53 protein-coding genes and 2 tRNA genes (2 of these 55 cut by a window edge) are annotated in these 57,671 nt (G+C 43.9%); 15 read left to right on the forward strand and 40 right to left on the reverse strand.

Features of this window, described 5'->3' with window-relative positions; all coding sequences use genetic code 11:
* Nucleotides 1–267 carry the 5' portion of a methylmalonyl Co-A mutase-associated GTPase MeaB gene (gene meaB, locus CGB83_RS11915; RefSeq protein WP_100075979.1) on the reverse strand. 720 nt of this gene lie to the left of the window's left edge, so the window shows 267 of its 987 coding nt (coding positions 1–267); the start codon lies at nt 265–267; its stop codon lies beyond the left edge, outside the window.
* 132 nt (nt 268–399) lie between these two features.
* Here meaB and CGB83_RS11920 point away from each other — a divergent pair, with 132 nt between their 5' ends.
* A complete protein-coding gene (locus CGB83_RS11920) occupies nt 400–696 on the forward strand; it encodes a c-type cytochrome (protein WP_100075980.1) in 297 nt (98 codons plus the stop codon).
* A 29-nt stretch (nt 697–725) separates the two neighbouring features.
* Nucleotides 726–1,013 carry a cytochrome C gene (locus tag CGB83_RS11925; protein WP_100075981.1) on the forward strand — a complete coding sequence of 96 codons (288 nt, stop codon included), beginning with the start codon at nt 726–728 and terminating at the stop codon, nt 1,011–1,013.
* Between the two features lie 97 nt (nt 1,014–1,110).
* Here the strand turns inward: CGB83_RS11925 and CGB83_RS11930 are convergent, their stop codons facing one another.
* From CGB83_RS11930 to CGB83_RS11990, 13 genes are all read right to left on the reverse strand, one after another.
* A complete protein-coding gene (locus tag CGB83_RS11930; RefSeq protein ID WP_100075982.1) occupies nt 1,111–1,635 on the reverse strand; it encodes a tetratricopeptide repeat protein in 525 nt (174 codons plus the stop codon).
* Complete coding sequence (prfH, locus tag CGB83_RS11935) at nt 1,622–2,326, reverse strand: peptide chain release factor H (protein WP_100075983.1); 705 nt, start codon at nt 2,324–2,326, stop codon at nt 1,622–1,624. Before prfH ends, CGB83_RS11930 begins: the two co-directional genes overlap by 14 nt.
* A 1-nt stretch (nt 2,327) precedes the next feature.
* Nucleotides 2,328–2,873, reverse strand: a complete 546-nt coding sequence (locus CGB83_RS11940) for a nucleotidyltransferase domain-containing protein (RefSeq protein ID WP_100077580.1) — start codon at nt 2,871–2,873, stop codon at nt 2,328–2,330.
* Between the two features lie 175 nt (nt 2,874–3,048).
* Nucleotides 3,049–4,440 carry an RtcB family protein gene (locus tag CGB83_RS11945; RefSeq protein ID WP_100075984.1) on the reverse strand — a complete coding sequence of 464 codons (1,392 nt, stop codon included), beginning with the start codon at nt 4,438–4,440 and terminating at the stop codon, nt 3,049–3,051.
* A gap of 535 nt (nt 4,441–4,975) precedes the next feature.
* Nucleotides 4,976–5,479, reverse strand: a complete 504-nt coding sequence (locus CGB83_RS11950; protein ID WP_100075985.1) for a hypothetical protein — start codon at nt 5,477–5,479, stop codon at nt 4,976–4,978.
* A gap of 46 nt (nt 5,480–5,525) precedes the next feature.
* Nucleotides 5,526–7,652, reverse strand: a complete 2,127-nt coding sequence (gene scpA / locus CGB83_RS11955) for a methylmalonyl-CoA mutase (RefSeq protein ID WP_100075986.1) — start codon at nt 7,650–7,652, stop codon at nt 5,526–5,528.
* 119 nt (nt 7,653–7,771) lie between these two features.
* Nucleotides 7,772–8,350: a hypothetical protein gene (locus CGB83_RS11960; RefSeq protein WP_100075987.1), complete on the reverse strand. Its 579-nt coding sequence runs from the start codon at nt 8,348–8,350 to the stop codon at nt 7,772–7,774.
* Nucleotides 8,351–8,382: 32 nt separating this feature from the next.
* Nucleotides 8,383–10,488, reverse strand: coding sequence for a prolyl oligopeptidase family serine peptidase (locus CGB83_RS11965; protein WP_100075988.1), 2,106 nt, complete (start codon nt 10,486–10,488; stop codon nt 8,383–8,385).
* A gap of 72 nt (nt 10,489–10,560) precedes the next feature.
* Nucleotides 10,561–11,217 (reverse strand): hypothetical protein, encoded by a 657-nt coding sequence (locus CGB83_RS11970; RefSeq protein WP_157761412.1) that lies wholly within the window; start codon nt 11,215–11,217, stop codon nt 10,561–10,563.
* 76 nt (nt 11,218–11,293) lie between these two features.
* The gene (gene prfA / locus CGB83_RS11975; protein ID WP_100075990.1) at nt 11,294–12,379 is read right to left on the reverse strand and encodes a peptide chain release factor 1; all 1,086 of its coding nucleotides are present in this window, start codon (nt 12,377–12,379) and stop codon (nt 11,294–11,296) included.
* A gap of 154 nt (nt 12,380–12,533) precedes the next feature.
* On the reverse strand, nt 12,534–15,365 hold the full coding sequence (locus CGB83_RS11980) for an alpha-amylase family glycosyl hydrolase (protein WP_100075991.1): 2,832 nt from the start codon (nt 15,363–15,365) through the stop codon (nt 12,534–12,536).
* Nucleotides 15,366–15,645: 280 nt separating this feature from the next.
* Nucleotides 15,646–16,773 carry a T9SS type A sorting domain-containing protein gene (locus tag CGB83_RS11985; RefSeq protein ID WP_100075992.1) on the reverse strand — a complete coding sequence of 376 codons (1,128 nt, stop codon included), beginning with the start codon at nt 16,771–16,773 and terminating at the stop codon, nt 15,646–15,648.
* 60 nt (nt 16,774–16,833) lie between these two features.
* Nucleotides 16,834–18,921, reverse strand: a complete 2,088-nt coding sequence (locus tag CGB83_RS11990) for a T9SS type A sorting domain-containing protein (RefSeq protein WP_100075993.1) — start codon at nt 18,919–18,921, stop codon at nt 16,834–16,836.
* A gap of 138 nt (nt 18,922–19,059) precedes the next feature.
* On the opposite strand from CGB83_RS11990, the gene CGB83_RS11995 reads away from it, so the two are divergent.
* On the forward strand, nt 19,060–19,929 hold the full coding sequence (locus CGB83_RS11995) for a helix-turn-helix transcriptional regulator (protein ID WP_157761413.1): 870 nt from the start codon (nt 19,060–19,062) through the stop codon (nt 19,927–19,929).
* Nucleotides 19,930–20,025: 96 nt separating this feature from the next.
* On the opposite strand, the gene CGB83_RS12000 is transcribed toward CGB83_RS11995, so the two are convergent.
* From CGB83_RS12000 to CGB83_RS12010, 3 genes are all read right to left on the reverse strand, one after another.
* Complete coding sequence (locus CGB83_RS12000) at nt 20,026–20,310, reverse strand: hypothetical protein (RefSeq protein ID WP_172954698.1); 285 nt, start codon at nt 20,308–20,310, stop codon at nt 20,026–20,028.
* A gap of 108 nt (nt 20,311–20,418) precedes the next feature.
* Nucleotides 20,419–20,727: a serine hydrolase domain-containing protein gene (locus CGB83_RS12005; RefSeq protein ID WP_100075995.1), complete on the reverse strand. Its 309-nt coding sequence runs from the start codon at nt 20,725–20,727 to the stop codon at nt 20,419–20,421.
* Between the two features lie 216 nt (nt 20,728–20,943).
* Nucleotides 20,944–22,551 (reverse strand): fumarate hydratase, encoded by a 1,608-nt coding sequence (locus CGB83_RS12010; protein ID WP_100075996.1) that lies wholly within the window; start codon nt 22,549–22,551, stop codon nt 20,944–20,946.
* A 147-nt stretch (nt 22,552–22,698) separates the two neighbouring features.
* Here CGB83_RS12010 and fumC point away from each other — a divergent pair, with 147 nt between their 5' ends.
* Nucleotides 22,699–24,093 carry a class II fumarate hydratase gene (gene fumC / locus CGB83_RS12015; protein WP_100075997.1) on the forward strand — a complete coding sequence of 465 codons (1,395 nt, stop codon included), beginning with the start codon at nt 22,699–22,701 and terminating at the stop codon, nt 24,091–24,093.
* Between the two features lie 112 nt (nt 24,094–24,205).
* On the opposite strand, the gene CGB83_RS12020 is transcribed toward fumC, so the two are convergent.
* The 11 genes from CGB83_RS12020 to CGB83_RS12070 all read right to left on the reverse strand — a co-directional run bounded on the left by CGB83_RS12020 (nt 24,206) and on the right by CGB83_RS12070 (nt 35,000).
* The gene (locus tag CGB83_RS12020) at nt 24,206–25,243 is read right to left on the reverse strand and encodes an outer membrane beta-barrel protein (protein ID WP_100075998.1); all 1,038 of its coding nucleotides are present in this window, start codon (nt 25,241–25,243) and stop codon (nt 24,206–24,208) included.
* 28 nt (nt 25,244–25,271) lie between these two features.
* Entirely contained in the window at nt 25,272–25,904 is a 633-nt protein-coding gene (locus tag CGB83_RS12025) for a hypothetical protein (protein ID WP_100075999.1), read from the reverse strand.
* Nucleotides 25,891–26,454, reverse strand: coding sequence for an RNA polymerase sigma factor (locus CGB83_RS12030; protein ID WP_100076000.1), 564 nt, complete (start codon nt 26,452–26,454; stop codon nt 25,891–25,893). Before CGB83_RS12030 ends, CGB83_RS12025 begins: the two co-directional genes overlap by 14 nt.
* 170 nt (nt 26,455–26,624) lie before the next feature.
* Nucleotides 26,625–27,347, reverse strand: coding sequence for an ABC transporter ATP-binding protein (locus tag CGB83_RS12035; RefSeq protein WP_100076001.1), 723 nt, complete (start codon nt 27,345–27,347; stop codon nt 26,625–26,627).
* Nucleotide 27,348: 1 nt separating this feature from the next.
* On the reverse strand, nt 27,349–28,815 hold the full coding sequence (locus CGB83_RS12040) for a DUF5687 family protein (protein WP_100076002.1): 1,467 nt from the start codon (nt 28,813–28,815) through the stop codon (nt 27,349–27,351).
* A gap of 102 nt (nt 28,816–28,917) precedes the next feature.
* Nucleotides 28,918–30,567: a DNA repair protein RecN gene (locus tag CGB83_RS12045; protein ID WP_100076003.1), complete on the reverse strand. Its 1,650-nt coding sequence runs from the start codon at nt 30,565–30,567 to the stop codon at nt 28,918–28,920.
* 84 nt (nt 30,568–30,651) lie between these two features.
* The gene (gene porD / locus CGB83_RS12050) at nt 30,652–31,557 is read right to left on the reverse strand and encodes a type IX secretion system protein PorD (protein ID WP_100076004.1); all 906 of its coding nucleotides are present in this window, start codon (nt 31,555–31,557) and stop codon (nt 30,652–30,654) included.
* 37 nt (nt 31,558–31,594) lie between these two features.
* On the reverse strand, nt 31,595–32,803 hold the full coding sequence (coaBC, locus tag CGB83_RS12055; RefSeq protein WP_100076005.1) for a bifunctional phosphopantothenoylcysteine decarboxylase/phosphopantothenate--cysteine ligase CoaBC: 1,209 nt from the start codon (nt 32,801–32,803) through the stop codon (nt 31,595–31,597).
* Nucleotides 32,804–32,911: 108 nt separating this feature from the next.
* Complete coding sequence (locus CGB83_RS12060; RefSeq protein ID WP_100076006.1) at nt 32,912–33,235, reverse strand: DNA-directed RNA polymerase subunit omega; 324 nt, start codon at nt 33,233–33,235, stop codon at nt 32,912–32,914.
* 41 nt (nt 33,236–33,276) lie between these two features.
* On the reverse strand, nt 33,277–34,272 hold the full coding sequence (locus CGB83_RS12065; protein WP_100076007.1) for an outer membrane protein assembly factor BamD: 996 nt from the start codon (nt 34,270–34,272) through the stop codon (nt 33,277–33,279).
* Between the two features lie 98 nt (nt 34,273–34,370).
* Nucleotides 34,371–35,000 (reverse strand): TetR/AcrR family transcriptional regulator, encoded by a 630-nt coding sequence (locus tag CGB83_RS12070; RefSeq protein ID WP_100076008.1) that lies wholly within the window; start codon nt 34,998–35,000, stop codon nt 34,371–34,373.
* A 102-nt stretch (nt 35,001–35,102) separates the two neighbouring features.
* Here CGB83_RS12070 and CGB83_RS12075 point away from each other — a divergent pair, with 102 nt between their 5' ends.
* The 3 genes from CGB83_RS12075 (at nt 35,103) to rnpA (ending at nt 36,903) form a co-directional block, all read left to right on the forward strand.
* A complete protein-coding gene (locus CGB83_RS12075) occupies nt 35,103–35,732 on the forward strand; it encodes a TatD family hydrolase (RefSeq protein WP_100076009.1) in 630 nt (209 codons plus the stop codon).
* Nucleotides 35,725–36,450: a tRNA threonylcarbamoyladenosine dehydratase gene (locus tag CGB83_RS12080; protein WP_100076010.1), complete on the forward strand. Its 726-nt coding sequence runs from the start codon at nt 35,725–35,727 to the stop codon at nt 36,448–36,450. Before CGB83_RS12075 ends, CGB83_RS12080 begins: the two co-directional genes overlap by 8 nt.
* Nucleotides 36,451–36,528: 78 nt before the next feature.
* Nucleotides 36,529–36,903, forward strand: a complete 375-nt coding sequence (gene rnpA / locus CGB83_RS12085; RefSeq protein WP_100076011.1) for a ribonuclease P protein component — start codon at nt 36,529–36,531, stop codon at nt 36,901–36,903.
* 142 nt (nt 36,904–37,045) lie between these two features.
* On the opposite strand, the gene CGB83_RS12090 is transcribed toward rnpA, so the two are convergent.
* The 11 genes from CGB83_RS12090 to CGB83_RS12140 all read right to left on the reverse strand — a co-directional run bounded on the left by CGB83_RS12090 (nt 37,046) and on the right by CGB83_RS12140 (nt 51,532).
* Nucleotides 37,046–39,409, reverse strand: coding sequence for a tetratricopeptide repeat protein (locus CGB83_RS12090; RefSeq protein WP_100076012.1), 2,364 nt, complete (start codon nt 39,407–39,409; stop codon nt 37,046–37,048).
* Nucleotide 39,410: 1 nt separating this feature from the next.
* Entirely contained in the window at nt 39,411–39,959 is a 549-nt protein-coding gene (lptE, locus tag CGB83_RS12095) for an LPS assembly lipoprotein LptE (protein ID WP_100076013.1), read from the reverse strand.
* The gene (locus CGB83_RS12100; RefSeq protein WP_157761414.1) at nt 39,949–40,644 is read right to left on the reverse strand and encodes a DUF7847 domain-containing protein; all 696 of its coding nucleotides are present in this window, start codon (nt 40,642–40,644) and stop codon (nt 39,949–39,951) included. The genes lptE and CGB83_RS12100 overlap by 11 nt, the downstream gene beginning before the upstream one ends.
* A 3-nt stretch (nt 40,645–40,647) precedes the next feature.
* Entirely contained in the window at nt 40,648–41,931 is a 1,284-nt protein-coding gene (locus CGB83_RS12105; protein WP_100076015.1) for a sigma-54 interaction domain-containing protein, read from the reverse strand.
* A 48-nt stretch (nt 41,932–41,979) separates the two neighbouring features.
* The gene (gene miaB / locus CGB83_RS12110; RefSeq protein ID WP_100076016.1) at nt 41,980–43,416 is read right to left on the reverse strand and encodes a tRNA (N6-isopentenyl adenosine(37)-C2)-methylthiotransferase MiaB; all 1,437 of its coding nucleotides are present in this window, start codon (nt 43,414–43,416) and stop codon (nt 41,980–41,982) included.
* A gap of 135 nt (nt 43,417–43,551) precedes the next feature.
* Entirely contained in the window at nt 43,552–44,043 is a 492-nt protein-coding gene (locus CGB83_RS12115) for a hypothetical protein (protein WP_100077582.1), read from the reverse strand.
* Nucleotides 44,044–44,146: 103 nt separating this feature from the next.
* Nucleotides 44,147–45,379 (reverse strand): MFS transporter, encoded by a 1,233-nt coding sequence (locus CGB83_RS12120; RefSeq protein ID WP_100076017.1) that lies wholly within the window; start codon nt 45,377–45,379, stop codon nt 44,147–44,149.
* Entirely contained in the window at nt 45,376–47,109 is a 1,734-nt protein-coding gene (locus tag CGB83_RS12125) for a thiamine pyrophosphate-dependent enzyme (protein ID WP_100077583.1), read from the reverse strand. Before CGB83_RS12125 ends, CGB83_RS12120 begins: the two co-directional genes overlap by 4 nt.
* A 213-nt stretch (nt 47,110–47,322) precedes the next feature.
* Nucleotides 47,323–48,522 (reverse strand): diaminopimelate decarboxylase, encoded by a 1,200-nt coding sequence (gene lysA, locus CGB83_RS12130; protein ID WP_172954699.1) that lies wholly within the window; start codon nt 48,520–48,522, stop codon nt 47,323–47,325.
* 58 nt (nt 48,523–48,580) lie between these two features.
* Nucleotides 48,581–49,804, reverse strand: a complete 1,224-nt coding sequence (locus CGB83_RS12135) for a 3'-5' exonuclease (protein ID WP_100076019.1) — start codon at nt 49,802–49,804, stop codon at nt 48,581–48,583.
* Between the two features lie 201 nt (nt 49,805–50,005).
* On the reverse strand, nt 50,006–51,532 hold the full coding sequence (locus CGB83_RS12140; protein WP_100076020.1) for a helicase HerA-like domain-containing protein: 1,527 nt from the start codon (nt 51,530–51,532) through the stop codon (nt 50,006–50,008).
* A gap of 233 nt (nt 51,533–51,765) precedes the next feature.
* Between CGB83_RS12140 and CGB83_RS12145 the strand changes: the two genes are divergently transcribed.
* The 3 genes from CGB83_RS12145 to CGB83_RS12155 are packed head-to-tail and all read left to right on the forward strand — an operon-like array spanning nt 51,766 to nt 53,868.
* Complete coding sequence (locus tag CGB83_RS12145) at nt 51,766–53,178, forward strand: MBL fold metallo-hydrolase (RefSeq protein WP_100076021.1); 1,413 nt, start codon at nt 51,766–51,768, stop codon at nt 53,176–53,178.
* Between the two features lie 2 nt (nt 53,179–53,180).
* Nucleotides 53,181–53,558: a rhodanese-like domain-containing protein gene (locus tag CGB83_RS12150; RefSeq protein ID WP_157761415.1), complete on the forward strand. Its 378-nt coding sequence runs from the start codon at nt 53,181–53,183 to the stop codon at nt 53,556–53,558.
* Between the two features lie 10 nt (nt 53,559–53,568).
* Nucleotides 53,569–53,868 (forward strand): thioredoxin family protein, encoded by a 300-nt coding sequence (locus CGB83_RS12155; RefSeq protein ID WP_100076023.1) that lies wholly within the window; start codon nt 53,569–53,571, stop codon nt 53,866–53,868.
* 38 nt (nt 53,869–53,906) lie between these two features.
* Here the strand turns inward: CGB83_RS12155 and CGB83_RS12160 are convergent, their stop codons facing one another.
* Nucleotides 53,907–54,659, reverse strand: a complete 753-nt coding sequence (locus CGB83_RS12160) for a nitrilase-related carbon-nitrogen hydrolase (RefSeq protein WP_100077584.1) — start codon at nt 54,657–54,659, stop codon at nt 53,907–53,909.
* A gap of 101 nt (nt 54,660–54,760) precedes the next feature.
* On the opposite strand from CGB83_RS12160, the gene CGB83_RS12165 reads away from it, so the two are divergent.
* The 5 genes from CGB83_RS12165 to CGB83_RS12185 all read left to right on the forward strand — a co-directional run.
* Nucleotides 54,761–55,201 (forward strand): DUF6646 family protein, encoded by a 441-nt coding sequence (locus CGB83_RS12165; RefSeq protein WP_100076024.1) that lies wholly within the window; start codon nt 54,761–54,763, stop codon nt 55,199–55,201.
* 103 nt (nt 55,202–55,304) lie between these two features.
* Nucleotides 55,305–56,654 (forward strand): RIP metalloprotease RseP, encoded by a 1,350-nt coding sequence (gene rseP / locus CGB83_RS12170; protein ID WP_100076025.1) that lies wholly within the window; start codon nt 55,305–55,307, stop codon nt 56,652–56,654.
* 79 nt (nt 56,655–56,733) lie between these two features.
* A tRNA-Asn gene (locus tag CGB83_RS12175) sits at nt 56,734–56,807 on the forward strand.
* 202 nt (nt 56,808–57,009) lie between these two features.
* Nucleotides 57,010–57,083 (forward strand) — tRNA-Asn (locus CGB83_RS12180).
* A gap of 169 nt (nt 57,084–57,252) precedes the next feature.
* A protein-coding gene (locus CGB83_RS12185; protein WP_100076026.1) for a hypothetical protein crosses the window boundary here: on the forward strand, nt 57,253–57,671 show its 5' end (the start). 775 nt of this gene lie beyond the right edge of the window; the window shows 419 of its 1,194 coding nt (coding positions 1–419); it begins with the start codon at nt 57,253–57,255; its stop codon lies off the right edge, out of view.

Consider the following 57,671-nt stretch of genomic DNA (forward strand, 5'->3'; position numbering starts at 1 on the left):
ATCTATGGCCAGGACAGCCACTTTTTTTCCATTGGCTATGGCCAGTCTCCCGAAATTCTCTATGAAGGTGGACTTTCCGGCTCCAGGAACTCCGGTAACGCCTATCCTGAGCGAATTTCCTGTAAAGGGCATGATCCTTTTAAGCAGATCCTCTGCTTGCTGCCGGTGTTCTGCCTTTTTACTTTCAACCAGGGTAATGGCTTTTGCAATCAGGCGTTTGTTTCCTGACCGTATCCCGTCAATAAGCTCTTCTGTAGAAAATTTCATTAGGTCAAAAATATAAAATAACCGGGAGAATCCTTTCCCAGCCTTTAATTTTATTGTTTCTAAATTAGGTTGGGCTTTATCAACCGCTAGCGGAATTGATTACATTTGTTTTGTTAAGCCTAAATATCGGATATGAAAAAATTCATCGCTGCAGCATCATTTACTGCTGTTTTATTGATTTCCTGTACGCCTAAGACCCAGACTCCTACAGCAGCTACAGGCCCTGCAACTTCCACCGCAGAACAAATTGCCCAGGGAAAAACCATTTTTGAAAATTCATGCGGAAGATGCCACAAGCTTCCGGACCCCTCCAGCCATACTTCTGTACAGTGGGTAGGAATCATGAATTCCATGGCGCCTAAAGCTAAGCTGACAGATGAGCAGCATCAATGGGTATATGACTATATTGTCTCTGCCGGAAAAAAATAAGTTCGTATCAATTCACTAAACACTACCATATGAAAAATTCAGTTCTGATCCTGATGGCTGCCGCAGCATTCCTTACCTCATGCGGACCGAAAAGCACTGCTGTTACAGGACCCAAATACTCCTCCACCGAGAAGATTGCCGAGGGGAAAACGATTTTCGAAAATTCGTGTAACCGCTGCCATAAGCTTCCCGATCCTGCGAAGCATGACGACCAGGGATGGATAAAAACATTAAGCAGGATGGCCCCAAAAGCTAAATTATCCGATGAGCAGCATCAGATGGTGTATGATTATCTGGCTTCTGCCAATAAAAAATAAGTTTTCGGAGAATGCTTATTGAGTGATCGTCCAGGACAGTGATCTTCTCCGGGAGCTGATTCATTGTCCTGATATAAAAAATTACAAAAAAGGAGGCCTATCCGGCCTCCTTCCTATTCCTTTTATTCTTTTTCGCTTTCTTTTCAGGCATTTTGCCTTTAATCAACTTTTCCCTTTCATTCAGGAAATCTGTCATTGATTTATGATAGCTGAACTTTTTTGCTTCTTTGAGGTACTGCAAGGCTTTTTTATACTCTTCTTTCTTTTCATGCAGAAAAGACTTCCTGTACAGCAAATCTGCTTTGGCAATCCCTTTTATTTTCAGGGCATAGGCAATCAGTTTTTCTGCTTCATCATAATCTTCATGATCGATAAGGCATGAAATATAGTATTTCGGGGTATTGACATTGCTGACATTGCTCTGCATTGCCATTTCAAAATACGATTTTGCCGTCTCATAGTCTTTAAGGGTTTCTGCATAGATCCTTCCCATGAGGCACAGGCTGTCTGCATCTTCCGGATCATAAGAAAGCGCATAGTTCAGGGCTTCCAGGCAATCCGGAAGGTTATAGGAATAGTTATCCAGCACTTCAAAATAATATTTGCTTTTAGTTAAGGTCATTGTACTCGTTTTTTAATTGGGTTTTTAAAGCATTCCGCTGCTTTTTAAACGACCGGTCCTGATGGTGATTCTTAAAATCAGTACCGGTAAAAGTGCGTACGGGATTTCCTCTTTCAACCTGAAGATGGTTGTTCCAGGTATTCTGCATCCTTTTTTCCAGCTGTCTGATATGAAGTTCCACGATCTTTTCGCGTAATCTCATTACCGCCAGTTTCTTATTTTCCAGCTGGGAACGTGAATCCTGGGCAAAAACACTGATTCCGGTGGGAATATGCGTCGCCCGTACCGCGGTATTGACTTTATTCACGTTCTGGCCGCCGCTTCCCTGGCTTCTGGTGGTCTGGAACCGGATGTCTTTTTCACTGAACGTGATTTCGTTCAGTCCTTCCAGTTCAAAAATACCGATATACCAGTTGCTTCTTTTGTGCAGCTTACGGAACGTGCTTTTCCCCGTCCAGCAAATACTTCCGGTCCAGCTTTTCAGAAAACCAGTCAGGTGCTCTTCTTTTGCTTTAAGGAGCAGGGTAACGGATTTGAGGGTGAGATTTTCATCACCATTCTCGCGGTGAATGATTTCGTAATCTATTGTATTGTCTTTTGCCTCCCCGAGGAAAGCCTTCAGTACCCGGGCAACCACCCACTGGCATTCCAAAGGCCCTCTTCCCGAGGTGATCTGTATTAATTTTTCCATGTTATTGAGGTATTTTGCTGAGTTCAGGATGGCCGATGGGATCAATATTCTTATCCAGCAGCCTTTTCGCCGCCATCACAGCCCAGCACTTATCGCTTGAGTGGATATTTCTGTAAAAGAAAAGCAGAACCTGCGGTTCAGGAACGGTAAAGCCGTTTACTTCAATAGTGCGCAGATCGTCCCGCTCAAAAAAATCTATTGTGATCCTGAGCAGCCTGCCGGTTTCCGTTTCTACGGTTTTTTCATACCGCCTGAAGTTTTCTGCGCTCGGCAGATGGTCATACCGGGTCCAGACTTTGGAAAATCCTTCCTGATGAAGCAGCAGTACGACTTCCGCTACATTCTCCCTGGTTACAAAAATATCGATGTCTTTATGGTCATGGGCGTGCTTGTATTCCGTATGTCCGTTTTCAGACATGAAATGCCAGGCCCAGCCTCCTGATATAATGACTTTATGTTTTAATTGTTCTAAAATTTCCAGGCCGTACTGAATTCTGTATTCCGGCCATAGTTTTCCGTATCTTCTGGTATTATGTGGTGCTCCCATTTGTTTTTTAAGTTTAATTGTAGGATTTAGGTTGTCAGGGGTAAAATGCAGGATCAGCATGTCTTTAACTTATGACATAAACATTACTCATTACCTATTGCCTATTACCCATCACCATACCTCTCATCCTTTTCTTTAAGCCAGACAGGGTTAAACCTGCCCGGCTGATTCATTATTATTTATCCATCCTCACCATTCTCGGCTGAAAGGTTCCCAGGATATCCACCAGTTCGCTCTGTGCATTCATCACTTCATGGATGTCTTTGTAGGCCATAGGCGCTTCCTCCGTATTTCCGCCCATCAGGGTGACATTGTTGAGTTTAAGCTCTTTTTTGATGTCATGCTGGGTAAACCGGCTTCGGCATTCCCCTCTTGAGAAAGCCCTGCCGGCCCCGTGAGAAGCTGAATTCAGTGCTTCGGGATTTCCTTTCCCCCTGACAATGAATCCTTTTGCCGTCATGGAACCCGGAATCATGCCCAGTTCACCGGCATGAGCCGGCGTTGCGCCTTTACGGTGGACGATAACCTCTTTGCCGTTATGGATTTCTTTCCAGGCAAAATTGTGATGGTTTTCAATCCTGGCTTTCACGCGGCCGCCTACTGCTTTCACCAGCCTCCTGTGGATATCGTCATGGCAGGCAGAAGCATAATCTCCTGCAAGGTTCATGGCTGTCCAGTATTCAAGTCCCAGATGGGTATTCAGGTCCAGCCAGGCAAACTGCTGTGCTTCTTTGGGAAGCGGGCACTGTTCTGCCGCTACCCTGGAATAATACTGGGCGATTTCTGCTCCCAGGCCGCGCGAACCGCTGTGCGAAAGGATGCCTAAGTACCTGCCTTTGGGAAGCCCGATCTGCTCATCCTCTCCGGTAATTTCCACTTCACCGAATTCCACAAAATGGTTTCCGCCACCGGAAGTCCCCATCTGTTTTACAGCTTTTCCTTTCAGCCTCCGCAGTATGGGGATGAGATCGAATGTATCGCGTTCAAAAATCTCATGGTCTACATGTGATTTATGGGTTTCATACATTCCGAACCTGGTATGCTCTGCCAGTGCTTTTTCATACTTTTCTTTCGCGCCGTCAAGGTAGGAAACCGGTGTATCCAGAATGCTGAGGCTCATCCTGCATCCAATGTCCATACCCACTCCATAAGGAATGACGGCATTTTCCACGGCGAGTACTCCGCCAATCGGCAGCCCGTATCCGCTGTGGGCATCGGGCATTAGTGCGCCCTGTACCGATACCGGTAATTTCAGTGCGGTATACAGCTGGTTTTTGGCCTCGTCTGAAATATTGTTCCCAAAAATCTGAAAGGAAGCACGCTGACTATTCAGCATTCTTTTTTCAGTTTTCCGTGATGAGAGCAAAGCTTCTGCAATCTGTCCGAATGTGAGGTCCTGCTCAAAATGTTCCGGGTTCAGCAGAATATCTTTCAGGACCGACTTTACATGATGGATATTTTTAGTGGCAAAGTTCCGTTTCATTACTTCCAGGGCAATGTTGACGCTCTGGTTGTTCGGATAGCCTAATTTTAATATGTCTTTTCCTTTAAGTTTTAAATTTCCCATTGTTTTTGTTTTAGGGGTCGGACGTCAGATACCAGAGTTCAGATACCAGATGTTGGTATGGCTCCTGATTTCAGCTATCAAATTTCTGACGAAATGTTTAGTTCAATGCTGCCATCTGATGAATGGTCAGCATCTGAGCGGATGCCTTTTCTAGCTCTGATTGCAGCGGTTACCCCGCAGCGAGCCTGAAAGGCGAGCGAGGAGTAATAGCGGAAAGCAGGAAAAAGCTCCTGAAAAAAAGATCCGGGTTAAACTTAAGTTTGAATATTGCGCAATAAAAAACCCGGAACCTCTAGGCTCCGGGCGGTATATTTTGTACTGTTGTTCTAAGAATGTACCCAACCACGAAGCCTTACCACCATAAGCGGTAATCCAACTGTAGAAAAATGTTGTGCTTTGAACATTGCTTCGTTATTTTTAAAGGGTTAATACTGATTTTCAGATGCAAATATATGGCTTTTTCCGAATATGCAAAATTTTACATGAAAAAAACCTGAACGTTTGTTCAGGTTTGAGGGTATATTTTGGTGCTATATCAGTCTTTTGAACCCTGGCTGTCCATTTCATCTTCCATGCCGCGGGCATTTTCAGTGTCTTCCCTGTTCGATCCCAGGAAATAGATGTTGTGCCTTGCTTTGGCAATGATTCCGTCATATACTTCCTGTGACATGCCTGCCGGTGCACTTTCATGGCTGTCTGATTCTGCTCCTTTACGCTGTACCTGAATAGCGCCTCTTTCATTAAGGACGGTTTTCGCTCTCTGCGCTTCTTCCAGACTGTCTGTGTAGACAACAATATTGATTTTTCCTGCGCTTTCATTCCGGTAAGCATCCAATGCCTCCACATCATTGGCAAACACAAAATCCCAGAATCCTCTGTCCTTTACGTCATTCTGATGGGTTTCTCCGGACACGTCAGTGGCTGAAGTGGAATGTGAGACGATAATGTCCGAATCACTAAATCCATAATTTTTTAATTCACTCTTGATTCCTTCGGTATCTGCACCGGAAGGGAAAATTGAAACTACTGTATACGCCATAATTAATATTTTTCATTATCTATACAAAAAGCGTACAACTTCTGGTTCAGGAATTCTGTTGCAGGAATTTTTCCAGGATATCCACGGCACATTTCGGCAGGTTGGTTCCCGGCCCAAAGATAAAATCGGCCCCGTTCGCATACAGGAATTCATAGTCCTGCTGCGGGATTACGCCTCCTACAACAATCTCGATATCATCTGCGCCAAGCTTTTTCAACTCTTCCACTACCTGCGGAACCAGCGTTTTGTGGCCTGCTGCGAGTGAGGAAACCCCCAGGATATGGATGTCATTTTCCACCGCCTGCTTCGCCACCTCTTCCGGGGTCTGGAACAGCGGTGCGACATCGACGTCAAATCCCATATCGGCAAATGCGGTTGCCACTACTTTGGCTCCCCTGTCGTGACCGTCCTGACCCATTTTGGCTACCATCAGCCTCGGCCGCCTTCCTTCTTCCTCTTCAAACTTCCGGGTCAGGGCAAGTGCTTTTTCAAAATATTCGTTTTTTCCTGCGTTCATGGCATATACTCCTGAAATGGTCCTGATATTGGCCTTATACCTGCCGAAGCTCTCTTCCATCGCATCACTCATTTCCCCAAGCGTCACTCTTCTGCGGGCAGCCTCAATGCAAAGCTCGAGGAGGTTTCCTTTTCCTGTCCCGGCACTTTCGCGGATGGCTCGGAGGATTTCTTCAACAGCATCTGTATTTCTTTCCGCTTTTATGGTATTTAAACGTTCGATCTGTTTCCTGCGGACTTCCGTATTATCAATGTCCAGGATTTCTATTTCACCCTGCTTCAGGGCAGACCTGAACGAATTGACCCCAATGATGAATTCCTCACCGCTGTCGATCTTAGCCTGCTTTCTTGCTGCGGCTTCTTCAATCCTCATTTTCGGGATCCCGGCTTCTATGGCTTTGGTCATTCCGCCTTCCTGCTCTACTTCATCAATATATTTCATAGCTTCCTCAATCATCTGCTGGGTAAGGCTTTCCACAAGATGGCTTCCTCCCATCGGATCTACGACATCGCAGATCCCGCTTTCCTGCTGGAGGATGATCTGGGTATTCCTGGCAATTTTCGCGGAGTAGTCTGTAGGAAGGGCAATGGCTTCGTCCAGTGCATTGGTGTGCAACGACTGGGTTCCGCCCAAAGCTGAAGAAAGGGCTTCAATAGCGGTCCTGGTAATGTTGTTGAATGGTTCCTGCTCTGTCAGTGACCATCCGGAAGTCTGTGAATGGGTTCTTAAGGCTAAAGATTTAGGATTCTGGGGATTGAACTGTTTCAGTAAGGTCGCCCAGATATATCTGGCGGCCCTCATTTTGGCAATTTCCATAAAGTGGTTCATCCCGATGGCCCAGAAAAACGATAGTCTGGGGGCAAAATCATCGACATTCATGCCTGCTTTAATCCCGGTCCTTACATATTCCAGCCCGTCCGCCAGGGTATAAGCCATTTCCAGAACCGGAGTAGCACCGGCTTCCTGCATATGGTATCCTGAAATGGAGATGGAATTGAACTTTGGGATGTTCCGGGAAGTATATTCAAAAATATCGGCAATAATCTTCATGGACGGTGCCGGTGGATAAATGTAGGTATTCCGTACCATGAATTCTTTCAGGATGTCATTCTGAATGGTCCCCGAAAGCTGATCCTGCTTTACTCCCTGCTCTTCAGCTGCTACAATATAGAAAGCCAGGACCGGAAGCACGGCCCCGTTCATGGTCATGGATACGGAAATCTGATCCAACGGGATCTCATTGAAAAGAATCTTCATATCCTCTACAGAATCAATGGCCACGCCTGCTTTTCCCACATCTCCCACTACTCTTGCATGATCAGAATCATAGCCTCTGTGCGTTGCCAGATCGAATGCTACGGAAAGCCCCTTCTGCCCGGCAGCAAGGTTCCTCCTGTAAAAAGCATTGGATTCCTCGGCCGTTGAAAATCCGGCATACTGACGGATGGTCCAGGGCTTCTGAACATACATAGTGGAATAAGGCCCCCTAAGATAGGGTTCTATACCGGGAGCAGTCTGTGTAAGCGACCGATCTTTGATATCTCCTGCATGATAAGATGACTTCAGCTGAAGCCCGTCTTTTTCAAATGAATAGATTTCCCTGTTTTTTTCAGATATGGTAAATTGAGGAGTTTTGTTCTGAACTTCTCTTCTCATAATGTCAGATTTATTGTCCGGTTAAAATTACACATTTTCGGGAGAATACATTTTCATTAATTTCTATAAAAAAAAGCGTCAAGTATGACGCTTAATATTTGGTTTAATTCTATGTGGCTTTATTGGGATTCATAACAATCCGGGTAACCATTATGATTATTATCTGTACAATCAGGATTTTCTGGTGCAGGTAATGCTGGAGTGCTTTGATAGCAATTATTAACCTCAGTATCAATTGATTTTAATTCATAATCATTTGTTACAGTACCGTTCTCTTTAATTGTATTTATTTTTACTTCAATATTTCCATAACTTTTATTTGCTGTCTTAAAAATATCTAATGTTTGTGAAACATATTGTCCTGCCGGAATGGTAAAAGTTTTACCTTCAATAATGGTATTATTGCTGATAATTACAATATTTACTTGTCTGTTATTTACAGACAGAACATCAGAACTTGCATACAACTTGTACTTATTACATGGTGAACTATCATTATTTATTGAAGATTGATCAATAAAAATAACAGGAGTAACGTAATTTTCATCACTTAATGTAGTTTTTGACTTACTGCCTAAATGCTTAGATTGTATTGATTGAAAATCCTCATGACTATCATTTTGGAGATCTGAACCATTACAAGAATTGAGCAGAAACACAAGCACTGCACAAGAAGAGAATGATAATAATTTTTTCATAAATTTTTTGTTTTTATTTTAATACTAATATATCAAAGTTTTTTGATCCCCATTTCATACAGCGCAAAGGAAATAAGATCCGCATTTTCTCCGATGACCTGTTCCGTAGATCTTCCTGCACCGTGACCGGCATTTTTCTCAATCCGCAAAAGGATCGGGTTGCTGCATGCCTGCTTTTCCTGGAGTTCCGCACCGAATTTGAATGAATGCGCAGGAACTACCCTGTCATCATGGTCACTGGTAATGATCATCGTGGACGGATAGCAGGTTCCGGCTTTTACATTATGAACCGGCGAATAGGATTTTAGGTAGTCAAACATTTCTTTGCTGTCTTCCGCTGTTCCGTAATCATACGACCATCCTGCACCGGCTGTGAATTTGTTATACCTCAGCATATCCAGAACGCCTACTCCAGGGAAAGCCACTTTGGCAATGTCCGGACGCATGGTCATAGTAGCGCCTACCAGCAATCCGCCGTTTGACCTTCCTGAAAGGGCCATATACTGTTTTGAAGTATAGCCTTTGCTCTGCAGATACTCTCCGGCTGCAATGAAATCTTCAAAAACATTTTTCTTCTGCATCTTGGTTCCTGCGTCATGCCATTTCTTACCGTATTCGCCGCCGCCGCGGATGTTCGGAACGGCATAGATGCCTCCGTTTTCCATCCATATGGCATTTACTACGGAAAAAGCAGGCTGCAGGCTGATATTGAATCCGCCATAAGAATAGAGCATCGTAGGATTCTTACCGTCCATCTTAATGCCTTTTTTATAGCTGATCATCATCGGGATTTTCGTTCCGTCCTTGGAGGTATAAAATACCTGTTCAGAAACATATTCATCCGGATTAAATTTTACCTTCGGCTTTTGATACACTTCCGATTTTCCTGAATTTGCATTAAATTTATATGTGGTTCCGGGCGTTATATAATTACTGAATGAATAATACAGCTCTTTTTCTTCTTTTTTACCGCCGAAACCTGCCACATTCCCTTTTCCAGGAAGGGTAATTTCTCTGATGAGCTTTCCGGCCCTGTCCAGCTGTTTTACCTGATCCACGGCATCCACCATATAGGTAGCAAAGAAGTATCCTCCGCCTGTGGAGATGCCAAGAACATGTTCAGTTTCCGGGATTACATCTTTCCAGTTGTCCGGAGTAGGGTTTTTGATGCTGGTTTTCACCAGCCGCATATTAGGAGCATCCTTATCTGTAAAGATGTACAGATTATCGCCATCGGTATCCACAATACTGGCATTGATATCAAATCCTTTCACAACCTGCACAAAATCGCCGCCTTTCTTTAAATCTTTAATATACAACTCATTGCCATTCGTAGCATTGGCGGCAGAGATAATCAGGTACCTCTGGTCTTCGGAAACGCCTGCTCCAAGGTATCTCCTCGGGGTCTTTTCACCGCCGAAAATCAATTGGTCTTCCGACTGTTTTGTACCCAGCTTATGAAAGTAGACTTTATGTTTATCCGTCATTCCGGAAAGCACGGTTCCTTCTTTAGGCTTATCGTAGCTTGAATAATAGAATCCTTCATCACCCTGCCAGGAAATGCCGCTGAATTTCACATCAGTCAAAGTATCATCCATCTGTTTTCCGGTAACGGCATTCAGGATGATGATCTTGTTCCAGTCGCTCCCGCCTTCAGAAATAGAATAGGCTGCAAGATTTCCTTTTTTATTGAATGAAAGCTGTGCCAGTGAGGTCGTTCCTTTATCGGAGAACTTGTTCGGGTCCAGGAATATTTCCGTTGCCTTGGTTTTATTATGGGTTCTGTACAGCACAGATTGCGCCTGTAATCCATTGTTTTTATAATAGTAGGTATAATCGCCTTCCTTAAATGGTGCTGAAATCTTTTCATAATTCCAGATATCCCTCAGCTGATCCTTAATCTGCTCCCGGAACGGAATTTTAGAAAGATAGCTCTGGCTGTAGGCAACTTCTTCGTCCACCCACTTTTTTGTTGCCTGAGAGTCATTTTCCAGATCCCGGAACGGGTCCTGTACTGCGGCCCCGAAATACGTATCGGTCTGGGTTCCTTTTAATGCTTTAGGATAATTCATTTTCTGAGAATAGAAAGAAGCGGAATACAGGATTCCTGCTGTAAGTAATATGGGTTTAAAATTCATGTGAAAGGATTTCATCAAAAATAGGGAAAGTATCGGACATAAAAAAGCTGTCCTTCGCGGACAGCTTCTGTGCTAATCTATATTTTTAAAATAAGCCTCTTCCAGGTTCCAGGATAGGACTTCCGGCCCGCCATTCCAATAATATATATTTCCGTCTTTATATTTCTGGTACAACCTGAATGTATTGGCAATCACAACCTGCTTATCAGCTTTTTTAAAATGTAAGGTAAGGTTTTTGAGGTGCTTCTTCATTTCAGCCGCACTGAATTTTCTGATATCTTTTCCTTTCATATCCAGCGGCTTAGACGGTACTTTAACATTTATCCGGTACATAATTTCCGTCACTTTCTGCCCTGCAAGCTGTTGATCGTCAATATCCGATATGCTTTTGATCTGATAGTCCGCATTTTTAAGCTGGTCCAGCAGTGCTGAAAAATAATTTCGTGCATCCGGCTGGCAGGCTGCTGCTACCTGATCCGGGAGGGTGGAAAGGAAAATTTTGGTGAGATGGTCCACTTTATCGCTGAAATTCTGGTCCCGGACGCTTTCAGTGTCCAGAAACCGGCTGTTATAGACATTGAGCGCATCGAGCGATGGATTATCATACCTGACATAGGCATTAAAGTACAACTGAAATACCTTTTCAGGCTTTAAAACGGGATCCTGCGCCTGCAGCTGCTGTACACATAGCATCATCAGGAGCATAAAAAATACTCTACACTTTTTCATAGCTTAACTCTTTAATATAACTCAAAAAAAGACTCCTGATCAACAAGAGTCATTAAGGTATAAATATAGAATATTTTTATAGATTTTCTTCTTCTCCCTTCATTTTTTCAGCATTTTCTGCCATAATCACGGCATCTATCATTTCAGAGATGTCTCCGTTCATGTAGGCATCGAGGTTATACATGGATTTGTTGATCCTGTGATCCGTTACTCTTCCCTGAGGATAGTTGTATGTTTTGATCTTTGCCGAACGGTCCCCGGTAGATACCATAGTTTTTCTCTGGGCAGCAATATCTCCCTGAACTTCCTGAAGTTTTATATCGTAAAGTTTAGCACGGAGCATTTCCATAGCGAGTTCACGGTTCGCCAGCTGGGAACGTGCCTGCTGACATACCACTACCAATCCGGACGGCTTATGGGTCAGCTGAACCTTGGTTTCCACCTTGTTTACGTTCTGCCCTCCTGCTCCTCCTGAACGGGAAGTCTGCATTTCAATATCGGCCGGATTGATTTCCACATCCACTTCTTCCGCCTCCGGAAGGACTGCAATGGTAATCGCCGAGGTATGCACCCTTCCCTGGGATTCTGTTTCGGGTACCCGCTGCACCCGATGAACACCGGATTCAAACTTCATGATTCCATAAACGCCTTCGCCTTCCACTTTCATGATGAGTTCCTTATATCCCTTCGCCGCTTCATTGGCATCGGTTACCTCATGCCTCCAGCCTTTCGATTTGAAGTACATGGTATACATCCGGTAAATATCTTCCACGAAGATTGCTGCTTCATCGCCTCCCGTTCCCGCACGCAATTCCACGATAACGTTTTTATCATCGGCAGGGTCTTTAGGAATCAGCAATACTTTAAGTTCTTCTTCCAGTCCCGGAATTTTTTCCTGGGCTTCCATTTTTTCCATCTTAGCCAGGTCTACAAGATCCCTGTCTGATCCGTCTGCAATAATTTCATCGGATTCTTCAATCGTATCCAAAGCAGATTTGTACTGGTCATACACCCTTACGATCTTTCCCAGGTCGCTGTATTCTTTGTTCAGAGCAGAATATCTTTTCTGATCCGAGATCACATCGGGCTGGATAATAAGGTCTGCTACCTCATTATATCTTTGTTTTATTGCTTCTAGTTTAGGGACTAACGATTTAGACATGATGGAAATTTTGTGGCTGCAAAGATAAGAATTATTAATTCAAATTAAAAGCCGGGTATGGGTCTGATTTATAAAGTCTTTTGGTGTGAAAATGCTTATTAACAGAAGAGGCTGCTTCAAAGCAACCTCTTTTTAAATGATGATGTAATTGGCATTAAGGAATAATCATCTTCTGGATGGCTGTCCCATTATCTGCCTTCAGGTGGACCAGATAATTCCCGGCAGGATACGCTGCCCTGAATTCATACGTTCCGTTCTCCCGGTTCAGTTTAAATGAATCCATTTTTTTGCCGCTCATGTCATAGATGACAATCCCTGCATTTTTAGCTTTATAATACACCAGTCTTGCCTGACCGTTCTTTACAGGGTTATCTGCAACCTGCAGGGAAAGCCGGTGAGCCACATTCTCATCGGTGGAAAGGGATCCGGTATAATTTCCGAAAATCCTGAATTCACCAGGCTGGAGCGTGATAGGAGCTGTAGTGGAGGTTATATTTGAAACCGTATTGTCCATGAGGTTCTGCCATGCGCCGGTATAAGGGAAATAAGGCACCACATTCTGGACAGAAGTATTGTAATTGGCCAATACCACAATATTTTTTACGCCCGCGGTGAGCAGGTTGTCATATACATAAATCCTGGTGATGAGGCCATTCTGATCATTGGAAAGGTTGTTGGATTCAATCGTATAGGTTTTTGATTTAAATACCGGATTGGAATTCCTGATGTTGATGATCTGGGCCCAGGTATTATACACGGCCTTTCTGTTGGCGTTGGTATCATAACCCAGCGTGAATGCTACAGGCTTTTCATCTGTACGGCAGTTATTGTTGATTGTACCGTCCGTACATCTGTTGATGCTGAATTCATAGCCCAGTTCCCCGAACTGCCAGATCATTTTAGGCCCGGGAATGGTAAAGAACGTGGCCCCGAAAGTCTTCATTCTTTCCAGTGCCGTATTCAGGTTTTTAACATCATAAGAACCGTTGGCAGCACCATAAGCAAGGTTTTTAAACATCAACCTTTCTTCATCATGGCTTTTCCCGTATCCTACCGCACTCATATTGGTAAATCCATGAAGGGTATGATTCATCCTGTCGTAACTGCTGTTTTCCTTGTAGCCCATTGTATTCTGGTTGTAAGGATCGGTTTGCTTATTCCACATCAGGACGCCTTTACCTTCTGCGATGCGGTAATTGGCCCATTGCTGCTCTTCTGCATCTGTTCCCAGGTGTTCAAAGATCATGTAGGAATTAGGATCAATTCCCCATTGCTTATCGGCATAGTATTTCAGGATGTCTACCCTGTCCTGCTGATACGCATTGGTACAGTTTTCATCGTTGGCCGTACAGTTCTGGGTAAATCCTTTGGTAAGGTCCCAACGGAAACCGTCGATACGGTATTCGGTAAGCCATTGCTGCAGACATCTCTCCACATAATATTTCGTGGCGGCACTTGTATGGTTAAAATCATTGAATACACTGTACGAATGCTTTGCTACCTGGTTAAAATATGGGTTATTGGCCGCGACATCTCCGTATCCGTCGCCATCCGGATCGATATTCCAGAGCCTTACCAGCGGAGATCTTCCCGTGGCATGGTTAAACGCTACATCCAGGATGACAGCAATCCCGTTCTGGTGACACAGGTCTACAAATTCCTTGAATTTCTCCGGCGTACCATATGCTTTATCCAGCGCATAATGGAATGACGTATTATATCCCCAGGATACGTTTCCGTCAAACTCCATGATCGGCATCAGTTCAACCGCATTGATATTCAGGTTTTTGAGGTAGGTGATCTTGTTGATCAGCGACTGCCAGTTTTTTTCCTGCGTAAAATCCCTCAGCAGCAATTCATAGACAACCAGGTTATCTTTGGAAGGCCGCTGGAAGTTGGTTACCTGCCAGTTATAAGCAGTTTGTCCGGTTTTGAATGTAGAGACTTCAAAACCCTGCCCGGAAGGAAACGGCGGTAAACCCGGATAGGTTGTTGAAGAAATCCACGGGTCATCATAAGAGGATAAAATCTGTGGAGAATAAGGATCTGCCACTTTCTTAAGGTCATTAGTTCTGTACTGGAATGTATAAAGCTGCTGAGGCGTCAGACCGCTCAGTTCGATCCAGTAAAGATCAGGATTGGTCGTATCCCTTTTCATCAGGTAATTGTCATTGACCATCCAGTTGTTAAAACTGCCGATCACATGAACAAAGTTTTTGTAAGGTGCATATAAAGCCAGTCCTACTTTGGTATTGTCTGTAGGGTTATAATTAATGCCCTGTTTAATCCATGAAGGAATGGCCTGTGAAACCACATTTCTCGGAACCTGCACTATAAACGCCGCAGATTTGGAGGTAGATCCCTGGGTTGCGATCAGTTCCATATCGGCATCACCGCTTACCATATAACTGTACGAATAAGAAGTTGATGGTGAAGAACTGCTGTTCACAACTGCGCCATTGGCTTTCAGCTGAAAGGTTGCCGCGACATTCGTGGTCCCAGTCACCGTAACAGAATTTCCTGCCGGCACGGATGTAAGACCGTTGGCAACCGGATTGGTAAGGCTTAAACTGAGTACTCCTACATTCACAAAATTATCTGATGTCTGATGGGCACCTGTTTTATCCTTTAACAGAAACCCGATCCGGCCGATCCCTGTCCTGTTGTACAATACAGTTGGGGTAAACGTTAAGGAATAGGTGTCTGTTGTTGCATTGTATGTCAGTTTGTTGAGATCATTGGAATTGTTCCAGCTTCCGTTGGTAGGACAGTCCTGACTGTTCTGGTAATTGGCATCAAGCGACCAGGTCCATATATAAATGGCATTATTGGTAACGCCCCATGCAGATTCATCGATCTGGTTCCCGGGTACCGTAAGCGTGATCTGATCCGTTTCATTGAACGGGTTCGGGGTAATGCTGTAACTGACCTGCCCGAAAATAAGGGCCATCACGAACAGCAGTACGCCTGAGTAAAGTTTTTTCATACTATTGATCTTTCTTAATAATTAAATTTTATTGTTTCCGTAAATTACTAAACTTCAACTTACAGAAGGTATTGCAAATGTAATTTTTTATTGTGAACACCCATGATTTATTTTTCCCATACCACTGCGTCACCGATGATAAAGGTGTAAAACAGCCTGTCTGTATGGTCCCAAAAAAGGCCCATCAGTCAAGATGAGCCTCAAGTCAAATAAAAAAATTGAATTGTATTGAAAAAATGACCTTATTTATAGAATAACCGGCTAGTAGATCTGTGCCGGATTATTTCTTAATTATTTTTTCGGAAATTGTTTTTCCGTTTTGCAGCTGTACGTGTAAGATGTATACGCCATCTGGCACTCCTAGTATATTGATTTTATTTGCGGAAAACCGAACCGGTAGTTTCTGGCCTGTTACGGCGGTTAAAAAAACTTCTCCTATAGATGAATCTGTTTTAACAAATACAATATCACGGGTCGGATTCGGGTAGATGGCCATGGTATTCAGCCTGATATCTGATGTGCTCAATCCGGTTACCTCTTTGATGCACCTTACGGATGCTCCCTGTCCTCTTGGTGCTCCTGATGAAGCATTAGCATTAGCCGTACCGATGTACAGATATTTCCCTCCTGAATTAGCTGTATCGGAGCTCCAGAAGTATCCTCGCTGACCTACAAAAGTAAACCCTCCGTTGGTATTGCTCCTGTATCCGCCTGCAGGCAGTTTCAGATTGCTCGCATATGCCGATGCCGGACTATTAACGGTTTCTGTCCCGATAAGGTTGGTCCAGTCTGCCTGTGACGGCATTTTCCATCCCGGACCGATTGCCTTACAGGGATCTGCACCGTTGGCAGAAGTTATTGAAGCGGCGTTCGATGCCGACCACTGATCCGAAGAACCGTTTCCGGACCACCAGGACGCAGTACTGCTGCCCAGGATAAATGAACTGCTTGTTCCAAGGCCGTCGGGAGAATTGGGTGATGGTGCAGCAGCCGTTGCTGAATTCCTCAGCTGATGGCCGTCATCCCATCTTCCCCATTGAAAGAGGTCTCCATATGCATCAGCGTCTGAAACAGCACCTGCGACCTTTGTACTTCCCAGATTTTGCTGCAGCCAGATCTTTCCGTCCGCACCTCTTACGGTAGCATAAGTTACATTCTGGCCCCTGTAGGTGAAACTGACGCAGCCTGTACTTCCCGGTGCTGTTGCCGGATCTGTGTTATTACAAATTTTCGACTGGATCCCGTTTCCTGCCTGCTGAGCAGAAAGAGAGCCACTAATCAATGCAGCCAGCCATAATGATGTTTTTATTTTTCTCCCAAAGCATATATCTCCTGCCATATCCTGATTGTATTTATTATTATTAAAATTGAACTCAAAAGCAGTATGGTTGTAGAAGCGTTTCTTCATCCTCTTCCAATTTTCTGTTATCTGCTTTACTAAAAACACTTTTCAATGCCTGACCCCCGACTAATTCTTCATGATCTTCTCGGAAATCTTCTGCCTGTTCTTCAATGTTATTTCTATGATGTATACTCCTCTCGGTAAAGATGTCAGCTCAATATGCTGTTGTCCGAAATTTACATTCATCACTTGTCCCGAAACGGTATAAACACGTACTTTTTCAACAGCAGAGTCTGCTTTAATGTTAAGGATTCCGCTGGTCGGGTTAGGATAAATACCGATGGATGCCTTTCTGATATCCGTGGTTCCCAGTCCTGAGGCTTCCGTTTTGATGCACCGTACAGACTGTCCGCCATCCCTGCCCCCTGAATTGGTAAGGCTGGAAAACTGACTGATGTATAAGTGTTCACCGGAGCCGGTATATGCAGATGGTGTAGAGGTCCAGAGATATAAGCGGGTACCCGGAGAGAAAATTCCGTTATAATCTTTCATTCCGGCCGGAACGAGTTTAAGATTACTGGAAAGTGCTGAATTCAGTTCTGTGATATTTTCAGCAGCTATTGCCGCTTCCACCTCAGTTTTGGCAGGCATTCTCCAACCGGTCCCAATGGCTTTGCATGGATCTGCACCATTCACGGCACTCACCTGGGAAACATTGGGAGCATCCCATTTATCTGTGGACACGCCATCGGCCCACCAGTTTGAAGATGAATTATAGGCGGCTGAGTAAAAAGAGGTGCTCCCTCCATTCAATCCGCCGGGATTGTTCTGAGCCGGTGAGACAGCGTTCAGCACAGAATTCCTCAGCTGGTGCCCATCATCCCATCTTCCCCATTGAAAGAGGTCTCCATATGCATCCGCATCTGAAAGAGAACTGGCTACTTTCGTGCTTCCTAAATTTTGCTGTAGCCAGATCTTTCCGTCTGCACCTCTTACGGTGGTGTAGGTTACATTCTGGCCTCTGTAGGTGAAATTGACGCAGCCTGTACTTCCGGTGCCAGTTCCTGGGTCGGTATTGTTACAAACCAGCCCTGCACTGCCCTGAGAGATTTTTTTTACTCTGACACCGCCTTGGGAATAAATCAGGACCAGGTTATTATGAACATTATCAAATGCAAGGTCGTTAAAAGTAGCTTGCCCGTCTGAGATAAAATCTCCGCCCAACGGAGCCCAGGTCAGTGTGGACAAATCAAATTTATATACGGTATTCCTCGAATAATTATCATTCTCCCAACGGCTGGCTACCACGTACGGCTGTCCTGAAGCACTAACGGCAACCGCTATATGCTGAACTCTCCCATCTGAGAAATTAGGAGCTCCCAATTGTACCCAGGATGTCCCGTTGAATTTCTTCACATTCAGTTTCCGGCCGTTTGCGGAACTGGAAACATACGCTACATACAGGTTGTTCGCTGCATCAATCGCAATATCCGAATTATATTGTTCTGAAGATGATGAGGCACCCACAATGCTTCCGCCAACCAGGCTCCAGTTATCTGATGCGCCGGCTGTAGCGGAATTTTCATATACCTGTACTCCGCCCGAAACATTACAGGTATACACTTTATTGTTTGATCCGATAACCATTTCTGCGTAGGATGCTCCGGAGGAAAACCCTGAGTTGCCTACCTGCTCCCAGGCTCCGTTAACGAAACGCTTTACAGTTCCTGAATTCTCTCCCGAAAAAGTAAACAGAACGCCGGAAGGGGCTACCGCTGAAGCATGGTAATTGAGGGAAACACTGGCTGCATCCGGCAGCTGGTTCCAGGATGAGCCGCTGAATTTACGCACTTCCATGCCTGTCCCGGGCCATCCTATCTGGTTGGTGTAATACACATTTCCTGAATGATCTGCTGATAATGAATTAAATGTGGCTATTCCTGATGTAATGCCTGCAGATCCTCCCACATATGACCATGATGTGCCGTCAAATTTCTGTACAGAACCTTTTCCGGCTGAAACATCATAATAAGAAATATAGTAATTCCCTACATAATCAATAACAAGGTTGGTATAACTGCTTCCTCCGGCTGAAACCGGCTGTGTATTTCCTACATTTTCCCACTGCTGTGCGTGTAGATTGCCGTTGGCAAATAGTACACAGCTCATGGCAGCAATGCTATTGAACAGGACACGAGATAAAACTTTGAACATAATCAACTATTATTTTTATTTATTCTAAATTATATTTATTTTTGTGCAAAATTAATCTTCCATGATCCTTCTGAGTTATCATTTGCAAACTATCAGTTATCTTACATGAGCATCCCATATCTACATAATGTAATGCTTATGAAAAAGTTATCTGAAAAAAAGATGCTGTTCTGTTCTGAAGATATCAGAATACAATGGTATAGTGACCGGTCTGCAAATTGCTATCTCAAATCCGATACCCTGGAAAGCAGGCCAGGTTTTACACTTTTATTCGTACTGAGTGATGCGGTTCACCTTGAAGCCCCAGACTGCGGCACGTCTTTCCGGTTTACAAAAAATCAATATATTCTTCATTGCCTGGAAAGAGAAGGCAAAGCAGAAGTCTGGACAGAAAATCAAACAACCCTGGAATACCTCCAGATTGATATTGATTACCAGTATATGCTTCAGCTGATCCGGCCCGCACCGGATGGCGAAAGTGCAGAGCTGCTGGAACAACTGATCAAGAACAGGTTCATTTTCCTGCAACCGCACACGCCACCATTTACTACGGTCGAAATGCACATGATCATGAAAGAGATTTCAGGATATTCCAGACAAGGAGTATTGCAGAAACTGTTTATTGAAGCCAAAGTGATTAAGCTGCTTATGCTTATTTTTGAGCAATTCAGTGAAAAAGACCATACGGATCAACCTTCCGAGACACCGGAAACCGTAAAGAAATATATTGATGAGCATTACCACACCCATTTGAGAACGGAGGATATCGCACGGCTGATCGGCATCAACCAGAATACGATAAGAAAGGAGTTCAAATCAAGGTACCATATGACGGTAAGCGATTATATTGCAGAACTGAGGATGCTGAAAGCTAAAAAAATGATCATCGACAGGAAGGTGATGATTAAGGAGATTGCTATTGAATGCGGATATGAATATGTACAGAATTTCACCCGTGCCTTCAAGAAAAAGTTCGGTATCTCACCGGAAAAGCTGAGGAATGAATAACAAAAAACCACTCAGCATACTGAATGGTTTATATATGTTGTTTTGCTTTGATATTGCCTTTTCAGAATTCAGGTGAAAAAGCAATGACAATATCAATTAATGATGATGTCCGTGGTCATGGATGAAAGGCCCGTTACCTTTAGGTTCATTAAAGATCACCTCAGTACCTTCCTGCTCGTAGATTTTCTTTCTTCTGATATCTTCCGGATCAAAAGGCTTTACCTTCCCGAAATATTCTTTCAGACCTTCAGTCAGCCATAATGGAATAACGAAACCGAAGAACATAAAGATACACCAGAACCCTACCAGGAACATGATGATGAAGAAAACAGTCCAAAGGAACTGATAAAACGGCCAAAATGCTGACAAAATCGTGATCATTATCTTATAGATTTTAGGCAAAAATAGAACATTTTTCCTTTTTACACAAAAGATGCATGCCCTATTTTTTAATTTATTTTGATTTTAAATTGATTCTGAGCCACTTTTTTACTTTTTAACGGCATTCAGGACTTTCTTTGCCATGTCTTTCACGACCTGCTTCGGGGAATGGCAGTCGCCATTGCTGAACCCGATCACACAGATATCCTGGAACGGAATGTATACCGCCATAGACTTGAATCCGAAAACACTTCCGCCGTGTTCCCTGGTCGGAATACCATTGATATCTTTCAGGTGCCATCCGTAACCGTAGGTCAATTTTTCTACGTTTTTGAGTGAATAAGGCGTTAAAGCTTTTCTGGTGTGTTCAGCATCAAGGACCAGACCGGCATTCAATGCATGCTGCCAGCGCACCATGTCTTATACAGTTGAGATATCAGCGAGCCTGATGCGATTTCATTCTGATAAAATCCTTAGTACCTGAAGTGTTGGTCAAAAGAGGGCTGAAACACAAAGAGAATCAGCAGAAAAGAAAGTACAATATTCTCCATCGATGCATAATTTGTACTGCAAAGACATCTTTTAATAAGACGCCTTGCAATACAAAGCAGCGTTTATTCTACAGTATCTTTTCTAATGCGCAAGATTAGCAAAGAAATCATTGCCTTTATCATCGGTGATGATAAACGCCGGGAAATCCTTCACTTCGATCTTCCGTACTGCTTCCATCCCCAGTTCTGGGAAATCTACCACCTCAACGGAAAGGATATTATCTTTTGCCAGGATGGCAGCCGGTCCGCCAATCGAGCCAAGATAAAATCCTCCATATTTCCCGCAGGCATTGGTCACATCCTTACTCCTGTTTCCTTTCGCAAGCATGATCATGCTTCCGCCATGACTCTGGAATTCATCCACATACACATCCATCCTTCCTGCCGTAGTAGGTCCAAAGCTTCCTGAAGCCATTCCTTCCGGAGTTTTTGCAGGTCCCGCATAGTAAATCGGGTGGTTTTTAAAATACTCAGGCATCGGCTGTCCGCTGTCTATAATCTCCTTGATTTTTGCATGGGCGATATCTCTTGCCACAATAAGAGTCCCGTTAAGTTTCAGCCTGGTTTTGATAGGGTATTTTGACAGCTCAGCCAGAATTTCCGGAATCGGTTGATTAAGATTGATTTCTACCGCCTCCTCAAGGTGCGGCGGTGTTTCAGGTAAAAATCGCTTAGGATCCTGCTCAAGCTGCTCCAGGAAGATCCCTTCCGAAGTAATTTTCCCTTTGATATTACGGTCTGCAGAACAGGAAACGCCCATTCCTACCGGACAGGATGCTGCATGGCGCGGAAGCCTGATCACCCGTACATCATGGGTCAGGTATTTGCCTCCAAACTGGGCTCCGATAAAACTTTCCTGACAGATCTTCTGCACCCTCGCTTCCCATTCCAGGTCCCTGAATGCCTGTCCGGCTTCATTGCCTTCTGTAGGAAGGTGGTCATAATATTTTGCAGAAGCTTTTTTCACGGCAGCCAGGTTGGCCTCTGCAGAAGTACCTCCGATTACCAGGGCTAAATGGTACGGCGGACAGGCCGCGGTCCCTAAATCGGATATTCTTTCCTTAATGAATTCTTTCAGTGACTTTTCATTCAGCAGAGACTTCGTTTTCTGGTACAGGAATGTTTTATTGGCAGAACCTCCGCCTTTTGTCAGGAACAGGAATTCGTAGGAGTTTCCCTTCTTAGCGTAGATATCGATCTGCGCAGGAAGGTTGGACCCTGAATTTTTTTCATCAAACATGGTTAGAGGAACCACCTGTGAATACCTCAGGTTCCTTTTCTGGTACGTATTGTAAATTCCTTTGCTCAGGTATTCGCCGTCATCCGCTCCGGTATATACGTTTTCTCCTTTCTTCCCCATTACGATGGCTGTTCCGGTATCCTGGCAGGAAGGAAGGGCGCCTTCTGCTGCCACAGCTGCGTTCTGTAAAAGGTTATAGGCTACAAACCTGTCGTTATCGGTTGCTTCAGGATCATCGATGATCCTTCTGAGACTGGCAAGATGGGAAGACCGGAGCATGAAGGAAACGTCTGCCATAGCTTCTTCAGCCAACAGTTCCAGTCCTTTGGGATCGATGGTTAGGATTTCCCTGTTGCCCAGTTGTTCAACCTTAACATAGTCTGAAGTAAGCTTTTTGTATACCGTATCATCTTTCTGAATCGGATACGGATCCTGATATCTGAATTCCATTGAATTTTGTTTGGCTGCAAAAATAAAACATCCTCTAAAAACATGAGGAAAATCACTCTGCCTGATTGATATTTATAATGATTATAAATTGTGAGGTTTTTCAGTAATGAGTATTTTTATAAACTACAAATCGGAAATTCCAATCATATGAATTACAGAATAGAAAAAGACACGATGGGAGAAGTGCAGGTCCCTGCAGACAAATTCTGGGGAGCCCAGACGGAACGCTCCAGGAATAACTTCAAAATCGGGCCGGAAGGATCAATGCCCCATGAAATTATAGAAGCCTTTGCTTACCTGAAAAAAGCAGCCGCTTTTGCCAATACCGACCTTGGAGTACTTCCGGCAGAGAAAAGGGATATGATCGCCAAAGTTTGCGATGAGATCCTGGAAGGGAAACTGAACGACCAGTTCCCGCTGGTGATCTGGCAGACCGGATCCGGAACACAATCCAACATGAACGTGAATGAAGTGATTTCCAACCGTGCCCATGTCAACAACGGTGGGACCCTGGGAGAAAAATCTGACGTCCACCCAAATGACGATGTCAACAAATCACAGTCTTCCAACGACACCTATCCTACCGCCATGCATATTGCAGCCTACAAAAAGGTGATGGAAACAACCATTCCTGCCGTTGAAAAGCTCAGAGATACCTTAGCTGAAAAATCGGAAGCCTTCAGAAATATTGTCAAAATCGGAAGGACGCACTTAATGGATGCCACGCCGCTTACCCTGGGACAGGAGTTTTCCGGATATGTAGCCCAACTGAATTTCGGAATCAGGGCATTAAAAAATACTTTACCGCATCTTTCCGAACTGGCCCTAGGCGGTACTGCTGTAGGAACCGGACTGAATACGCCTCAGGGCTATGATGTAAAAGTCGCCGAATATATTGCAGAATTCACACAGCATTCTTTCATCACGGCTGAAAATAAATTTGAAGCCCTTGCTGCCCATGATGCCATTGTGGAATCGCACGGTGCCCTGAAACAGCTGGCCGTTTCATTATTCAAAATTGCACAGGATATCAGGTTGCTGGCTTCAGGACCGAGATCAGGGATCGGGGAAATCCATATTCCTGAAAACGAGCCGGGATCTTCCATTATGCCGGGTAAAGTAAACCCGACCCAGAATGAGGCCATGACCATGGTTTGCGCACAGATTCTGGGGAATGATACCAGCATTTCCTTTGCCGGAACACAGGGGAATTATGAGCTGAACGTATTCAAGCCTGTCATGGCCTACAACTTCCTGCAATCGGCACAGCTGATCGCTGATGCATGCATCTCATTCAATGACCACTGTGCTGTAGGGATCGAGCCTAACGAAGCAAGAATCAAAGAATTGGTTGATAAATCATTGATGCTGGTCACTGCCCTGAATACGCATATCGGTTATGAAAATGCCGCTAAGATTGCTAAAACGGCCCATAAGAACGGGACGACGTTAAAAGAAGAAGCCGTTAACCTCGGACTGCTGACGGCCGAACAGTTTGACGAATGGGTAAAGCCAGAAGATATGGTAGGAAGCATGAAATAAACCATAAAACACTCCGGAAATGATCTTCCGGAGTGTTTCGTTATATATATGTTAGAGAATATGGCGTCGGATGATAACCCTCTGCTGTATGGCTACCGGATGATCAGGAAAATTATAACCCGATTCCTATCCCGAATATAAGAGCCTTATCGTTTTCGAAATAACCATCCTTGAAGAAATTGCTGAAATCTTTCTTCACGAAGATGCTGAAATCTTCATACGATAATGTCAGCTGTGCCCCATATACGAATGGGTTAACCTGATAGTTCCCCCGGCTTCTCAGTTCTCCGATATCACTTTTGACAATGTTATTGCTGGACATCTTTATGCCTCCGTAAACATTTGCTGTAACCCGGAATCCTTCGGCATAGGGCCTATACTGGACATCCATTCCGGCATTCTTCAGTTTGGAGAAATTATACTGGAACCCCAGCGGGATCATAATGTAGCCTGTTCTCAGCTTACTCTTATCTAGGCTGCCGTCATGCTTGGTCAGGAAAACGTCAGCATTGCTGTTTTTGGCAAAAAGCATATTATTGTCCAACCGAATGGTTCTCCAGGAAAAATCCAGACCTGTTACCAATCCCCAGGCGCTGGTCCTGCCGAACTGGTAATTAAGTCTAACGCCTAGCTCCAGGTCTCTGCCGTGTTTCATATTCTTGTCCAGGTCATTATCAGGGCGGTTATTGGTAAAGGTCATCATCCCTGTAGTGAAGTATGGTGATATTTCTTTGGTAGGACGGAACTTTTTCAGCAGTTGCGCCTTCATTTCCTCATTGGAAGCAACATCGGAATTCAGGAGTGAGAACCTTACCTGTTTCTGGATGACTTGATCAAGGTCAAATCCAAGGTCGTGAATCCTCTGGTCAATCTTCTCGGAATACCGGTCGGCAACTTTCGTTTTTTCCTCATCGAATTCAGCTTTCCCGAGTCCTTTTTCCTGGAGCCTGATTAATTCGGCTTCCATTAATTTTTTTTCTTCCTGGATGATGTCGTTGATTTTCACGGCATAGTCCTCCATCTTTTCTTTGACAATGGGGCTCACCTCCGTATCTTCCTTAGGCTGCAGGCTGAATTTCAGGGCTCTCTGGCCATATGCTGAAGCTGTTGCAAGACATATCATTCCTGTAATGATAAATTTCCTGATCATTATTATATTTTTTTTGTTTAAGACTGAATTATCTGGCATTAAGGTCAAGCTTTGCTACTTTGCTGACCCCTTTTGTCTTTTCTATAGCGTCTTTATGCTCTACGGAGAAAAGAAGCGTACCCGCATCGGTATACCGTTTCTTATAAACGGGCACTTTAGACGAATCTGCTGCGGCAAAGGCTTTCGAAGCCGGTATGTCAACAGCATATACTTTACTTTCTATTTTTTCTTCAGGCACGAAATGTATTGCGGTTAACGGCATAGGCTCCTTTTGAGATATGGCCTCTGTTCGGGAAGACTGCACTGCATGTTCTTCAGCGGATGTATGCTCAGCGATCCTCCGGCTGATTTCCCTGTTATGGTCAGGAATTACTGAACTTATGGGCGCTTCTTTGGGTCCTTTATCTGTATGAATGGTGTATACTTTTTCAACAGCCTGAACTTTCTGGCTATTATCATCCTTCATTAGGAACAATACGGTTCCCATAACTGCTATCAATATGGAACAGGCTGCGGCCAACATCCATTTTGTATTTCCCGATGACCGTTTAACCGGCTGATGTGTCTGGATTTCTGCCCACAAATCCCGGGAAGGGCTAATTTCCCTTTCATTGATCTGCTTCTTGATCTGTTGTTCGAAATTATGTTTAGACAAGTTCATTTTTCAGGATTTTTTTTTGTTGCTTAAAATAAATTTTTCTCATCTTTTCCTTGGCTCTGAAGAGTTGTGTTTTACTGGCCTCAACGGAAATGTTCAACGCAGAGGCTATTTCCTGATGTGAATATTCTTCAATGACATAGAGGTTGAAAACCATCCGGTACGGATCCGGCAGCTGGTCAAGAAGCTCCTGTGCATTGAAATCGGAAATCACCGCCTCCTCATAGATTTCCTCCAGAACAGAAGGATTCACCTCATCCAGATAGAATATGGTTTTATGGCTTTTGATGAAATTGAGGCATTCATTAACCACAATCCTTCTTGCCCATCCTTCCAGTGCCCCTTCGCTCCTGAAGCTTTCCACAGATTTGAACATCTTGCAAAAGGCTTTAATCACACAGTCTTCAGCCTGGTAAAGGTCGCTGATATAGCTCCTGGCTACGCTCAGAAATTTCCTTACATTCTGATCATAAAAAATTTTCTGTGCAGCCGGATCCTGTTTTTTCAGGCGGCTGAGCAAATCCTCTTTCTTATTTCCAGATAAAAACTTCATGGGAATCTTGTTTCTATAATAAAGACAACAAAAATGTACAATGGTTACAAAAAAATTCTTTTTTCCTGACAAATAAATATAAAATATTGGAAATAAACAATTTATCAAATAAAAAAACCTGCAGGATTCCGGGATCGTGCAGGGTGATGGTGTTAAGATATGATGAAAGTCTATTTCAGTTCTCCGGAAAGGTTAACCTGGTCTGCAAAATACTGCTCCAGTTCCTTCAGGGTTTCAGGATGCGTCTGGATATCTTTCACTAGCTGTCCTTTATTCACCACAACAATCCTATTGCAGACTTCCGTAGTATGGGAAAGGTCATGGCTTGATATCAGAAACGTAACCCCATCCTGCTTGGAAAGTTCCTTAACCAGGTTTTTAAGCTTGATCTGGGTGGAAGGGTCAAGATTCGCAAAAGGCTCATCAAGGATAATGATTTCAGGGTTTCCGATAATTGCCCCTACGATACCTACTTTTTTCTGGTTTCCCTTGGAAAGGTCACGGACGTACTTTCCTGAATTCAGGATCTCCCCGTTGAAAAGATCATGAAACTGCTTTAAAAATTCGTCTACGGATGCCTTATTCTGTCCTCTCAGCTCACCGATGAAATAAAAATATTCTTCCGGAGTCAGGTAACCGATCAGGAAAGAATCGTCAACGAATGCGGCCACTTTGCTCTTCCATGCTTCCGATTCATTGACCTTGATGTCATCAATGCTCACATACCCTGTTGTAGGCTGGATGAGATCCAGCATCAGGCTGAAAAGGGTGGTTTTCCCGGCACCGTTATTCCCTACGAGACCGAAGGTTTCTCCTTTAGGAATTTCCAGATGCTCAATATTAAGCACAGTAGCTTTCCCGTATGTCTTGGATAAATTATGGATTGTAATCATATTAACTTTTGTTTTTAAATGCGTCTAATGTGCTGTATTTCTCAACTTTATAATGGCGTACGATAATATTGAATATTTTCTCACGGAATAAAAACCCGATGAGCCCAAGGATGGCAATGCTTACAACGCCTGCCGTAATCCCGAAGAAATATTTGGTCAGTGCGAATACAGCCATCGGCAGCAGTAACTTTGGAATTAACAATAGCATCGTTTTCAGGTTGAAGCTGTTTTTCTGCCCGATCCTTTTCTCTTTGGAATTCAGGTCGATCTGTGTTTTATTGAAAGCTCCTGACCACAGGGTGAACTGTGAATTGACACCGATATTATATAGGCCGGCTGCAAAAAAGGTAATATAGGTCTCCCAGCCCCAATAGGCATAAAAGAGAGCAGCTACAACAGACGCTGCGGTCACGATGTTCATCAGCCACCATTTTGCTTTCAGGTATTCTTTATAAGGAACATTCTGGGTCATCATCAACGGATAATAAGAACTGTCGAAAGCAGGTACCCTCTGTCCGAACAGGAACTGGAATCCGCCGGTTACGAAAAGTCCCATAAACATCATCATCATCGGCGTGCGGTACACATCGGATGTAAACATCAGCAACCCGTAGAACAGGAACATAAAGCTGCCCAGGAGAATGCCTTTGGTCACTTTGTTCCGTTTCAGCATTTTGATATCGTTATTAATGAAGGTTCCTATAGCCCCATATTTATTTAGGAAAGCAATGTTTTCTGTTTTTCCCACTTCTTTTTTGGCTTCCAGGCCCTGGTCCAGATAGAATTCTTTATGGATGAACCTGTAGCAGACCCACCATAAGACCGCAAATATCACGATAGGAAATATCACGAGATAAGGCTGCTCATAAAAACTGTGGAAGAACTGCTCAGAATAGTCCAATACAGGCAGGATATCATAATAAGAGAGCCCGGCAACGATAAGGAACAGGATCCCGACTGCAATGGCAACAGTTTCTTTACCGTTGAACAGGATATTGATAAAAGTATTCAGGTAAAACAACAGGGATATCCCGACAAACCAGGTCATGATGCCTAATGCGCTGTACCCGTTGACCAAGGCAATAATGCAGAAGGTAACCAGGAAACAGGAATTGATCCAGCTGAACACGGAAAGGAAGGTTTTGGTGAGCATATAGTTAACCAGTGTACGCTTCGGAATGTTCAGAGTGAGAAAAGGCTTGATGTTCTGGGTAGGCATTTCCTGCCAGATATACTTCACAATCAGGTCCAGTGCCCAGGCAACAACCATAAACCGGGAAATGATTTTAACCGCATCGGCGTGCATCTGCTCCTCTACATAGAAGAAAGCGATAAAGGCACCTCCGATCAGGCATCCCATAAAGTAAAGTATCCCGAAAAACCTGAGGATCTTCATGGCAAGATTGACCCCGACGGAACTTCCTCGGAAAAAACTTTTGTACTCTAATTTAAGGAACTGTAAAAACATAAGCTACTTTTTCTGTATTAGTTAAAAAAGCAGGCAATATGTTACAGAATGAGATCAATAAGAATTAAATTCAGAGATTGTGGAGCGATAATCTCCTCAGGGTTAGCCGATCAGTTCCCTGGCCTGTGCGAGTGCAGCCTCTGTAATCCTGCTTCCGGATAAAAGCTGTGCAATTTCATTCAGCTTTTCATCCTCATCAAGCGGAACAATAGTAGACTGGGTTTTCCCTGAAACATCCTGCTTCACCACTTTATAGTTGTTGTTGCCTTTGGCAGCTACCTGTGCAAGGTGTGAAATAACGATCAGCTGCATATCGGCGGACATTTCACGCATCAGATTCCCGATCTCTTCGGCAACCTTTCCGGAGACTCCGGTATCAATTTCATCCAGGATCAATGTAGGAAGCTGGTCGCTTTCCGCAATAATCTTTTTCACGGCGAGCATCACCCGGGACCGTTCCCCACCTGAAATCGCAGTCTGGATCGGTTTTAAAGGGAATCCGGAATTGGCCTGGAACAGGAGCTGGATGTTTTCTTTACCGAACGCATTAAAGTCTTCCGCCGGTTTCAGCTCAATGTCCACTCTGGCCTTTTCAAGCCCCAGCTTTTTAAGCAGGCCTTCCGCTTTTTTAATGAAGACAGGAATGCTTTTCTTCCTGTTGTCTGAAAGTTTCTGAGCCAGCTTCTGAAGCTTCTGCTCCTTGCTTATGATGTTCTGCTCCACTTCCGTAATCAATGCCTCCAGTTCGGAAGCCCCTTTCTGCTCACCGGCCAGCTGGTCCCTGATATCTTTCAGCTCCTGGACGTCTGCTGCATTATGCTTGATAAAAAGGGTATTAAGCCTGTTATTCAGCTCTGAAAGCTGCACTAAGTTATCCGGATTGGCTTCGATATTTTCCGCTTCATCTTCCAGTTCTGAGATAATATCTTTTAATTCAACAAAAGAAGCTTCAAGCCGGCTGTCGAGTTCAGCGAAGCCGTTTGACACTTCGGAAATCCTGGAGAGCTTATTTTTAGCTTCATTGAAAAAAGACAGGATACCGATTTCTTCCTGATGGAACCTGGATAATACCTGCGCCAGGTTTTCGGAAATCATTTCCGCATTTTCCTGGATGGAAAGCTGATTCTGAAGGTCTTCATAATCTATGGCATCCAGCTGTACATCTTCCAGTTCGGAAAGCAGGAACTGTTTGTAATCACTTTCTTTGGTGTTTTCTGAAAGCTGGGTCTGGTACTTTTTGAGCTGGATTTTCAGGCTCTGGAAATCGGAATATTCATTTTGGTATTCCTCGATCCTGCTTTTATTATCAGACAGCCCGTCGATAATTTTAAACTGGTATTCCGAAGTAAAGAGATTGGAGGTCTCGAACTGGGAATGGATGTCGATCAGCTTTGACGACAGTTCCCTGAGAACATCCAAAGTAACCGGTACATCATTGATGAACGCTCTGGATTTCCCTGTCGGCGAAATTTCGCGGCGGATGATGGTCTGGAGGTCATAATCCAGGTCGTTTTCTATAAAAAATTTCTTGAACTGATTATCCAGGGAAAATTCAGTTTCCACAATGCTTTTCTCACCGGTATTGGCAATGGACTTTACATCTGCGCGCTCTCCTAAAATAAGCCGTAAAGCACCCAGTATAATGGATTTACCCGCTCCGGTTTCTCCGGTAATGACTTGTAAACCGTTGTGCAATGATACTTCAAGCGTATCAATAAGGGCAAAATTTTTAATGTAAATTCTCGAAAGCATGTGATCGTGGCAGATTACTTTAGGTACTGCAAATATAGAACTTTAGAATTCAGGATTCAACAAGAGGTGACACTGCTTTTGGAATTATTTCCATTTGTTCCATTTGTCATCCGTAAATTTCGGAGCAAACAGGATCATCAGCTGCTTCAGGTCATTGAGCACAATTCCGCCGTTGTTGCCGGAATTGAAGATATTGTAGATCTCGTCGCTTTTGGTGGTGATGAACAGGTTGAAGAAATAATTCTGCTGAAAGGAGTTTTCATACATCTTCAGTTGCATCAGGGCATCGAAAATAGCTCTTTTGGCACCGGTCTGGTCCTGGTTAAAGAGGTTATCCATGCCGCCTCTGTGGTAAGTGTAGAAGGATGACCGGAGCTGAGCCATATTCGGGTTAAGGATCTCACCGATCAGGATAGAACGGCTTCTCGGCTCATTGATCCGCTTCCAGCCGTCATAGGTATTCTGGGACTGACCGTTCTGAGCGATCTGCTGCGCTTTCTGGAACCACTGGGTGCCCGACATGGACTGAAAGCTGTCTGCATCATATCCCAGGATCAGATAAACATAAAAGCTGATCACGTCAATAAGGTTTTTCCCGGAAAACTGCCGTTCGTTGAAAATAAGGTTTTCATTTTCAACATAATCAAATGTAAACCGGGTGTCCTGCAGGTTGATGAGCGGAGACTCGTATGTGGTCCCGTATACAGGCCTCACTGCCTGAACGACGATGCTCGCGGTGAACCGGTTTCCTTCCCTGCTGGCGACTACAATGGCAAAGTTGGATTTTATTTTCTCAAAATTCTGAAGCTTTTTTCCTGTCCAGCTTGTATTGTTGATGAAATCCTTGAGGCTTTTCTCAAGTACCTTGAAGGCCTGCTGGTTACTTCCTGCCACTTGTTGCGAGTTCACCTGCACGGTGGCTAACAGTTCCTGTGAAAATGAAACGTTATATAAGAAAAGCAGTAAAAATAAGCTGATAAGTTTTTTCATTATTCCTTTAAAAGTTGAGAACGGAAAATTATTAAATTTATTTGAGAATCTCTGCTTCAATACAGTCGAGAATATCCCGGGCCACTTCATCTTTGGATTTCAGCGCGAATTCTTTTTCACCGGTAGGCGTGAAGATTTTTATCTTGTTGGTATCATTCCGGAAGCCGGCTCCCTCGTCCCGCAGGGAGTTCAGGACAATCATATCCAGGTTTTTCTTCTTCATTTTACCGCGGGCATTTTCTTCTTCATTCTCGGTTTCCAGGGCAAATCCTACCAGGAACTGATGTACCTTTCTCTCACCCATGGTTTTGAGGATATCCGGGTTCTTAACGAGTTCAATGGTTAAATTCCCGTCATTCTTTTTTATTTTTTCTTTCGCAACTTCCTTCGGGGCATAGTCTGCCACTGCAGCGCTGGCTATGCCGATATCCGTATGGTCATAAAATTCGAATACCTTAGCCATCATTTCTTTTGCTGAAGTCACCCTGTGCAGCTCAATGGACGGATGCTTTGCATCCAGGCCGGAAGGCCCGGAAACCAGGATGACCTTTGCACCTCTTTCTGCTGCTGCTTCAGCCAGGGAATACCCCATCTTTCCGGAAGAATGGTTCCCGATGAACCTTACCGGATCAATCGCCTCGTAAGTAGGGCCCGCTGTGATCAATACCGTTTTTCCCTGAAGGGTCTTCTTTTGGTTCGCCGAACTGAAAAACTGCTCTATAGTACGGGTTATTGTTGCCGGCTCCGCCATCCTTCCCTGGCCCACCAATCCGCTGGCCAGTTCACCGCTTTCAGCAGGAATGATGAGATTCCCGAAGTCTTCCGCCATTTCGAGGTTTTGTCTTGTGGAAGGATGCTGGTACATATCCAGGTCCATGGCAGGTGCAATAAATACCGGACATTTGGCAGACATATAGGTAGCAATGACCAGATTATCACAGATTCCGTGGGTCATCTTGGCCAGTGTTCCCGCTGTACAGGGCGCTACAATCATCACATCCGCCCACAGCGCCATTTCAACATGGCTGTTCCATGTTCCGTTATCACTGTAAAAATCTGAGTATACAGGATTTTTGGATAAGGTGGATATACTGAGCTTGGTTACGAAATGCTCAGCATCCGGGGTCATGATGGCCTGCACTTCCGCGCCTTGCTTAATGAAGTCGCGGATCAGGAAATGAATTTTATAGGCTGCAATTCCACCGGAGATTGCGATAAGAATTTTTTTTCCGGAAAGGCTGCTCATTCAGTTTGGTTTTAAGCGGTAAATTTACTTATTTATCTTTTATGGTAAACAGACAAAGGTCATAAAGAACAGATTCCTTATGACCTTCATATATAAAAACACAAATGATTATTTTCTATCGTCAGTTTTTCTGAAGTAGACATCTCCGTTCAGCCACTCTTCTACAGCAATAGAGGTAGGCTTAGGTAATTTTTCATAATGCTTGGAAATTTCGATCTGCTCTCTGTTTTCGAAAACCTCTTCCAGTGTAGAATTATGAACGGCAAATTCGTCAAGCTTATTGTGCAGTTCTGTACGGATCTCCGCATTGATCTGCTCTGCTCTTTTACCCATGATAACAATAGCCTCATAGATGGAACCTACTTTCTCTTCAATCTTATCTTTATCGTAAGTAATCGTATTGACTTCTGCTTTGGTATCTTTTACACTCATTTTGAGAATATTATTTTATTTTAAGATGGCAAATTTACAAATTATCTTTGAATTTTGAAAGTCGCTGCCGGCGGAGGGGTCTGGATGGCCGCACTATCCCTCTGGATCTGCATTGCTTTTTTCTCTGCATCTGCCTGATCTTTCATCTGCTGCTCCGCTTTTCCTTTGTCTGCAAGCCTATCTGCTTCTCTTTTCTGCTTGGCTGTAAGGGCCGCAATTCTGGCTTCAGTCTGTTTTTTCACGATGACGAAATCCTGTTTTTCTTTTTCCAGTTTCGCGTTCAGGTCCTGGGCAGTTTTGGCATATTCCGTATTAGGAAGTTCTTTTTCTACCTGTCTGGTAAAAGCAAGGGCACTTTCAATACGTTCATCTTTAAGGTCATAAACAGACTTTGTAGCCAGCTCAAACCTTGACTTCATGATGTAGTCATAGATTTTCGGGCGGAGCTTGGTACTCGGGAAATCATCCAGTACATTCTCAAACGCTACATTGGCAGCCTTGTATTCTGCCATTTTATAATACTGGCGTGCATTTTCATACGCTTTGAATTCCAGTTTATAGGCAAGCTCATCAATAAGCTGATTGATATTTTTAGACCTTTCGGAATTAGGATAGTTGTTCAGGAAGTCCTGCAGCTCGTTGATCGCAAGTTCCGTGCTGGACTGGTCCAGGTTATAATCCATTGAACCTTCGTAGTAGCAAAGGGCAGACATGTAGGCAGCCTCTTCTTTTCTGCTGTCTTGCGGGAAACTGATGGAAAAATTCTTGAACTGGCTTCCGGCCAACCGGTAGTTTTTATCGTAATAGTTGGCATACGCAGAATTGAAAACCACATTCGGTGCATCATCTGTACCTGCCACCAGGTTGGGAAGCCTGTCATATAGTGCCAGTGCATTTTTCCATTTCTTTTTGGCAAAATTCTCATTGGCTACTTTCAGGATGTAGTTTTTATCAGCACTCTTCATTGCTTTGTCCTGCTGGCTTATACATGATGAAACCACCGCAACAGCAAAAAGACCTAAAATATATTTTTTCATAAAAAGTTCAACAGTTTTCGGATTCTTCCGATCTATTAATTTGCAAAAATATAACTTTTTTGCCAATAGATTTTTTTTTATGATTATTTAACGTAAATTTAGTCTGCAGCGTATCCCAGAATGGCAAAAATACTGAGTAAGAGATTCATTCTTACCTTTTTTTCCGCTTCCTTGGCATAGGTTTCTTCATTTTTATTCGGCACATACATTTCATAGAAATTCCGGTTCCGGATAACAAATAACGTAGATCCGATAATGGTGGTAAGAACATCTTCCGGTTTTGGGGTAAAAGTAAAAACGCCGGAAGCCACTCCTTTTTTTATCACGTCATCCAGTTTTTTCACAAAGAGCTGGTAAAAATCCAGCAGCTCATTCTTCACACTGTCCGTATGGCGCAATTCCTGGGTCACAAAACCATGGAAATAGTTGTATTTAAACAGTTGCCCGACAATATATTTAATGATTTCCTTCATCTGCATTTCCGGTTTGCCATCCTTAATGGTATCTGCAAATTCCGAAAAGTTTTCCCGGGTCTTCAGTACCCTGTACTGATAGAGGTAGGACATCATTTTTTCCTTTGACCCGAAATAGTAGGAAATCATGGCGACATTAATGCCGGCTTTGGAACATATATCTCTAACGGACGTGCCTTCATACCCCTGCTTGGCAATAAGTTCCTCAGCAATATCCAGTATATAGATTTGTTTTTCAGTAAATTTTTTTCTCATATAGCGCAGTTTACGTAAAGTTATGAATTTTTTAACAGAAATAATAAACGTTCGTTTAGCAATTGCGATGAAATATCAATAATTTATTGGCTAATTTTGGAGATGGAATTTTTTGATTTTCACCATCATAACAAAGACCGCGCTTTCGGGATCTATAATTTGGACTCCTATGATCCCGTGCCTGATTTCCCATATTCTGCGGGAATCCATCCTAAAGATATTGTTGAGGACGGAATGGACATGCAGCTGAATCAGCTGAAAGAACTTGCCTCCCATAAACTTTGCGTGGCTATCGGGGAATGCGGCCTCGATGCTATGGTAGGAACAGAGCAGCATCTTCAGGAAGAAATTTTCCTGAAACAGGTCCTTCTTTCCAATGAAACCCGCAAGCCTCTGATCATCCACTGTGTACGGAAGTATTATGAGGTGATTTCTTTTAGGAAAAAAGCTGAGCAGGCGATGGTGATCCATGGTTTCAATAAAAAACAAGGCATTGCCGATGACCTGATCAGGAATAATTTTTACCTGAGTTTTGGAAAAGCGGTTTTGTATAATTTATCTTTGCAGGATACTTTGAAAACGGTTCCCATCAACAGGATTTTCCTGGAAACGGATGATGCGGATTTCAACATCGCGGAATTGTATCAGAAAACCGCAGCAATAAAGGGCATTCCGGTGGAGAAGCTCAGTGAACAGATTAGAGAAAATTTAGCACAGATACAAAATGGATAAATACTGGTTGGAAAGAACAGAGCTTCTGGTAAAAGAAGAAGGCCTGGAAAAACTGATAAAATCGAATATCCTGGTGGTTGGCCTGGGAGGTGTAGGTTCTTTTGCCGCAGAGTTCCTGGCCAGGGCCGGAGTAGGCAGCATGACGATTGTAGATGGTGATACGGTGGATATTACCAATATCAACAGGCAATTGCCGGCTTTGAGATCCACCGTCGGTAAACATAAGGTAGAAGTAGTTGCCGAAAGGCTTATGGATATCAATCCGGACCTTGCACTGACCAAAATCAATGAATTCCTGAATCCTGAAAGGATGGATGAAGTACTGGATTCCGCGCCTTTCGATTATGTCCTGGACTGTATCGACAGTGTAACGCCTAAGCTGTGCCTGATTATTGCAGCCAAGCGGAGAAGGATTAAAATCGTAAGTTCCATGGGTGCGGGAGGAAAAACAGACCCAAGCAAGGTAATGGTGAGGGATATCAGCAAAACTGAACACTGCCACCTGGCAAGGCAGGTAAGGAAAAGGCTGAAAAAAGAAAAGATCGACAAAGGGGTTCGATGCGTTTTTGCCAATGACATCCAGGATGAAGACAGCCTGAAAATGACAGACGGCACCAATTATAAGAGGTCGTTCTATGGCACGATAAGCTATATGCCGGCTATTTTCGGATTGTATGCCGCCTCGGAAGTGATCAACTACCTGCTGGATAAAAAATAATTTCAGGACCGGAATAAGTATGGCCCCCTACCCTTCCTGAACCGGTGAGCCAAATAAAGACTATCTTTACAGCCAGCAATGACGAATTTTACCTATCCCAGAGCCGAAAAACTTAAGAAAAATACTGAAATTTCCCTGCTTTTTGAAAAAGGCAGATGGAAAACGCATGGGAACCTGAGAATCATAGTCCTGAAAAATAAACCTTCTGCTCCCATAGAAGAGGGTAAATTTGCCGTATCGGTCTCCAAGAAATTTTTTAAGAAAGCGGTACACAGAAACAGGATCAAAAGGCTGTTGCGTGAATGTTACCGCTTGAACAAGGGTCTTTTCAGGGACGCTTTCGGAGAGCAGTCTATCGCCATGCTGTTCTGGGCATCGCCGGAACTGCCTGCACAATTCCGGGATGTTGAGGCACAGTTCATCAGCCTTTGCCGGTCGCAGAAGAAACCCTGATCCTCTGATCCACAAATAAAATTATGAACTTACATCTGCACATGCAGATTCAGTATAAACTAAAATATGGCGGCGGAAAAATTCCGCCGCCGTATTTTAGTTTATTATCTATATAAGAATAATGGCGATCAAATAATCATGATCAGCCTTTTGTCCGGAAATCTTTAATTTCTTTGATCCTGTTTTCAAAATGCTCTTTCTTATCAGGATATTTATTGATCAGGATTTCAAAGGCCTTGATGGCTTTTGTATAGAGCTTCTGCTCAAAATACAGGTTAGCCAGGGTCTCCGTCATCAAATGGGAAATATCATCGTTCTTTTCCCGGATCACGAAGCTGCTTTCTTCCTTCAGCTGGCTTATTCTCGGATTGTTCTCAATAAAAGCTTCAATGACTTTATTCTTGATTTCCGTTTTTTCCTTTTCAGGTTCCTGGGGCCTGTCTATTTTCAGCCAGCTTTGCCAGGTATTGATGAATCCCGGCACATTGCTGTCTGCCGGGTTCTGTACAGGTTTAGGAGATGCATCTGCAGGCTTTTCTCCGCGCTGCTCCTCTTTCTTACCCTGGTCAACGGTCCAGCTGGAAATATCAGAACTGAAGAATGAGACATTCATGACCGGAACCTGTTCATCATTTTCTTTAACTTCAGGTGCTTCAGGATCCTCTTTTAGAGGTTCATTATGGCTTTCCATGTCTTCTGAATGGTCTGCTTCCAGCGTTAATGGCATCTCTGGTGCAGGTGATACTCCCGATTTATCACGGCTTTCAGGCTCCGGAGCCGGTTCCTTTTGCTGTTGAGGAATTTCTGCTGCTTTACTGATCAGGGAATCCGGAATATGGGTTTCAAAGTTCATGGGTTTCCATGCCGCAGCCGGTTGTTCAGTTGGAGATTCTTCCACAGTTTCCTGAACCGCATTTTCTTCTTGGGCATCTTGCTGTTCTGCTCCGGAAAGTGATTGCTTTGTATGGACTTCTTTATTTTCTTCTTGAGATTGCCCAGTTATACCGGCAGTTTCGGGCATATGGAGAGGCTCGTGCTTTTCCTCTTCCGTATCTGCCACAACGAAGCTTTGCGTTTCTGCGAAACTGATTTCATGTGCGGAATCCTCATCCTCTTTTTCTGCCTGTATTTCCGGGGTGCTCCTGGAGGATTTCATTTTTTTCTCTACTTCTTCAATCAGGCGCCTCATTTCCTCTTCATGTTTGTTGACGGATGGCTGGGCAGGAACAGGTTCCGGCTGATCTTTATAAACAGCCTGGATCTGGACATCCGGCATGAAAGAATCCATTCCGTGAAAGCTTAGTTCGGCTTTGTCCTCAACCTTCTCTTCTGTCTTTTCAGAATCGATTTTATCCTCGCTGATCATTTTTTCATGCGTAAAATTCAATCCTTTTTCATCCGCTTTTGCCTCAACAGATGAAGCCTGCTCACCTGCATTATTTCCTTCAGCGCTGGTATCCGGCAAGAAAGCTTCTGTTTCCTTAAAGCTGACCTCTGAAGGATCGGTTATTGTTTCCTTGATAACCTCTTCCGGCTTTTCTTCCCGATTAATGACTGCATCTGAAGAAAATTCCGTCATTGCTTCAGCGGCCAAAGTTTCTTCGGGCTGTTCCTGATCATTATTTCCTTCTTCACTTTTGCTGGTGCTGGTTTCCGGCGAAGGTTCCGTTTCCTTAAAGCTGACCTCTGAAGGATCGGTTATTGTTTCCTTTATAACCTCTTCAGGTTTTTCTTCACGGTTAATGACTGCATCTGAAGAGAATTCTGTCACGCTTTCAGTGGCAACAGGTTCTTCAGGATTTTCCTGTTTCTCGGCTGCACTGTTTTCTTCCAGATTTGCCGGGTCAGTTGAAATCAACTCCTCAGCATCATGTATTAAAACAGATTGATCTTCCTGCCCGTTTGTTTCTTCTTCAATTCCTGAAGGTGCATGAGTATGTTCCGGTTGTTTAGGTTGGGGTTTCTGGGTGACGATAACTCCGGATTCCAGTGTAGATTCAAGGTCTATGACTTCATGGTCATGGTCATCCATGAAATTTTCTTCCCCTTCAAACAGGATCCTGTTGCGCTCCCCATTCGCATAAACATGCTTTATTTCCGGTTTTGGCGCAGGCTGGAGGTACGATGTTTCCTGATGGTTTTCAGCAGCGGCTGTATTTTCTTCCGTTTTCTCTTCCCTTTTTATCGGGAAGCTGCCTTTATTATATGAGTATTTAAAATTCTGCGGAGCCTCCGTTCTTTTCTCTTGTGCTGCGGGCTCTTTCTGCTTCTGCTGCATTTTCCCGTTGATCAGCTGATAAAGTATTTTCTTATCAGTAGTATAAGCGGCAGTGGTAGCCAGCTCTTTCTGGTAATTGTCTTTATCGTGCAGGTGAACGCCATACAGATGCAGTGCCCTGATATTCTGAACATAGGGAAAAGAATTGATTTCTTCTTTCAGAAGGGTTAAATCTTCCGGCTGAATATTTTTAGGCTCTTTTAATAATTCTAAAACTCTAGGATTCATCTTACCAGTTTGCTACAATATCGTTAAATATCTTATTAATAATTCTCTCTGTAACCAGCTTTACCTGAGAAGTTTCTATATCACTCTGCGAGAGGTTGTTATTGAATACCGCTTCATCGGAATAGGTCCTGTCAAAACTGAGTTCCGGATGCAGCTTATTTTCATAATGAACTTTTACGGTAATGGTCAGTTTATTCTGGGATTCATTGATGACCCCTCCGGTATTGGTTGATGTGGTCGTGGAGCTGATCGTGGTAGGTGTAATGGAATAATCCGTAATCTCTCCTTCCACCAGGATGTCCGGGTTTTCCTTGGTTCCTTTCAGCGTTGTCCTCTGCAAAAACCGGTTCTGAATATCCGTTGAAAACTGCTGCGATAAGGTTGGATTGACCAAAGCGGCATTATTCGGAAATTCATTGATCTGGATCGTCTTTTCATCCGTAAGAGAGGATCCGGTAAAGCTGTAACAGGAATGAAGCATTCCCATGCAGAATACCAGCAGGAAAGAGATCCTGAGGTACCGGGTACCCTGTTTTTTATTAATATTCATTTTTTAGTCCTATTTCTGTTATCTCGTCGTGCTGGATCTGCTGCAAGGCATCTTCAATAGCCATATAATTGCTGGTATATAAAAAAGGAATGGTTAAAAATATCCCGATCCCGCATAGAAGAATACCAAGTTGTCCCAGTATGCTTGTGACAATCACCAGTAAAAAGATGGATAATAAATTATTTTTGGTCATTGTAGTAGACATTTTCCATGCTGTTTTAACATCTTTCACCCCGGCAATTGAAATCAGTCCCGGCATATAGAATGCCTTCAATGCTACGATAACAAACACTACCATAATAATCAGCATATACGGGATCATGATCGCCGCAAAAACAGGGGAAGGCTCACCATCCGCAGCCCCCGCAATAAATCCAACCAGCATCATAGGGAGATAAATAAGGATTATTCCGGCGAATACAATCAGCTGCAATATGAAATACGGCACAAAATCGCCGAAATCAAAAATATCTCCCGGGGCAGAAGGCTCCCCTTTCCTTAATTTATGCATATAGCGGTATAAATTCCCCATTCCCAAAATCCCGCAGAAAGGGATAATATTCATAATAAAGCAAAAGAAATAGGCCAGCAGGATGTTCCCAAAATTGTTTTTATAAAATTCAAATCCTCCGTTCAGGTACTTGCTGAAATCGAAATTAACCGGTTTTACGTTAAGTTGCATCATAATTTAGTCTTCTAAGTTATATTGTTTTATTTTTCTGTATAATGTCCTTTGGGAAATCCCGAGTTCGTCGGCAGCTTTGTTCCTGCGTCCTTTATGTTTTTCCAGCGCCTTGATAATCAGGTCTTTTTCATTATTCTGCAGCGAAAGAGATTCCGGCCTGTTTTCTTCCACTTCAATGTCCTCGATGTCTTCATAGCTGCTGTCCGGGTTCGAAATGATCGTAGGCGTCTGGATATTGTCCCGGTCTTCAAAATACAGCAGGGAATTTGACTGGGCAGGCTGCTGCTGGCTCTCCGAAGGCGTATAAATCCTGTTGATCAGGCTTTTCTCATGGCTGCTCAGATCCGTTCCTTTATTTTTGATCAGCTCTGAAGTTAGGGACTTCAGATCATTGATATCGTTCCGCATATCGAAAAGGATTTTATACATAATTTCCCTTTCGCTGCCGAAGTCATTCTGTTTTGTATTATTCGGTGTATTAACGACCATGGGCAGGTGGGATTCCATAGGAATATATTCCGCCAGTTTTTCTGCCGTTACCTTCCGGTTGCGCTCTACCACGGTCATCTGCTCCACCAGGTTTCTCAGCTGGCGTACGTTTCCGGGAAAGGTATAGCTTTCAATATAATGAACACCGCTCGGCTCCAGTTCAAGCTCGGGCATCCTGTATTTTTCGGCAAAGTCTATGGCGAATTTCCTGAACAGCAGATGGATATCGCCTTTTCTTTCGCGTAAAGGAGGCATATCGATCTGTACCGTATTCAGACGGTAGTACAGGTCCTCCCGGAACCTGCTGTCCTGAATAGCCTTCATCATGTTCACATTGGTGGCTGCCACGATCCTTACATTCGTTTTCTGGACCTGTGATGAACCTACTTTCATAAATTCCCCGCTTTCCAAAACCCGTAGAAGGCGTACCTGGGTCTGTAAAGGCAGCTCTCCTACCTCATCCAGAAAGATGGTTCCGCCGTCTGCCACTTCAAAATACCCTTTCCGGGTAGCCGTAGCTCCTGTAAAGGCACCTTTTTCGTGACCGAATAATTCGGAATCAATGGTTCCCTCCGGAATTGCCCCGCAGTTCACCACAATGTATGGCTGATGTTTTCTCCTGGATTCTGAATGAATGATTTTAGGGATAAATTCTTTTCCCACACCGCTTTCCCCGATAACCAGAACGGAAATATCCGTAGGCGCTACCTGGATGGCTTTTTCCAGAGCCCGGTTAAGAGCCGGGAAATTCCCGATGATCCCGAAACGGTTTTTTATATTCTGAAGTTCTGCTGACATGTTTAATTAAGGTTTAATTGCCGGTCTTGCGACCAAAGTTAATTCAAGTTATTGAACGGTCTCCCCTAAAAGCGTGCCCTGTGTATTGTCGAAGACAAAAACGTTCACAATGTCACCTATCTTCTGTCCTTCTAGTTTATCGAATACACAAACGGCATTCTGGGAATTCCTTCCCTTCCACTGGTTCTCATTCTTCTTTGAAGTTCCTTCAATAAGTACCTGATGTGTCTTTCCTACATACGACTTCATCCTGTTCCTGGAAAGTTCGCCCTGCAAAGCAATCACTTCTGCCAGACGCCTCTGCTTGATGTCTGCAGGGATATTATCTTCCATTTTCTTATGGGCAGGCGTTCCGGGACGTTCCGAATAGGCAAACATATATCCGTAATCGTATTCCACTTCCTTCATCAGGCTCAATGTATCCTGGTGGTCTTCTTCGGTTTCATTGCAGAACCCTACGATCATATCCTGAGAGAATGCGATGTCCGGAACAATCTCCTTTGCTTTTCTGATCAGCTCCAGGTATTCTTCACGCGTGTGCTGGCGGTTCATGGCCAGAAGCATATTGTTGCTTCCGCTCTGTACCGGAAGGTGCACATATTTGCAGATATTCTCATGTTTGGCGATCATCCTGAATACGTCAAGGCTCATATCCTGAGGGTTTGAAGTAGAAAAACGGATCCTCATTTCCGGTACTGCTAAAGCCACCATGTCCAGCAGCTGGGCAAAATTAACAGCAGTAAGCTTCTGCATTTCCGAAGCTTTGGCGAAGTCCTTTTTCGGCCCTCCTCCATACCACAGATAAGAGTCTACGTTCTGCCCCAAAAGGGTAATTTCTTTATAGCCGCTGTCACGTAAGCTTTTACATTCTTCGATGATAGAGTGCGGGTCGCGGCTTCTTTCGCGCCCCCTCGTGAAAGGCACCACGCAGAAGGTACACATATTATCGCATCCCCTGGTAATGGTAACATAGGCAGTAACACCGTTGCCACCCAGACGCACAGGATTGATGCCTGCATAGGTTTCCTCTTTGGAAAGGATTACGTTGATGGCATCCCTGCCGTCTTCGGTTTCTTTCAGAAGGTTTGGCAGATCCCGGTAAGCATCAGGGCCTACCACAAGGTCTACCAGCTGTTCCTCTTCAAGGAATTTGGTTTTCAACCTTTCTGCCATGCATCCTAAAACCCCTACCGTCATATTCGGCCGCTCCTTTTTAAGGTTTTTAAACTGGGAAAGCCTCATCCTTACGGTCTGCTCCGCTTTTTCACGGATAGAGCATGTATTCAGAAGGATAAGGTCTGCCTCCTCCACTTTCAGGGTAGTATTATATCCCTGTTCATTAAGGATAGAAGCCACAATCTCAGAATCTGAAAAATTCATCTGGCAGCCATAGCTTTCCAGAAAAAGTTTCTTGGAGTTGCCGGATCTTTCTGCAATGGCAAACGCTTCTCCCTGTTTGGTTTCGTCTATATATTTTTCCTGCACGTTCGTATATTTAAAGTTCTGCCTTCCTGAAATTCAGCTCATTTCCGTTCTGGCAAAACAGTTGAGTTTGCAAAGATACAAAATATTGTGACAGAATGGCAGGATTATATTTCATAGAAATTGCTGAAAAATTTATTACAGATCGGTAGCAATGGAAGTGAGGTTCATCTTTATTTTCACTTGAGAGGCTACTGGTTTTCCGTTGCAGCTGGCGGGCATCCAGTTCTTTTTGATCCTGCGCATAATGTATTTCATATCGTCAAAAAAAACCTGGCTGTTGGCAACCTGTGGAGAGCCTTCGATACCGGTTACTTTCCCGTCTTCGTCTATAGTCAGCGTAAAAGTAAAATCTCCGTTAAGAACATAAAAATCCGTATTCAGGTACACGTACATATTTTTTCTCAGCATTTCTTTGTATGCCGGGATTCCGCCCTCAATATCGGCCGCTTTGAAATCGTTGCAGTTTCTGACGGCCACCTGGAAGAACGGCTCCTTAATATCTATCTTCAGAATATTTTTATTGTTGCTGCTTTCGTTCATAAAGGTATCATCCCTGTCTTCAACATCATATTGTGCCAAGCAGAAATTTGCCATTAAAAGCCCGAAGAACAAGATTACCATTTTCATAATCAAGATTGTTTTGTCTGTAACAAATTTAAATTTTTCCTCAAGTTGGAAAAAGAAAAACTTCATAGATCATATGAAGTTTCCTTTATGTTGACTCCAATACTCAGTTCGCTGCAACATTTACTTTTCTGCCTGTCTCCCTAAGCAGTAATGAAATGAAAATAGCGAGTACAATCCCTGCAATCCAGAACAGAACCGAATGCTGAAAATGTATATTTCCGGGTTCTATTCCGAGACTCTTCCCAAACCATCTGCTGAATACAGGATTAAGCAGCGTCGTTACGCCGAAAGTAATAAAATTAATAGCTCCCGTAGCACTTCCCTTTACATAATCAGGGTTTGCTTCCTTGATGACGGAATATGGGATCATTGCCGCTCCTGAGCCAATCCCGAGGATAAACATGCTAAACTTAGCCGGATACAGGTCCGGCAGGTAAGCCAGCTGAAGCAGGCTCAGGATCATCAGGATGGCTCCTCCAGCAAGAACAGGTTTCCTAAGGCCAATTTTATCTGTAATAAAGCCCAGCAACGGACAGCCGAACACCCAGCCGAACGCTACCATAGCACTCGTCATCGCGGCATCGGAAAATTCAAATCCCTTATCTTTCTGGAAAAATGCGACTGCCCAGGTCATGGCAAAAATAGTAGTGGGCGCAAACAGCAGCCCGGAAATGATTCCGCACAGCCATGACTGGGGGTTCCTGAAGACGATCTTATAGGGTTCCAGTAAACCCAAAGCCTTTTCTTCCTGATCATTTTCCTTCGTTTCGCGGGGAATTACAAAAAACAGCACAATGGCTGTGATAAGGGTAATAATCCCGGACCAAAGCCAGAAGGTGTTGATGTTCATCCCTTCCTTAATCCATGGTCCAACAACAAACTGTCCGGCAGTTCCGCCAAGCATGCCGATACACTGGGTTACCCCGATGGCGGTTGCAAGGGATTTTGAAGAAAAACCTTTGCTCGCCAGGTACACACAGCCGGGAAATGCAAAAGCACATCCTGCACCCTGCAAGAGCCGGCCTGTAATTCCAGCCGCCTGACTGGACAGCAGAAACAGCAGGCATCCTATTCCCAGAATGAAGGTACCGGCAAATACGGAACGCTTACCGCCGAATTTATCCAGGGCAATCCCCGCAATAAGGCTGCACGTGGAATAGGTATAATAATAGGTCCCGACCATACTGATCAGTTTCAGCTCCGTTGTATTGAAGTTACTGACCAGTTCAGGGATCATTACGGCCGGCGCAGACCTGATGACATAGTCAAGGAAATAGAAAACAAACCCGAAAACCCAGGCAATGACATAATACTTCTTCAGGGATTCGCTAATCATAACAGGTCTTTAATGTGCTTGTAATTGCTCTTCACGGTATCCATTACCTCATCCATCTTTCCGCCGAGCATCAGCTGTGCCATGGATTTCGTCATTCCTAATACCTGGTTCATTTCAATTTTCGGCGGCAGTGCAAGTGCATTAGGGTTTGTGAATATATTGAGCAGGTAAGGCCCTGTATGACTGAGGCATTCTTTAATGGCCTGCTCCACTTCTTCAGGATTGCGTACGTTTTTACCGGGATATCCCATAGCCTGAGCAATCATGGCGAAATCAGGATTGATCATATCCGTTTCATTATCGGGCATTCCTCCCACTTCCATTTCCAGCTTTACCATTCCTAAAGCCCTGTTGTTGAACACAATCAGCTTTACCGGTAGCCTGTACTGAAGGATGGTGGCCATATCGCCCAACAACATGGATAATCCTCCGTCACCACACATGGCAATCACCTGCTTTCCCGGATAGGCTAGGGAGGCTCCTATTGCCATCGGCATTGCATTGGCCATGGAACCATGATTGAATGATCCTAACATTTTCCGTTCTCCGGTTCCGCTGATGAACCTTGCGCCCCAGACGCAGCACATTCCGGTATCTACCGTAAAAATAGCATCCTTTTCGGCAATCCGGTCCAGCAGGTAAGTTACGTATTCCGGCTGAATGGCATCTTTAGCACCTGGATCTTTCACATAGGTCATCTGGTTTTCCTTTACTTTTTCATAGAATTCCAGTTGCTGGTTAAGGAAATTTGTGTCCGTTTTTTCTTTTAAGAGAGGCAACAGGGCTCTCAGGGTTTCTTTGATATCACCGGACAGCCCGAGTTCAAGTTTTGCTCTCCGCCCCAGTCTTTCAGCACTTTCATCAATCTGAACGATCTTATTTTTAACCGGCATGAATTTTTTATACGGGAAATCGGTTCCCAGCAAGACTACCAGATCTGCTTCATGCATCGCATGATAGGCCGAAGGAAGGCCTAAAAGGCCTGTAAGGCCCACCTCATTGGGATTATTCGGCTGTATGGCCATTTTCCCCCTGAATGAGTAGCCTACCGGAGCCTTCAGGTATTTAGATAGCTGAATGACTTCACTCGCAGCATTTTCAGCACCGATTCCACAGAAGAGGGTTACTTTCTTATTTTCATTGATCATGTCTGCCAAGCGATGCAACTCTTCATCGGAAGGGCGGATCACCGGATTCGTCCTGAATATCTGGGAAGAAGTGATGGATTCCTCAGCTTCCAGCTCGGAAACGTCTCCCGGCAGCCCGATCACAGCAACTCCTTTTTTGGAGATGGCATGCTGGATGGCAGTCTGTACGGTGCGTTCCACCTGCTCCGGCCTGGTAATCATCTGGTTGTAATAGCTGCAGTCATCAAAAAGCTTAATGGTATTGGTTTCCTGGAAGTAATCCATTCCCATTTCATCACTCTGGATGGTGGAAGCGATGACCAGCATCGGAAGATGGGAACGGTGGGCCTCATAGACGCCGTTGATCAGGTGAACGTGCCCTGGTCCGCAACTTCCTGCACAAACGGCAAAGCCATCAAGTTCAGCTTCGGCAGCAGCTGCATAGGCACCGGCTTCTTCATGCCTCACATGAATCCATTCGATACTGCTTTTCTTAACAGCAATATTCAGATGGTTCAGGCTGTCGCCGGTTACTGCATAGATTCTTTTTACCTGGGCATTTTCGAGCATTTCAACGATCTGCTCAGCTATGTTTTTAGCCATAATTGATATTCTTTTGGTGTTATTATTTATTTTTTGGTCTTTGACTTTAAGGAAGATGGAATACGGAAGGACAGAAAAAATGTGACCTAACCCAAATTTAGTCAAAAAATAAGGAACCGCAGCCGTTGTTCCTGATAAAATATTCTTAAAAAACAAAAGCCCCGCAAGGGTGCGGAGCTTCTATACATTGTTATATAATTTGTCTGAATGATCTTACAATACTTCGATCTGATTTTTCAGCAAGTCTTCAAATTCATCACGCTTACGGATCAGGTGTGCCTTACCGTCAAGAAATAAAACTTCCGCTGGCTTCAGCCTTGAATTGAAATTGGAACTCATTTCAAAACCATAGGCTCCTGCATTGTTGAATGCCAGGATATCGCCTTCCCTTACTTCGTTCAGCTTCCTGTCCCAGGCAAAAGTATCAGTCTCACAGATGTTCCCTACTACAGTATAAATCCTTTCAGCACCTTTAGGGTTGGAAAGGTTTTCAATAACATGGTAAGAATCGTAGAACATAGGACGGATCAGGTGATTGAATCCTGAGTTCACACCCACGAAAACAGTAGCTGTCGTTTGCTTGATCACATTAGCCTTTACCAGAAGGTAACCGCTTTTACCTACCAGGAATTTTCCCGGCTCAAACCATAACTCGAATTTCCTTCCCGTTGTCTTGGAATAGTCTGCAATTACTTTTTCAACTTTTTTACCTAATGTCTTCACATCAGTTTCCTCTTCAGTGCTCTGATAAGGGATTTTAAATCCGCTTCCCATGTCCAGGTATTTCAGGTTCGGGAAGTTTTCCGCAAGTTCAAGCATAATGTCCAACGCCTGCAAAAATACTTCAGGATCCTTGATCTCACTTCCGGTATGCATATGCAGCCCTTCCACATTCAGATTTGTGGTCTTCATCACCCTTTCGATATGCCTCAGCTGGTGGATGGAGATCCCGAACTTGCTGTCTATATGCCCGGTGGAAATTTTATAGTTCCCGCCTGCAAAAATATGCGGATTGATCCTTACGAAGATAGGATACGTATTCCCGTATTTGTTCCCGAACTGCTCGAGGATGGACATATTATCGATATTGATATGCACGCCTTGCTGCATCGCCTCTTCAATCTCTGCCAGGTCTACACAGTTGGGGGTAAACAGTATTTTTTCCTTCGGAAAACCTGCTTTCAGCCCAAGTTTAACTTCATTGATGGATACACAGTCCAGGGATGCCCCCAGGCTTTTGACGTATTTAAGGATATTGATATTGGTTAAAGCCTTCGCTGCATAGAAGAACTTCGTGTGTTTTAAAAAAGAAGAGGTAAGTTTCTCATATTGAGTTTTAATAGATTCGGCATCATAAACATACACCGGTGTGCCATATTCATTGGCAATCTGTAACAAATCTGTTGCATTCATAATTGGGTAAGTAACTTCTTTTTGTTATTAAGGAAGTGCAAATGTAAGGAATAGCTGTCTATTTCGGTAACGGTAGTGTCTCAAAATCACCGCGGAGTAGTGCAAGCTGTAATTCATTGTTGAGCTCCGGAGTCTGCAGAGGAAGGTCGATTTTCAGTTTGGACAGCTTACTCATAGTCTGGATCTGCGTAAAAAGATCGTAAAAGCCATAAGAAACTATTTTGCCGTCCTCAATGATCAGAAAAAGTTTTTCTCCCAGCCTTCTGCCCGCACCCAGCCATAATTCGCTGCGTTTTCTGAAATCTATCCTGTTCCGGAGTGCATCCACATCCCTGAACGTCTCATGTGAGCTGATGAACTGGACGGCTTTTGCCCCTTGCGTAAAGGATTTGAACTTCAGGATCGGCCGCTCTGTTTTATTGAGCTTGTTTTTCTCCACAACATAGGCATCATTCCTGTAATAAAGCCCGAAGGGAAGATGTTCCCTTCTTTTAATATTCCGCGAATTCAGGATCAGCTTAGCGATGATATCCGTTCCTGTTACCTCATAATTGATCTGCTGCACCTGAGACTGTATCTCCTCCCATCTTTTGGACTTGGAGTTGAATATTTTTTTGGAGAACCTGTTGATATTCTGTACATGATCTGAAAATATAATGTCCCCGGTTCCGCTCTGGAAGTAGACGAAACCTTTTTCATTCGGCAGGTCCTGGGTCAGTATCTTGATTTTATTGACATAGCTTTTGGCATTGGTTTCTTCGTACTGCTTGCTGATAATCTCATTTTCGGTGTCCTTCAGAATCAGGAGCCTGAAGAGCTCCAGGGTAGCCCTTGCGTCACCATCAGCCCTGTGGTGGCTGACCAGGGGAATACCGAGTGATTTGACCAGTTTCCCCAAGGAATAGCTGACCTCATCAGGAATCAGTTTTTTAGCGAGAGGGATGGTATCTAAAGTATTGATTTCGAAATTGTATCCCAGGCTTTGGAAAGACTGGCGCAGCATCCTGTAATCAAATTCGATGTTATGACCGACCAGGGTGGTGTTCTGAGTAATTTCAATGACCCTCTTGGCAATTTCATGAAATTTGGGCGCGGTTTTAACCATTTTAGGCGTAATGCCGGTGAGCCTTTGTACAAAAGGGGTAATATCACTTTCAGGATTAACCAGGGAAATAAACTGGTCTACAATCTTTTGTCCGTCATACCGGTAGATTGCAATGTCAATAATGCATTCTTTCCTGTAACCTGCACCATTACTTTCTATGTCTATAATCGAATACATTCTGTGTTCTCTCTTTACTGCTGCTTATCTTGATCCCGTCTGACCCTTATAAGGACCATGGAAAATCTGCTAAAATAAAAAAATTATGTTAAAAAAAGCCAACACGACTTATATTGTAACATGAGCCTGCAAAATCTAATCCAAAATTTCAGCTGTAATACCACATAAACCATAAAAACAATAATTCTTCTTTCTGCCGGCTTACCTCCGTTTGCGGCCCAGTCCGAGCATGCCTAAAATTGCTTTGGTCCCTTCCCGCATCAGCGTACTAGTGAATGTTTTTCCGGCTTTGCTCTGCAGGATCTGCTCAAACATTCCCGGCTCTTCTTTGGCAGGCTTTGTTTTCTGGTCTGGTGCAGCATTTTGTACGGCTGTTTCCATTCTGTTCACCAAGATTTCATAAGCGGATTCGCGATTGATCACCTGCTCATATTTAGCCACCAAAGCAGACCTGGAAGTCAGCTCCGAGATTTCAGCATCGTCCAGCACATCCATCCTGGATTCGGGAGAGATCAGGTAAGTATGGACCAGCGGAGTTGGAATTCCTTTCTCATCCAGTGCTGTAACAAAGGCTTCCCCGATCCCAAGGTTCTGAATTAATGTGGACGCATCATAAAATGTTGTCGTCGGGTAATTTTCCACCGCTTTGGAAATTTCTTTTTTGTCTTTCGCGGTAAATCCCCGTAATGCATGCTGTATCTTAAGCCCCAGCTGAGACAGTATGGCTTCAGGCACATCGCCGGGAATCTGGGTGATGAAATATATACCCACTCCTTTTGACCGGATGAGTTTAACCATCGTTTCAATCTGGGAGACCAAAGCTTTGGATGATTCATCGAATATCAGATGGGCCTCGTCTATAAAGAGGACCAGCTTGGGCTTTCCGCTGTCTCCTTCTTCAGGAAAAGTCATGTAGATCTCGGCAAAAAGCGAGAGCATAAAAGTCGAAAAAAGCTGCGGCTTACTCTGGATATCGGCCACCCTGAGTATATTCACGACTCCTTTACCATCCCTCGTCTGTAAAAGATCATGAACATCAAAGCTCAGCTCACCGAAAAATTTTGCCGCTCCCTGTTGTTCCAGCGCAACGATAGACCTCAGGATGGCACCCAGGGACGATGAAGCGATAGAACCATAATTGGCAGCGAGCTCTGCTTTTCCCTGTGCATTGTCCGTCACATACTGCAATACTTTTTTAAGATCATCGAGATCGATAAGCGGCAGCCCTTTATCATCACAGTATTTGAAAACGATCGACATAATGCTTTGCTGGGTATCATTCAGCTGCAGGATCTTGCTGAGCAGTACCGGCCCGAATTCTGTAATGGTCGCGCGCAGCTTCACTCCCCTTTCGCCTGAAATCGTCATCAGTTCTGCCGGAAAAGCCTGTGGCCGGTAAGGAAGCTGGGTCCGTGCATATCGTTCTTCGATGGCAGGATTCATTGTCCCGGCCTCTGCGATCCCTGAAAAGTCTCCTTTGATATCCAGCACCAGTGAAGGAATCCCGGCGTGCGACAGCTGTTCTGCAAATACCTGTAAGGTCTTTGTTTTTCCTGTCCCGGTTGCCCCTGCAATAAGGCCGTGACGGTTAATGGTCTTTAAGGGTATGGTTACATTAACCTCCGGAACGACTTCACCATCCAGCATGCCTTTTCCTAATATAATATGTTCCCCTTTGGGAGTATATCTTGCATTAAGTTCTTCAATGAATTGTGTTTTAGGCGTCATGATTGTTTTTTTAATTTCTAAATATAAAATTTTTTATAAAACCCTTGCCGCTAAGGCATCAGATATTTTAGGCTGCTGTTGCAGATCATCCATCTTTTGGCTAAATTAGGGCAATTATTTTGTTAGGACCGACTTTATAGATTTCGTCTATTAATAGTGATTTTCTATTTTGTCTTCATTTAAAAAAATAAACACGATTTTTGTACCATTAACAAACAACCGCTACAACCATAATGAAAGTTGAACAAATATATACAGGATGCCTGGCTCAGGGTGCCTATTACATCGTATCCGGAAATGAAGCAGCCATCATAGACCCCCTGCGGGAAGTAACGCCTTATCTGGAACGCCTGGAAAAAGACGGTGTCACGCTAAAGTATATTTTTGAAACCCACTTTCATGCGGATTTTGTCTCGGGACATCTTGACCTGAGTAAAAAAACGGGTGCTCCTATTGTGTACGGACCAACCGCGGAACCTGATTTTGAAGCGATCATTGCGGAAGACAACCAGATATTCAATATCGGGGAAGTTACCATCAAGGTATTGCATACACCAGGCCATACGATGGAAAGCTCGACGTTCCTCCTGACTGATGAAAATGGTACTGAAACGGCCATTTTCACCGGCGATACCCTTTTCCTGGGTGATGTCGGCAGGCCGGACCTAGCGCAGAAGGCAACGAACCTTACCCAGGAAGATCTGGCAGGCATCCTTTACGAAAGCCTTCAGGATAAAATTATACCGCTGGATGACAGCATCACTGTTTATCCTGCCCATGGAGCAGGTTCGGCATGCGGAAAAAACATGCAGAAAGAAACGGTGGATACCCTGGGCAACCAGAAAAAAACCAATTATGCCCTCAACCAGCCTGATAAGGAATCTTTTGTGAGAGAAGTGCTGGACGGACTTACAGCTCCGCCGAAATATTTCGGAATGAATGTTGCGCTGAATAAGAGTGGCTATGAAAGCATTGATCATGTCATGAGTAAGGGCCTGAACCCAATAGATCCTGCCGACCTGGAAGCTATGGCTGAAGATACCGGTGCGCTGATCCTGGATACAAGAAGCCCGGGAGAATTTCATAAAGGATTCATTCCCAATTCTATTAACATTGGTCTAAAAGGAGACTTTGCACCCTGGGTAGGAAATATGATCGTAGATGTGAAACACCCTATTATCCTGGTTGTTGAACAGGGCAGTGAGCAGGAAGCCATTACCCGTCTCAGCCGTGTAGGTTTCGATAATGTCCTGGGATATCTGCAGGGTAGTTTCGAAGCCTGGAAAAATGCCGGCAACGAGGTTGATGAGATCAGAAGAATTTCCCCTTCTGAATTTGCTGAGCAGTTCAGCACAGATGCCAAAGTTATTGATGTCAGGAAACTGACGGAATATTCAGCGGAACATGTTGAAAACGCCTATAACAAACCTTTGGACAGCATCAGCGATTGGGCAGGAACGATAGACAGTTCGGAACATTTCTTTATCCACTGTGCAGGAGGCTACCGCAGCATGATTGCCGCAAGCATCCTGAATGCACGCGGAATCAGGAACTTCACAGAAATAGAAGGCGGCTATAACGGGATAAAAAAAACCGAAAAAGTACCTACGACCAGCTTTGTATGCCAGTCAAAAACATTGTCGTAACCGTGAGATTCAAGACTATCATAGCTGCTGTATGCGTAGGCATCATGTTGAGTGCATGCAAGAGCACGGCTATCGCAAAACAGCCGGAAAACAGCATCACTGATGTGGTCAATAGTACAGATGTTGTTTTGGTAGATGTAAGGGTTCCCGAGCAATACCGGGAGGGAACGGCAGACAAAGCAATAAATATCCCGCTGAAGGAGCTTCCCAACCGGCTAAACGAACTTAAGGGAAAGAAAGTTGTAGTCTTTTGTAATAAAGGAATACAGGCCGACCAGGCCATGCAGATCCTGGAGAAAAACAGGATTGAAGCTTATGACGGCACAACATGGAAGAATGTACAGGCCATACATCACCTCAATACTACCGAAAACCATTAAAGTATACACTATGTCACAAAAATTTCAGGAAATCATTGATTCGGAGCGCCCTGTTCTGATCGATTTTTTTGCCACCTGGTGTCAGCCCTGCAAAGTGCAGTCATCAGTCTTAACTACGGTCAAAGAAAATATTGGTGAGGGAGCCAGAATTATAAAAGTAGATGTAGACCAGTATCCTGCGATTGCTTCCCAATATGGAGTACGCGGAGTTCCTACACTGGCCATCTTTAAAAAAGGAGAACTGCTCTGGAAGGAAAGCGGTGTGCACGATGTGAATACGCTCACCAGCCTTCTTCAGCAATATGCCTAAATACAGCGGCTGGACTTATTTCTAAGTCCAGCCGTTTTTTATGGTTCTACACTAAACCGGTCCCTGTCATCCAGGAACCTGAAATGGCTCCTGAAATCCCTCATTTCCTGGAGGTCCGGGTCAGCAGAAATAATATTTCCTTCTTTAACGGAGATCTCTTTTCCGTCAGCAAAAAAACAATGTGAACTTTCCCTGTACAATAGATCATTCCCGTCTGTCCCGATCCTGTTCAGGCCGAAAACAAAGCTCAGGTTTTCGATAGCACGGGCTTTAAGCAGGTGCTCCCATGCCTCTGCCCTTTTTTCAGGCCAGTTGGCTACATAAATAATCATGTCATAATCATCATTATTCCTGGCAAACACCGGGAATCTGAGGTCATAGCAGACCTGGAGCAAGATCCGGAATTCCTTATACTGGACTATGACCCGTTCTTTCCCGGGCGTATAGACCTGATCTTCCCCTGAAAAAGAAAACAGGTGCCTCTTATCGTAAAAATCCGTTTTCCCGTCCGGATGCACAAAATACATGCGGTTATAATAGTTCCCGTCCTGTTGCACCGGCGCACTTCCGCAAAAAGCAGCATTTTTTTCTTTGGCCATTCTTCTCAGAAATGATAAGGACTCTTCATGGCTGTCTGCCACTTCAGCAGCATCCATACAGAATCCTGTGGAGAACATTTCAGGCAGGACGAAAATATCCGCTTCGCGGCCTTCAAGTGCCTGTTCTATATTCCGGAAATTCGCTTCTTTATTTTTCCAGATGATATCCAGATTGATTCCTGTAATTTTCATAAGCATCTCTAAAACTTCTATAAAAATAGGGTTTTTAAATGATTTCGGTTTTATTTTTGCTGCGGATAATTTCCAATACTAACTTTTAACGGATCGAGTATATGAAGAAATTGGTTTTAATTTTAATGGTTGTATTCACGGGAATTACAGCCAGCGCACAGGCATGGACAGGGAAAGGAGATCAGAAAATCCAGCTGGGGCTCAATGCATGGGGCTACGGAACCGGGGTAACCGGAACATATGATTACGGACTCAACAAACTGATTTCCGTAGGAGCCGGGCTGAATGCTTATTTCGACGGATACAAGGATAATGATAAAGACAACCGTGTATTTGTTTTTGGCCGGCTGAACTTCCACCTGCAGGAAGCCCTTGACCTTCCTGAAAAATGGGACATCTATCCGGGAGTTGACCTGGGCGTCCTGGGAAAAGACTTCGGGATCGGGGCACATATCGGAGCACGGTACTTCTTTAACGACAGGATCGGGGTATTTGCAGAAGTGGGCAATAATGGCAGCCTGGGAGTATCCTTTAATTTGTAAGCCAGCATGAAATATATGACAAAGCTTCTCATTTAGAGAAGCTTTTTTATTTGGCATAGTATTGATAATTGTTACCTTTGTCAATTAAACCTAAAATTTATTAATGGAATTAGCAATTAAGATTTTCCAGTTCATATTAAGCATTTCAATCTTAGTCATTCTTCACGAGCTCGGGCACTTTATCCCCGCTAAACTATTCAAAACCAAAGTTGAAAAATTCTATCTGTTCTTTGATCCGTGGTTTTCCGTTATAAAGAAAAAAATCGGCGAAACCGAATACGGGATCGGCTGGCTTCCTTTCGGAGGGTATGTAAAAATTGCCGGAATGGTGGATGAAAGCATGGATACGGAACAGCTGAAACAACCTGCTCAGCCATGGGAATTCAGGGCAAAACCGGCATGGCAGAGGCTGATCATTATGATGGGCGGAGTTACCGTAAACTTTTTCCTGGCGTGGCTGATCTACAGCTGCTTGTCTTTTTTCAACGGGGAAATGTATACTGACCTTACGAAATTCAAAGAAGGTATCGGGGTTACTGAAGCTGGGCGCAAAATGGGATTCCAGAACGGAGATAAAATCATCAGTGTTGACGGAAAGCCGGCAGAAAGGCTTGAAAATACTTCTATCAATATCCTTTTCAGCGATGATGTTACTGTTTTAAGAGATGGAAAGGAAGTTACCTTTAAAGTAAACGAAGACGGCGTGGCAGATGTGATCAAACAAAGGGAAGCCAAACTGTACATTACGCCAAGGTTCCCGATGGTAATTGACTCTCTTGCGAGCCCTTCAGCGAAAGCATCAGGCCTGGCAAAAGGCGACAAAGTAGTATCCATCAACGGTACTCCGACTTCTTATTTTGATGAGGTTACCACTGTTTTAAACCAGAATAAAGGCAAAACCGTATCTATTGAAGTGCTGAGAAACGGAACACCTGAAACCTTATCTGCTGCTGTTGACAAAAACGGTAAATTAGGTGTAGGACTGGATCATAAAAGCATTGCCAATGTGATCACGGATAAAAAATATTCTTTCGGGGAAGCAATTCCGAGAGGACTCACCAGGACTATTGAAGCCCTTACCATGCAGGTAAAGCAGTTCAAAATTATGTTCAACTCAAAAATCCAGGGTTATAAAAATGTAGGCGGACCTATTGCTATTGTAAAGTCTATGCCGGTAGACAGGGATGCCAATGGTGATTTTGCCATCAACTGGGCAGCATTCTGGAGCTTTACAGCGATGTTCTCCATCTGGTTGGCCTTCCTGAACCTTATTCCGATCCCGGGACTGGACGGAGGCCACGTTATTTTTACGCTGTATGAAATGATTGTAGGAAAACCGGTGCCGCAGAAAGTGCTTGAGAACGCACAGATGATCGGAGTGGTATTCCTTCTTGGGCTGATGCTGTTGATTTTCGGAAGCGATATTTTCAAGATCTTTACCGGGAAATTATAATTGAAAAAAAATTATTCTAAAAATTTGGCTGGTATAAATATTCGTCCTATATTTGCACCACTTAAAAACATAAGGACATTCCTCCTTAGCTCAGTTGGTTAGAGCATCTGACTGTTAATCAGAGGGTCGCTGGTTCGAGCCCAGCAGGAGGAGCAGAGAGAGTTACAGCAATGTAGCTCTCTTTTTTTGTGATGACCTGATCCGGTTTTGTAAAAAAGATCAGTTTTGTAAAATTTTAAATCTTTGAAAACGAGAATTTAAGCCTGCAAACATCCGTTTTAGCCCATAAACACGGGATAAAAATTTGCTTGATATAATTATTCGTTTTATATTTGCACTACTTCAACGAGGACATTCCTCCTTAGCTCAGTTGGTTAGAGCATCTGACTGTTAATCAGAGGGTCGCTGGTTCGAGCCCAGCAGGAGGAGCTAAAATCCATCAGAAATTTCTGATGGATTTTTTATTGTCCTTTCCCGGGAACTGTATTGTGCAGCCTGTCAACCGCTCTGCACAAGATATCCGACCATCAAAACAAAGTAAAAAATAAAGCATACACTTAATAAAGGTTTTATTAAATTTGCACCAAACCGATAAAAAATGAAAAAGTTATCTTATCTGCTTATGTTCAGCTTATTGCTTTTTACAGCATGCAAGAAAGATCAGGTGGATGCTACCAATACCAAGACGTTGCAGTCGAGCATTAACGACATGACGTCCAGCCTGCCTACCATTAAACAGATCAAATTTAACGAGGCTCTTTATATCCTTAAGACATTCGGCGTGGAAGCAGACGGCGATGTTGCCGAGCTGAAAGCGTTGGGCCAACTGATTAACGGGAAAAAAGTTCCTGAAATCCTGGCCATGGCAGATGAAGTAGCACAGAAAAACGGGATTGAATGGGCCAGTAATGCCCCTCCATCCTTAGGAGAAATGAACATCTTCGGTGATGAAAAGGCCAAAGAAAGCGATCCAAACGACGTCAGAGCCAATGCGCTCAGCATCATCACCAGACCTAT

This window comes from Chryseobacterium camelliae (genome assembly GCF_002770595.1).
GTDB lineage: Bacteria > Bacteroidota > Bacteroidia > Flavobacteriales > Weeksellaceae > Chryseobacterium > Chryseobacterium camelliae.

What these genes read in the sequence shown, in the direction of transcription:
- CGB83_RS11920 (WP_100075980.1), top strand. Translation starts at nt 400, where the DNA reads ATGAAAAAATTCATCGCTGCAGCATCATTTACTGCTGTTTTATTGATT.
- CGB83_RS11925 (WP_100075981.1), top strand. Translation starts at nt 726, where the DNA reads ATGAAAAATTCAGTTCTGATCCTGATGGCTGCCGCAGCATTCCTTACC.
- CGB83_RS11930 (WP_100075982.1), bottom strand. Translation starts at nt 1,635, where the DNA reads ATGACCTTAACTAAAAGCAAATATTATTTTGAAGTGCTGGATAACTAT.
- prfH (WP_100075983.1), bottom strand. Translation starts at nt 2,326, where the DNA reads ATGGAAAAATTAATACAGATCACCTCGGGAAGAGGGCCTTTGGAATGC.
- CGB83_RS11940 (WP_100077580.1), bottom strand. Translation starts at nt 2,873, where the DNA reads ATGGGAGCACCACATAATACCAGAAGATACGGAAAACTATGGCCGGAA.
- CGB83_RS11945 (WP_100075984.1), bottom strand. Translation starts at nt 4,440, where the DNA reads ATGGGAAATTTAAAACTTAAAGGAAAAGACATATTAAAATTAGGCTAT.
- CGB83_RS11950 (WP_100075985.1), bottom strand. Translation starts at nt 5,479, where the DNA reads ATGGCGTATACAGTAGTTTCAATTTTCCCTTCCGGTGCAGATACCGAA.
- scpA (WP_100075986.1), bottom strand. Translation starts at nt 7,652, where the DNA reads ATGAGAAGAGAAGTTCAGAACAAAACTCCTCAATTTACCATATCTGAA.
- CGB83_RS11960 (WP_100075987.1), bottom strand. Translation starts at nt 8,350, where the DNA reads ATGAAAAAATTATTATCATTCTCTTCTTGTGCAGTGCTTGTGTTTCTG.
- CGB83_RS11965 (WP_100075988.1), bottom strand. Translation starts at nt 10,488, where the DNA reads ATGAATTTTAAACCCATATTACTTACAGCAGGAATCCTGTATTCCGCT.
- CGB83_RS11970 (WP_157761412.1), bottom strand. Translation starts at nt 11,217, where the DNA reads ATGAAAAAGTGTAGAGTATTTTTTATGCTCCTGATGATGCTATGTGTA.
- prfA (WP_100075990.1), bottom strand. Translation starts at nt 12,379, where the DNA reads ATGTCTAAATCGTTAGTCCCTAAACTAGAAGCAATAAAACAAAGATAT.
- CGB83_RS11980 (WP_100075991.1), bottom strand. Translation starts at nt 15,365, where the DNA reads ATGAAAAAACTTTACTCAGGCGTACTGCTGTTCGTGATGGCCCTTATT.
- CGB83_RS11985 (WP_100075992.1), bottom strand. Translation starts at nt 16,773, where the DNA reads ATGAAGAAACGCTTCTACAACCATACTGCTTTTGAGTTCAATTTTAAT.
- CGB83_RS11990 (WP_100075993.1), bottom strand. Translation starts at nt 18,921, where the DNA reads ATGTTCAAAGTTTTATCTCGTGTCCTGTTCAATAGCATTGCTGCCATG.
- CGB83_RS11995 (WP_157761413.1), top strand. Translation starts at nt 19,060, where the DNA reads ATGAAAAAGTTATCTGAAAAAAAGATGCTGTTCTGTTCTGAAGATATC.
- CGB83_RS12000 (WP_172954698.1), bottom strand. Translation starts at nt 20,310, where the DNA reads ATGATCACGATTTTGTCAGCATTTTGGCCGTTTTATCAGTTCCTTTGG.
- CGB83_RS12005 (WP_100075995.1), bottom strand. Translation starts at nt 20,727, where the DNA reads ATGGTGCGCTGGCAGCATGCATTGAATGCCGGTCTGGTCCTTGATGCT.
- CGB83_RS12010 (WP_100075996.1), bottom strand. Translation starts at nt 22,551, where the DNA reads ATGGAATTCAGATATCAGGATCCGTATCCGATTCAGAAAGATGATACG.
- fumC (WP_100075997.1), top strand. Translation starts at nt 22,699, where the DNA reads ATGAATTACAGAATAGAAAAAGACACGATGGGAGAAGTGCAGGTCCCT.
- CGB83_RS12020 (WP_100075998.1), bottom strand. Translation starts at nt 25,243, where the DNA reads ATGATCAGGAAATTTATCATTACAGGAATGATATGTCTTGCAACAGCT.
- CGB83_RS12025 (WP_100075999.1), bottom strand. Translation starts at nt 25,904, where the DNA reads ATGAACTTGTCTAAACATAATTTCGAACAACAGATCAAGAAGCAGATC.
- CGB83_RS12030 (WP_100076000.1), bottom strand. Translation starts at nt 26,454, where the DNA reads ATGAAGTTTTTATCTGGAAATAAGAAAGAGGATTTGCTCAGCCGCCTG.
- CGB83_RS12035 (WP_100076001.1), bottom strand. Translation starts at nt 27,347, where the DNA reads ATGATTACAATCCATAATTTATCCAAGACATACGGGAAAGCTACTGTG.
- CGB83_RS12040 (WP_100076002.1), bottom strand. Translation starts at nt 28,815, where the DNA reads ATGTTTTTACAGTTCCTTAAATTAGAGTACAAAAGTTTTTTCCGAGGA.
- CGB83_RS12045 (WP_100076003.1), bottom strand. Translation starts at nt 30,567, where the DNA reads ATGCTTTCGAGAATTTACATTAAAAATTTTGCCCTTATTGATACGCTT.
- porD (WP_100076004.1), bottom strand. Translation starts at nt 31,557, where the DNA reads ATGAAAAAACTTATCAGCTTATTTTTACTGCTTTTCTTATATAACGTT.
- coaBC (WP_100076005.1), bottom strand. Translation starts at nt 32,803, where the DNA reads ATGAGCAGCCTTTCCGGAAAAAAAATTCTTATCGCAATCTCCGGTGGA.
- CGB83_RS12060 (WP_100076006.1), bottom strand. Translation starts at nt 33,235, where the DNA reads ATGAGTGTAAAAGATACCAAAGCAGAAGTCAATACGATTACTTACGAT.
- CGB83_RS12065 (WP_100076007.1), bottom strand. Translation starts at nt 34,272, where the DNA reads ATGAAAAAATATATTTTAGGTCTTTTTGCTGTTGCGGTGGTTTCATCA.
- CGB83_RS12070 (WP_100076008.1), bottom strand. Translation starts at nt 35,000, where the DNA reads ATGAGAAAAAAATTTACTGAAAAACAAATCTATATACTGGATATTGCT.
- CGB83_RS12075 (WP_100076009.1), top strand. Translation starts at nt 35,103, where the DNA reads ATGGAATTTTTTGATTTTCACCATCATAACAAAGACCGCGCTTTCGGG.
- CGB83_RS12080 (WP_100076010.1), top strand. Translation starts at nt 35,725, where the DNA reads ATGGATAAATACTGGTTGGAAAGAACAGAGCTTCTGGTAAAAGAAGAA.
- rnpA (WP_100076011.1), top strand. Translation starts at nt 36,529, where the DNA reads ATGACGAATTTTACCTATCCCAGAGCCGAAAAACTTAAGAAAAATACT.
- CGB83_RS12090 (WP_100076012.1), bottom strand. Translation starts at nt 39,409, where the DNA reads ATGAATCCTAGAGTTTTAGAATTATTAAAAGAGCCTAAAAATATTCAG.
- lptE (WP_100076013.1), bottom strand. Translation starts at nt 39,959, where the DNA reads ATGAATATTAATAAAAAACAGGGTACCCGGTACCTCAGGATCTCTTTC.
- CGB83_RS12100 (WP_157761414.1), bottom strand. Translation starts at nt 40,644, where the DNA reads ATGATGCAACTTAACGTAAAACCGGTTAATTTCGATTTCAGCAAGTAC.
- CGB83_RS12105 (WP_100076015.1), bottom strand. Translation starts at nt 41,931, where the DNA reads ATGTCAGCAGAACTTCAGAATATAAAAAACCGTTTCGGGATCATCGGG.
- CGB83_RS12115 (WP_100077582.1), bottom strand. Translation starts at nt 44,043, where the DNA reads ATGAAAATGGTAATCTTGTTCTTCGGGCTTTTAATGGCAAATTTCTGC.
- CGB83_RS12120 (WP_100076017.1), bottom strand. Translation starts at nt 45,379, where the DNA reads ATGATTAGCGAATCCCTGAAGAAGTATTATGTCATTGCCTGGGTTTTC.
- CGB83_RS12125 (WP_100077583.1), bottom strand. Translation starts at nt 47,109, where the DNA reads ATGGCTAAAAACATAGCTGAGCAGATCGTTGAAATGCTCGAAAATGCC.
- lysA (WP_172954699.1), bottom strand. Translation starts at nt 48,522, where the DNA reads ATGAATGCAACAGATTTGTTACAGATTGCCAATGAATATGGCACACCG.
- CGB83_RS12135 (WP_100076019.1), bottom strand. Translation starts at nt 49,804, where the DNA reads ATGTATTCGATTATAGACATAGAAAGTAATGGTGCAGGTTACAGGAAA.
- CGB83_RS12140 (WP_100076020.1), bottom strand. Translation starts at nt 51,532, where the DNA reads ATGACGCCTAAAACACAATTCATTGAAGAACTTAATGCAAGATATACT.
- CGB83_RS12145 (WP_100076021.1), top strand. Translation starts at nt 51,766, where the DNA reads ATGAAAGTTGAACAAATATATACAGGATGCCTGGCTCAGGGTGCCTAT.
- CGB83_RS12155 (WP_100076023.1), top strand. Translation starts at nt 53,569, where the DNA reads ATGTCACAAAAATTTCAGGAAATCATTGATTCGGAGCGCCCTGTTCTG.
- CGB83_RS12160 (WP_100077584.1), bottom strand. Translation starts at nt 54,659, where the DNA reads ATGAAAATTACAGGAATCAATCTGGATATCATCTGGAAAAATAAAGAA.
- CGB83_RS12165 (WP_100076024.1), top strand. Translation starts at nt 54,761, where the DNA reads ATGAAGAAATTGGTTTTAATTTTAATGGTTGTATTCACGGGAATTACA.
- rseP (WP_100076025.1), top strand. Translation starts at nt 55,305, where the DNA reads ATGGAATTAGCAATTAAGATTTTCCAGTTCATATTAAGCATTTCAATC.